Origin of the sequence: Pseudarthrobacter raffinosi, assembly GCF_023913835.1 — a bacterium.
Lineage (GTDB): Bacteria > Actinomycetota > Actinomycetes > Actinomycetales > Micrococcaceae > Arthrobacter > Arthrobacter raffinosi.
Window position 1 is genome coordinate 113,506 of record NZ_JAMXBG010000005.1, and the last position, 56,264, is coordinate 169,769.

At 65.2% G+C, this 56,264-nt stretch carries 51 protein-coding genes, 3 tRNA genes and 3 pseudogenes (2 of these 57 only partly in view); 34 read left to right on the top strand and 23 right to left on the bottom strand.

The features are described 5' to 3' along the window. From NG697_RS06740 to NG697_RS06765, 6 genes are all read left to right on the top strand, one after another. Positions 1–113, top strand: partial view of a helix-turn-helix domain-containing protein gene (locus tag NG697_RS06740; protein ID WP_252608439.1) — the final stretch only. 1,276 nt of this gene lie to the left of the window's left edge; only the last 113 of its 1,389 coding nucleotides appear in the window; the start codon falls outside the window, past its left edge; the stop codon is at positions 111–113. Between the two features lie 197 nt (positions 114–310). Further along, entirely contained in the window at positions 311–1,834 is a 1,524-nt protein-coding gene (gene exaC / locus NG697_RS06745; protein ID WP_252613853.1) for an acetaldehyde dehydrogenase ExaC, read from the top strand. A gap of 128 nt (positions 1,835–1,962) precedes the next feature. After that, positions 1,963–2,985, top strand: a complete 1,023-nt coding sequence (adhP, locus tag NG697_RS06750; RefSeq protein WP_210412322.1) for an alcohol dehydrogenase AdhP — start codon at positions 1,963–1,965, stop codon at positions 2,983–2,985. After that, positions 2,985–3,392: a DUF779 domain-containing protein gene (locus NG697_RS06755; protein WP_252608441.1), complete on the top strand. Its 408-nt coding sequence runs from the start codon at positions 2,985–2,987 to the stop codon at positions 3,390–3,392. The genes adhP and NG697_RS06755 overlap by 1 nt, the downstream gene beginning before the upstream one ends. 218 nt (positions 3,393–3,610) lie before the next feature. After that, on the top strand, positions 3,611–5,191 hold the full coding sequence (locus NG697_RS06760) for an APC family permease (RefSeq protein ID WP_252613854.1): 1,581 nt from the start codon (positions 3,611–3,613) through the stop codon (positions 5,189–5,191). A 167-nt stretch (positions 5,192–5,358) separates the two neighbouring features. Further along, a complete protein-coding gene (locus NG697_RS06765; RefSeq protein ID WP_252613855.1) occupies positions 5,359–5,706 on the top strand; it encodes a hypothetical protein in 348 nt (115 codons plus the stop codon). Between the two features lie 150 nt (positions 5,707–5,856). Here the strand turns inward: NG697_RS06765 and NG697_RS06770 are convergent, their stop codons facing one another. The 4 genes from NG697_RS06770 to NG697_RS06785 form a co-directional block, all read right to left on the bottom strand. Then, on the bottom strand, positions 5,857–6,492 hold the full coding sequence (locus tag NG697_RS06770) for a DUF2461 domain-containing protein (protein ID WP_252608443.1): 636 nt from the start codon (positions 6,490–6,492) through the stop codon (positions 5,857–5,859). A 173-nt stretch (positions 6,493–6,665) separates the two neighbouring features. After that, a complete protein-coding gene (locus tag NG697_RS06775; protein ID WP_252608444.1) occupies positions 6,666–8,153 on the bottom strand; it encodes a catalase in 1,488 nt (495 codons plus the stop codon). 18 nt (positions 8,154–8,171) lie between these two features. Next, positions 8,172–8,642, bottom strand: a complete 471-nt coding sequence (locus NG697_RS06780; protein ID WP_252613857.1) for a Fur family transcriptional regulator — start codon at positions 8,640–8,642, stop codon at positions 8,172–8,174. Positions 8,643–8,672: 30 nt separating this feature from the next. Further along, complete coding sequence (locus NG697_RS06785) at positions 8,673–9,437, bottom strand: hypothetical protein (protein ID WP_252608446.1); 765 nt, start codon at positions 9,435–9,437, stop codon at positions 8,673–8,675. 78 nt (positions 9,438–9,515) lie between these two features. Here NG697_RS06785 and NG697_RS06790 point away from each other — a divergent pair, with 78 nt between their 5' ends. Both NG697_RS06790 and htpX read left to right on the top strand, forming a co-directional pair. Beyond that, complete coding sequence (locus NG697_RS06790) at positions 9,516–10,787, top strand: MFS transporter (RefSeq protein ID WP_252608448.1); 1,272 nt, start codon at positions 9,516–9,518, stop codon at positions 10,785–10,787. A 76-nt stretch (positions 10,788–10,863) separates the two neighbouring features. Next, positions 10,864–11,730, top strand: coding sequence for a zinc metalloprotease HtpX (gene htpX, locus NG697_RS06795; RefSeq protein ID WP_252613859.1), 867 nt, complete (start codon positions 10,864–10,866; stop codon positions 11,728–11,730). 141 nt (positions 11,731–11,871) lie between these two features. Here the strand turns inward: htpX and NG697_RS06800 are convergent, their stop codons facing one another. Then, complete coding sequence (locus tag NG697_RS06800; RefSeq protein WP_104061835.1) at positions 11,872–12,363, bottom strand: YajQ family cyclic di-GMP-binding protein; 492 nt, start codon at positions 12,361–12,363, stop codon at positions 11,872–11,874. Between the two features lie 190 nt (positions 12,364–12,553). Between NG697_RS06800 and NG697_RS06805 the strand changes: the two genes are divergently transcribed. Both NG697_RS06805 and NG697_RS06810 read left to right on the top strand, forming a co-directional pair. Further along, the gene (locus NG697_RS06805; RefSeq protein ID WP_252598493.1) at positions 12,554–12,808 is read left to right on the top strand and encodes a hypothetical protein; all 255 of its coding nucleotides are present in this window, start codon (positions 12,554–12,556) and stop codon (positions 12,806–12,808) included. 182 nt (positions 12,809–12,990) lie between these two features. After that, positions 12,991–13,072: transfer RNA gene (locus NG697_RS06810), tRNA-Tyr, on the top strand. Positions 13,073–13,137: 65 nt separating this feature from the next. Here NG697_RS06810 and NG697_RS06815 read toward each other — a convergent pair. Beyond that, a pseudogene (locus NG697_RS06815) lies at positions 13,138–13,704 on the bottom strand (site-specific integrase). 39 nt (positions 13,705–13,743) lie between these two features. On the opposite strand from NG697_RS06815, the gene NG697_RS06820 reads away from it, so the two are divergent. Continuing rightward, positions 13,744–14,133 carry a hypothetical protein gene (locus tag NG697_RS06820; RefSeq protein WP_252598492.1) on the top strand — a complete coding sequence of 130 codons (390 nt, stop codon included), beginning with the start codon at positions 13,744–13,746 and terminating at the stop codon, positions 14,131–14,133. A 160-nt stretch (positions 14,134–14,293) separates the two neighbouring features. Here the strand turns inward: NG697_RS06820 and NG697_RS06825 are convergent, their stop codons facing one another. Further along, positions 14,294–16,447 carry an acyltransferase family protein gene (locus NG697_RS06825; protein WP_308293079.1) on the bottom strand — a complete coding sequence of 718 codons (2,154 nt, stop codon included), beginning with the start codon at positions 16,445–16,447 and terminating at the stop codon, positions 14,294–14,296. 663 nt (positions 16,448–17,110) lie between these two features. On the opposite strand from NG697_RS06825, the gene NG697_RS06830 reads away from it, so the two are divergent. Then, the gene (locus NG697_RS06830) at positions 17,111–17,782 is read left to right on the top strand and encodes a hypothetical protein (RefSeq protein ID WP_252613860.1); all 672 of its coding nucleotides are present in this window, start codon (positions 17,111–17,113) and stop codon (positions 17,780–17,782) included. Positions 17,783–17,962: 180 nt separating this feature from the next. After that, positions 17,963–18,394 carry a CBS domain-containing protein gene (locus NG697_RS06835; protein WP_252598489.1) on the top strand — a complete coding sequence of 144 codons (432 nt, stop codon included), beginning with the start codon at positions 17,963–17,965 and terminating at the stop codon, positions 18,392–18,394. Positions 18,395–18,500: 106 nt separating this feature from the next. On the opposite strand, the gene NG697_RS06840 is transcribed toward NG697_RS06835, so the two are convergent. Then, positions 18,501–19,484 carry a LysM peptidoglycan-binding domain-containing protein gene (locus tag NG697_RS06840; protein WP_252613862.1) on the bottom strand — a complete coding sequence of 328 codons (984 nt, stop codon included), beginning with the start codon at positions 19,482–19,484 and terminating at the stop codon, positions 18,501–18,503. A 374-nt stretch (positions 19,485–19,858) separates the two neighbouring features. Beyond that, positions 19,859–20,593 carry a potassium channel family protein gene (locus NG697_RS06845; RefSeq protein ID WP_252613864.1) on the bottom strand — a complete coding sequence of 245 codons (735 nt, stop codon included), beginning with the start codon at positions 20,591–20,593 and terminating at the stop codon, positions 19,859–19,861. A 70-nt stretch (positions 20,594–20,663) separates the two neighbouring features. On the opposite strand from NG697_RS06845, the gene NG697_RS06850 reads away from it, so the two are divergent. Further along, positions 20,664–21,233: an acyl-CoA thioesterase gene (locus NG697_RS06850; RefSeq protein WP_252613865.1), complete on the top strand. Its 570-nt coding sequence runs from the start codon at positions 20,664–20,666 to the stop codon at positions 21,231–21,233. 36 nt (positions 21,234–21,269) lie between these two features. Here NG697_RS06850 and NG697_RS06855 read toward each other — a convergent pair whose 3' ends face one another. After that, positions 21,270–22,070, bottom strand: a complete 801-nt coding sequence (locus NG697_RS06855; protein ID WP_252613867.1) for an ABC transporter permease subunit — start codon at positions 22,068–22,070, stop codon at positions 21,270–21,272. Next, positions 22,067–23,020, bottom strand: a complete 954-nt coding sequence (locus NG697_RS06860) for an ABC transporter ATP-binding protein (protein ID WP_252613868.1) — start codon at positions 23,018–23,020, stop codon at positions 22,067–22,069. Before NG697_RS06860 ends, NG697_RS06855 begins: the two co-directional genes overlap by 4 nt. A 161-nt stretch (positions 23,021–23,181) precedes the next feature. Between NG697_RS06860 and NG697_RS06865 the strand changes: the two genes are divergently transcribed. Beyond that, complete coding sequence (locus NG697_RS06865; protein ID WP_252608458.1) at positions 23,182–23,628, top strand: thioredoxin family protein; 447 nt, start codon at positions 23,182–23,184, stop codon at positions 23,626–23,628. Positions 23,629–23,726: 98 nt separating this feature from the next. Here the strand turns inward: NG697_RS06865 and NG697_RS06870 are convergent, their stop codons facing one another. Beyond that, complete coding sequence (locus tag NG697_RS06870) at positions 23,727–24,005, bottom strand: putative quinol monooxygenase (protein ID WP_252598482.1); 279 nt, start codon at positions 24,003–24,005, stop codon at positions 23,727–23,729. Between the two features lie 104 nt (positions 24,006–24,109). Here NG697_RS06870 and NG697_RS06875 point away from each other — a divergent pair, with 104 nt between their 5' ends. Next, positions 24,110–25,786, top strand: coding sequence for an AMP-binding protein (locus tag NG697_RS06875; RefSeq protein ID WP_252613869.1), 1,677 nt, complete (start codon positions 24,110–24,112; stop codon positions 25,784–25,786). Positions 25,787–25,821: 35 nt separating this feature from the next. On the opposite strand, the gene NG697_RS06880 is transcribed toward NG697_RS06875, so the two are convergent. After that, positions 25,822–26,244, bottom strand: a complete 423-nt coding sequence (locus NG697_RS06880) for an ester cyclase (RefSeq protein WP_193341940.1) — start codon at positions 26,242–26,244, stop codon at positions 25,822–25,824. Between the two features lie 194 nt (positions 26,245–26,438). On the opposite strand from NG697_RS06880, the gene NG697_RS06885 reads away from it, so the two are divergent. After that, complete coding sequence (locus NG697_RS06885) at positions 26,439–28,121, top strand: helix-turn-helix transcriptional regulator (RefSeq protein WP_252613871.1); 1,683 nt, start codon at positions 26,439–26,441, stop codon at positions 28,119–28,121. Here the strand turns inward: NG697_RS06885 and NG697_RS06890 are convergent. From NG697_RS06890 to NG697_RS06900, 3 genes are all read right to left on the bottom strand, one after another. Next, on the bottom strand, positions 28,114–28,833 hold the full coding sequence (locus NG697_RS06890; protein WP_252598479.1) for an ABC transporter permease: 720 nt from the start codon (positions 28,831–28,833) through the stop codon (positions 28,114–28,116). The two genes, NG697_RS06885 and NG697_RS06890, sit on opposite strands and share 8 nt — an antisense overlap. 81 nt (positions 28,834–28,914) lie before the next feature. Then, on the bottom strand, positions 28,915–29,949 hold the full coding sequence (locus tag NG697_RS06895; protein WP_252613872.1) for an ABC transporter ATP-binding protein: 1,035 nt from the start codon (positions 29,947–29,949) through the stop codon (positions 28,915–28,917). A gap of 95 nt (positions 29,950–30,044) precedes the next feature. Next, a complete protein-coding gene (locus NG697_RS06900; RefSeq protein ID WP_252598477.1) occupies positions 30,045–31,028 on the bottom strand; it encodes a DNA-3-methyladenine glycosylase family protein in 984 nt (327 codons plus the stop codon). A 131-nt stretch (positions 31,029–31,159) separates the two neighbouring features. Here NG697_RS06900 and NG697_RS06905 point away from each other — a divergent pair, with 131 nt between their 5' ends. From NG697_RS06905 to NG697_RS06925, 5 genes are all read left to right on the top strand, one after another. After that, complete coding sequence (locus NG697_RS06905; RefSeq protein ID WP_141141279.1) at positions 31,160–31,552, top strand: VOC family protein; 393 nt, start codon at positions 31,160–31,162, stop codon at positions 31,550–31,552. Positions 31,553–31,595: 43 nt separating this feature from the next. Continuing rightward, positions 31,596–32,981 carry a cystathionine beta-synthase gene (locus tag NG697_RS06910; protein ID WP_252613874.1) on the top strand — a complete coding sequence of 462 codons (1,386 nt, stop codon included), beginning with the start codon at positions 31,596–31,598 and terminating at the stop codon, positions 32,979–32,981. 69 nt (positions 32,982–33,050) lie between these two features. Beyond that, positions 33,051–34,211, top strand: a complete 1,161-nt coding sequence (locus NG697_RS06915; RefSeq protein ID WP_252613878.1) for a cystathionine gamma-synthase — start codon at positions 33,051–33,053, stop codon at positions 34,209–34,211. A 79-nt stretch (positions 34,212–34,290) separates the two neighbouring features. After that, a complete protein-coding gene (locus NG697_RS06920; protein WP_252608480.1) occupies positions 34,291–34,779 on the top strand; it encodes a winged helix-turn-helix transcriptional regulator in 489 nt (162 codons plus the stop codon). Next, the gene (locus NG697_RS06925; protein ID WP_252608482.1) at positions 34,776–36,098 is read left to right on the top strand and encodes an MFS transporter; all 1,323 of its coding nucleotides are present in this window, start codon (positions 34,776–34,778) and stop codon (positions 36,096–36,098) included. Before NG697_RS06920 ends, NG697_RS06925 begins: the two co-directional genes overlap by 4 nt. Before the next feature lie 77 nt (positions 36,099–36,175). On the opposite strand, the gene NG697_RS06930 is transcribed toward NG697_RS06925, so the two are convergent. Both NG697_RS06930 and NG697_RS06935 read right to left on the bottom strand, forming a co-directional pair. Continuing rightward, a complete protein-coding gene (locus NG697_RS06930; RefSeq protein ID WP_252608485.1) occupies positions 36,176–39,334 on the bottom strand; it encodes a glycoside hydrolase family 2 TIM barrel-domain containing protein in 3,159 nt (1,052 codons plus the stop codon). Further along, positions 39,334–39,429: pseudogene (locus tag NG697_RS06935) on the bottom strand (carbohydrate ABC transporter permease); the annotation flags it as partial. The pseudogene NG697_RS06935 and the gene NG697_RS06930, both read right to left, overlap by 1 nt. A 174-nt stretch (positions 39,430–39,603) precedes the next feature. Here NG697_RS06935 and NG697_RS06940 point away from each other — a divergent pair. After that, complete coding sequence (locus NG697_RS06940; RefSeq protein WP_252608487.1) at positions 39,604–40,215, top strand: TetR/AcrR family transcriptional regulator; 612 nt, start codon at positions 39,604–39,606, stop codon at positions 40,213–40,215. Between the two features lie 92 nt (positions 40,216–40,307). On the opposite strand, the gene NG697_RS06945 is transcribed toward NG697_RS06940, so the two are convergent. Genes NG697_RS06945 through NG697_RS06960 form a run of 4 tightly spaced genes read right to left on the bottom strand, consistent with a single transcriptional unit; the run spans position 40,308 to position 44,888 of the window. Continuing rightward, a complete protein-coding gene (locus tag NG697_RS06945) occupies positions 40,308–41,516 on the bottom strand; it encodes an acyl-CoA dehydrogenase family protein (protein WP_252613880.1) in 1,209 nt (402 codons plus the stop codon). 9 nt (positions 41,517–41,525) lie between these two features. Next, the gene (locus NG697_RS06950; RefSeq protein ID WP_252613881.1) at positions 41,526–43,052 is read right to left on the bottom strand and encodes an APC family permease; all 1,527 of its coding nucleotides are present in this window, start codon (positions 43,050–43,052) and stop codon (positions 41,526–41,528) included. Positions 43,053–43,083: 31 nt separating this feature from the next. Continuing rightward, positions 43,084–44,295: a glutathionylspermidine synthase family protein gene (locus NG697_RS06955; protein WP_252613882.1), complete on the bottom strand. Its 1,212-nt coding sequence runs from the start codon at positions 44,293–44,295 to the stop codon at positions 43,084–43,086. 2 nt (positions 44,296–44,297) lie between these two features. Then, the gene (locus NG697_RS06960) at positions 44,298–44,888 is read right to left on the bottom strand and encodes a Tat pathway signal protein (RefSeq protein WP_252613884.1); all 591 of its coding nucleotides are present in this window, start codon (positions 44,886–44,888) and stop codon (positions 44,298–44,300) included. A gap of 171 nt (positions 44,889–45,059) precedes the next feature. Here NG697_RS06960 and NG697_RS06965 point away from each other — a divergent pair, with 171 nt between their 5' ends. The 7 genes and pseudogenes from NG697_RS06965 to NG697_RS06995 all read left to right on the top strand — a co-directional run bounded on the left by NG697_RS06965 (position 45,060) and on the right by NG697_RS06995 (position 51,121). Beyond that, complete coding sequence (locus NG697_RS06965; protein WP_252613886.1) at positions 45,060–45,713, top strand: MOSC domain-containing protein; 654 nt, start codon at positions 45,060–45,062, stop codon at positions 45,711–45,713. Between the two features lie 409 nt (positions 45,714–46,122). Then, on the top strand, positions 46,123–48,405 hold the full coding sequence (locus tag NG697_RS06970) for a DEAD/DEAH box helicase (protein ID WP_252613887.1): 2,283 nt from the start codon (positions 46,123–46,125) through the stop codon (positions 48,403–48,405). 235 nt (positions 48,406–48,640) lie between these two features. Further along, a tRNA-Thr gene (locus tag NG697_RS06975) sits at positions 48,641–48,712 on the top strand. A gap of 62 nt (positions 48,713–48,774) precedes the next feature. Beyond that, a tRNA-Met gene (locus NG697_RS06980) sits at positions 48,775–48,848 on the top strand. Between the two features lie 138 nt (positions 48,849–48,986). After that, a pseudogene (gene yidC / locus NG697_RS06985) lies at positions 48,987–49,762 on the top strand (membrane protein insertase YidC); the annotation flags it as partial. Between the two features lie 128 nt (positions 49,763–49,890). Then, the gene (locus NG697_RS06990) at positions 49,891–50,448 is read left to right on the top strand and encodes a dihydrofolate reductase family protein (protein ID WP_252598463.1); all 558 of its coding nucleotides are present in this window, start codon (positions 49,891–49,893) and stop codon (positions 50,446–50,448) included. 16 nt (positions 50,449–50,464) lie between these two features. Next, a complete protein-coding gene (locus tag NG697_RS06995; protein WP_252598462.1) occupies positions 50,465–51,121 on the top strand; it encodes an SDR family oxidoreductase in 657 nt (218 codons plus the stop codon). Between the two features lie 116 nt (positions 51,122–51,237). Here the strand turns inward: NG697_RS06995 and NG697_RS07000 are convergent, their stop codons facing one another. Beyond that, positions 51,238–52,440 (bottom strand): ROK family transcriptional regulator, encoded by a 1,203-nt coding sequence (locus NG697_RS07000; protein WP_252598461.1) that lies wholly within the window; start codon positions 52,438–52,440, stop codon positions 51,238–51,240. 225 nt (positions 52,441–52,665) lie between these two features. Here NG697_RS07000 and NG697_RS07005 point away from each other — a divergent pair, with 225 nt between their 5' ends. The 4 genes in view from NG697_RS07005 to NG697_RS07020 are tightly spaced (at most 53 nt apart) and all read left to right on the top strand, a layout consistent with a single transcriptional unit that may run on beyond the window. Next, positions 52,666–53,967: an ABC transporter substrate-binding protein gene (locus NG697_RS07005; protein WP_252613889.1), complete on the top strand. Its 1,302-nt coding sequence runs from the start codon at positions 52,666–52,668 to the stop codon at positions 53,965–53,967. A 26-nt stretch (positions 53,968–53,993) separates the two neighbouring features. Next, complete coding sequence (locus tag NG697_RS07010; RefSeq protein ID WP_305884346.1) at positions 53,994–54,929, top strand: carbohydrate ABC transporter permease; 936 nt, start codon at positions 53,994–53,996, stop codon at positions 54,927–54,929. After that, positions 54,929–55,813 carry a carbohydrate ABC transporter permease gene (locus tag NG697_RS07015; RefSeq protein ID WP_252608514.1) on the top strand — a complete coding sequence of 295 codons (885 nt, stop codon included), beginning with the start codon at positions 54,929–54,931 and terminating at the stop codon, positions 55,811–55,813. Before NG697_RS07010 ends, NG697_RS07015 begins: the two co-directional genes overlap by 1 nt. A gap of 53 nt (positions 55,814–55,866) precedes the next feature. Further along, positions 55,867–56,264, top strand: the 5' end (the start) of a protein-coding gene (locus tag NG697_RS07020) for a glycoside hydrolase family 13 protein (protein ID WP_252613890.1). The gene runs 1,315 nt beyond the window's last position; the window shows 398 of its 1,713 coding nt (coding positions 1–398); its start codon is at positions 55,867–55,869; the stop codon falls past the right edge of the window.

The window sequence follows — 56,264 nt, forward strand, 5'->3', positions numbered from 1 at the left end:
GGGACGACGTCGACGTCCGGACCGTCGCCCTGAAGCTGCTGCCGGCGCGCTCGCCCAAGCGGGCCGCCGTCGTCGCGGACCTTGAGCGGCTGGAAGCCGAACTCAGCGCCTGACCTGGTTTCGCTCCCCACCTGCCCCCTCACCTCGCAAGCTCGGCCAGGGAACCCGGCAGGCGTGGGCCCAAACTGATTGTTCTGTGAGCTGGCTCACTTGCGCGCAACCTGACTGCAACCTTCACGCTCCTACGCTGAGACCAACGGCGGACGCCACCATCAGGCGCCACCTTTCATGCACAGCAAAGGAGCTAGCAATGACTGTTTACGCACAGCCCGGTACCGAGGGTTCGAAGGTCACGTTCAAGGACCGCTACGAGAACTGGATCGGCGGCGAGTGGGTTGCCCCCGTCAAGGGCCAGTACTTCGAGAACATCACACCCGTCACCGGCAAGGTCTTCTGCGAAGTGGCCCGCGGCACCGCGGAAGACATCGAACTGGCCCTGGACGCCGCCCACAAGATCGCACCGTCCTGGGGCAAGACCTCCGTCGCCGAGCGCGCCGCGGTCCTGAACAAGATCGCCGACCGCATCGACGAGAACCTCGAGATGCTCGCCGTCGCCGAATCCTGGGACAACGGCAAGCCCATCCGGGAGACCCTGAACGCGGACATCCCGCTCGCCGCGGACCACTTCCGCTACTTCGCCGCCGCTGTCCGCGCCCAGGAAGGCCGGCTCTCACAGCTCGACGACGACACCACGGCCTACCACTACCACGAGCCCCTCGGCGTCGTGGGCCAGATCATCCCGTGGAACTTCCCCATCCTGATGGCCGTCTGGAAGCTCGCCCCGGCCCTGGCAGCCGGCAACGCCGTTGTCCTCAAGCCCGCCGAGCAGACGCCGACGTCCATTCTGGTCCTGATGGAACTCATCGGTGACCTGCTGCCCGCCGGTGTCCTCAACGTGGTCAACGGCTTCGGCGTCGAGGCCGGCAAACCGCTCGCGTCCAGCCCGCGGATCCGCAAGATCGCCTTCACCGGCGAGACGTCCACCGGGCGCCTCATCAGCCAGTACGCCAGCCAGAACCTGATCCCCGTCACCCTGGAGCTCGGCGGCAAGAGCCCGAACATCTTCTTCAACGATGTTGCCGAGTCCGACGACGCGTTCTATGACAAGGCACAGGAGGGCTTCGCGCTCTTCGCCTTCAACCAGGGCGAGGTCTGCACCTGCCCGTCCCGTGCCCTCGTCCAGGAAGACATCTACGATTCCTTCATGGCTGACGCGGTGGCCCGGGTGGAGAAAATCATCCAGGGCAACCCGCTGGACACCGAAACCCAGCTCGGTGCCCAGGCCTCCAACGACCAGCTGGAAAAGATCCTCTCCTACATCGACATCGGCAAGCAGGAAGGCGCCAAGGTGCTCACCGGCGGCGCCCGGGCCGACATGCCCGGAGACCTGGCCGGCGGATACTACGTCCAGCCGACCATCTTCGAAGGCCACAACAAGATGCGGATCTTCCAGGAGGAAATCTTCGGGCCGGTTGTTTCCGTGACCCGCTTCAGCGACTACAACGACGCGATGGGCATCGCCAACGACACCCTCTACGGGCTTGGCGCCGGCGTCTGGTCGCGGAACGGCAACGTCGCTTACCGTGCGGGCCGCGAGATCCAGGCCGGCCGCGTCTGGGTCAACAACTACCACGCCTACCCGGCCGGCGCTGCGTTCGGCGGGTACAAGTCCTCCGGCATCGGACGTGAAAACCACTCCATGATGCTGGACCACTACCAGCAGACCAAGAACCTCCTGGTCAGCTACAACGAGAACAAGCTCGGCTTCTTCTAAGCCGCCCTTAGCCCGGGCGGGGACGGATCAGCACTGGTCCGTCCCCGCCTGCACCGTCCTGGCCACCCCTCAGGAAGGCAGCACCACCTCCACCTCACCATCGCTTTATCTACGCAAGGATTTCGCCAATGACGACGACAATGCAAGCAGCAGTAGTAACCGAATTCGGCAAGGATCTTCAGATCCAGACCCTCCCCATTCCCACCCCGGGCCGGGGCGAGGCGCTGGTCAAGGTCATCACCACCGGCGTCTGCCACACAGACCTCCACGCGGCAGCGGGCGACTGGCCGGTCAAGCCGACACCGCCGTTCATCCCCGGCCACGAAGGCGTGGGCGAAGTGGTTGCCCTGGGCGAAGGTGTCACCGACCTCGCCGTCGGCGACCTCGTCGGCAACGCCTGGCTCTGGTCCGCCTGCGGCGACTGCCAGTACTGCCGCACCGGCTGGGAGACACTCTGCGAGGTACAGAAGAACGCCGGCTACAGTGTGGACGGCTCCTTCGGGGAGTACATGCTCGTGGACACGCGCTTTGCCGCCCGCATCCCGGCGGGCTCGGACCCCGTTGAAGTCGCACCGGTGCTTTGCGCCGGCGTCACGGTCTACAAGGGCCTGAAGATGACCGAAGCCAGGCCCGGACAGTGGGTCACCATTTCCGGCATCGGCGGACTCGGGCACATTGCTGTCCAGTACGCAGTGGCGATGGGCCTGCGGGTAGCCGCCGTGGACATCGCGGACGACAAACTCGCCCTAGCCAAGAAGCACGGTGCGGAGCTGACCGTCAACGCGCTGCACGAAGATCCCGTCGAAGTTATCCAACGTGAAACCGGAGGTTGTCATGGAGTGCTTGTCACCGCAGTACACCCGTCTGCTTTCGGCCAGGCGATCGGCATGGCCCGCCGGGGCGGGACGATTGTGTTCAACGGCCTGCCGCCGGGCGACTTCCCGGCACCGATCTTCGAGATTGTGCTCAAGGGCCTGACCGTCCGCGGCTCGATCGTGGGAACCCGGCAGGACCTGGAGGAAGCCCTCGAGTTCTACGCGGAGGGCAAAATCCACCCCACGGTCTCCACCCGGGAGCTTTCCGAGGTCAACGCCGTTCTTGACGAGATGAAGCACGCCAAGATCGACGGCCGCGTCGTTATCAAGTACTGATGATGGAGGCGAGGCTTGACGCGGCGGTGACGCTGCCCGGGGAGGATATCTCCCGCGTGGCTCTCACCGCCGAGGCCCTGGGACTGCTCAGGAAGTTGTGGGGGCAGCACGGGCCCCTGATGTTCCACCAGTCCGGCGGCTGCTGCGACGGGTCCTCGCCTATGTGTTATCCGGCCGGGGAGTTCATCACCGCGGAAGCGGACGTCCTCCTGGGGCTGTTCGACATCGCCGGCGGCCTGGAGCCGCAGCCCCTCGAGTTCTGGATGTCCAGGGAGCAGTTCAACTACTGGAGCCACACCCATCTGACCGTGGACGTGGTCGAGGGCCGGGGGAGCGGGTTCTCGGTTGAGTCGCCGGAAGGCAAGCGGTTCCTGATCCGGTCAAAGCTGATGGACTGGCCGGTCTAGCAGTACGGTCCAACACGCAGCCAGCACCAAAGCACCAGCACCAAACACCAGTGCGAACGGACACTTGAGGCCCTCCCGGCGAGGGCCTCAAGTGTCTGTTCGCGCTTAACCGGGGCGGGCAGGGAGTCTCACCATGCGGGACAGATGTGAACGTCCAGTGGGTGGACGAGTATCGTTGATGGGTCTGTTTCCAACACAAATCAGGATTGTGGAACCTTATGAACCTTCTCCGGACCAAATCCATCGAGCAGTCCATCGCCGACGCCGATGAACCCGGACGCAAGCTCAAGCGGTCGCTCAGCAGCTGGGACCTGATGATCATGGGTGTCGCCGTCGCTGTCGGCGCCGGCATTTTCTCGGTCGGCGCCAAGGCTGCGGCCAACTTCTCCGGCCCCGCCGTGACGTTGTCCTTTGCCATTGCCGCCGTGACGTGTGCCCTGGCCATCATGTGCTACGCCGAGTTTGCCACCGCCATTCCGGTTGCCGGGTCGGCCTACGTCTTTACGTACGCCACCATGGGCGAGCTGCTGGCGTGGATCATCGGCTGGAACCTGATCCTGGAACTTTTCACCGCCGCGGCAGTGATCGCCAAGTACTGGGGCATCTACCTCAGCAAGGTGTTCGCGCTGATGGGGGCCGACGTGCCGCCAGCACTGTCTCTCGGCGGCGTGGACCTCTACTGGGGTGCGTTCCTGATCGTTGCCGTCTTCACCGTGCTCCTGGTGCTCGGCACCAAGCTCTCCGCCCGCGTGGGCAACGTCTTCACCCTGATCAAGATCGCCGTTGTGCTGTTTGTGATCGTAGTGGGCTTCACCTACGTGAAGTTCGAGAACTACACGCCGTTCGTGCCCGCCGCGGAACCTACCGCCGGCGGCTCCGCGGATGTTCTGAAGCAATCATTCTTCGGCTTCCTCACCGGTGCCGCGCCCGCCCAGTACGGCACGCTGGGCATCTTCGCCGGCGCGGCGCTGGTGTTCTTCGCCTTCATCGGCTTTGATGTCGTGGCCACGTCCGCGGAGGAAGTCAAGAACCCGCAGAAGACCCTGCCTCGCGGCATCTTCGGCGGCCTGGCCGTGGTGACGCTGCTCTACATCCTGGTGTCCCTCGCGCTCACCGGCATGGTGTCCTACACGGACCTCGCGGCAGCCGAGACTCCCACCCTCACCACCGCGTTCGAGGCCGTCGGCAACACCACCGCGGCCAAGGTCATCGCCTTCGGCTCCCTGATCGGCCTCACCACTGTCATCATGGTGCTGCTGATGGGGCTGTCCCGCGTGGTGCTGGCCATGAGCCGCGACGGACTGCTGCCCCGCGCGCTGTCCAAGACCAGCGAAAAGCGTTCGACGCCGGTCCGCCTCCAGATCATCTGCGGCGCCGCCGTAGCACTTGTGGCCGGCCTGACCAACGTGGACCTGCTGGAAGAAATGATCAACATCGGCACACTGTCGGCGTTTGTGGTTGTGAGCCTGGGCATCCTGGTGCTGCGCAAAAAGCGTCCGGACCTGAAGCCGTCCTTCCGCGTCCCGTTCGGCAAGGTCCTCCCGGTGGTTTCCGCCGTCCTGTGCCTGTACCTGATGACAAACCTCGCCGTGGAGACGTGGATCTTCTTCGCCGGCTGGCTGGTCATCGGCGTCGTGATCTACTTCGCCTACGGCCAGCGTCACTCCCGCCTGAACGAAAAGTTCGCCGAGGCCAAGTCCGCCGTGGACGCCACGGAATCCGGCGCGGACTCCGGCGCGGACGCCCGCCTTTCCGGCAGTGATGCCCCGGCCGACGACGAGGCACTCACCCGCACCTAGGCTGGGCGGCTGCAAAACTGCGCACAAGACGGAGGCACCCGGGCACCCTTTGGTGGCCGGGTGCCTCTTTCGTGCGTCCGCGATTTTGCTCTGTTGTGATTTTGCCGATAAGCCCTATTTAGGGCATCGGGTTCCCCCTGCGGGACGAGTCGGCACCCACCGGCCTCATGATCAAAGAGCGCCGCACCATGGACCAGCTCAAGGTCTGGTCTACCGGTCCGGAAGCGCGGGGCTCCCGGCGGGCCCGGGAGGACACCCCGGCCGATCGGATTGCCAACGCCCGGCTGCTGCACCTCACGGGCATCACTCCCGCGCCGCGCTGTGGTCCGCCGACGAAGCCTGTGACGTTTTCCGGAACGTCATCGCCCAGGCAGACATCGTGTTCGCCGGGGACGACGAAGCCGCCATCGCGGTTGGGAAAGTCTGACGACTCCCTGGAGCTTGCCGGCCGGATCGCTGCCCTGGGGCGGGCCAGGCGGTCATCAAGCGCGGTGCCGCAGGCTGTGCCGCGGTGATGGACGGAGTGGAATACGCGCAGGATCAGTCCGCGTCAACGCCATCAACACAGTGGGGGCCGGCGACGCTTTTGTGGCAGGCTACATCTCGGACTTGCTGGCCGTGCCCCCGTCGTATGGGGAGCTATCCCATCTACAGGAAGTACGGCGTCACGGGGCCGCATGCCGGCCCACCCAGTCCACCAAGGGCCGCAGCTTGTCCCACAGCGCCTCGATTTCCTGCACCGCCGCCGGCGAATCCAGCCACTCCGGCTGGCCCAGTTCGATGCCGGCGGACAGCGACTTGTGCTTCAGCAGCTCCGCCCGGGGATGGTCCTTGTCGAAACCGCGCGGCACGGTCTTGAGTTTTTCGCCCTCCACGGCAAAGCCCGCGGCAGCCACGGTCTCCACGATGTGCCGCAGCGATTCGCCGGTGCCGGACGCATCCACGGAGTTTCGTAAGCGGGCCAGCTGGGCCGGCGTACTGGTGTGGCAGCCGCCGCCCACCAGGAGCCCGTCGGCGCTCACCTGGACGTAATAGCCCACGCCTTCCTGGGACGACGCGAACGCTCCCTGGGCAGTCTTGTAGGGCGATTTGTCCTGGGAGAACCTGATGTCCCGGTTGGGCCGGAAGATCTTGCCCGGCCCAAACCGCGGCTCCAGTTCGGCCAGCAGGGCCGTGACCGGATCCCGCACCAGGGTGTTGTAGCTGTCCTTGTGCTCCAGCCACCACTCCCGGTTGTTGTTGTGCTCAAGTTCGGCATAGAACGCGAATGCCCCTGCAGGGATGCCCTGGAATGTACTCATGCAGTGATCCTAGGGACCACCGGGCAGCCCGGCCATTGCGGCAGGCTCCTATGTGGAAACAAGAGCTGTGTGGAAACAAGAGCTGTGTGGAAACAAGAGCTGTGTGGAAACGAGACCGCCCCGCCACGCAAAACCGTGACGGGGCGGACGTTGCACCACAGGGGGCAGAGAAACTAGCCGATCTTGTTGGCAGCCTCGGCGTCGGAATCAGTGGAGCCCGCACCCAGGTTGGCGCGCAGCTTGGCGCCGAGTTCGGCGTCCACATTGGTCCAGTACTGGATGGCGCGTTCCTTGATCTCGGCGTTCTTCACGCCGCCTACCGCACCGCTGATGGTGTCCAGCAGACGGGCCTTGGCGCCGTCGTCGAACACCTCGCGGTACAGGGTGCCGGCCTGGCCGAAGTCGCCGTCCTCGGCGTGCAGGGAGTGTGCGGAGAGCGTGAGCTCACCGTCGTTCTCCCAGCCGCCGGCCGGGGAAGCCGGCTCAACGGCAGCCGGGCCGTTGAAGGAGTTCGGCGCGTAAACCGGTACGGACGGGGCGTTGAAATGGTAACGCCCGGCGCCGTCCTGGCTGTAGTTGTTGACCTGGTTCTTCGGCTGGTTCACCGGGATCTGCGCGTGGTTGGTGCCCACGCGGTAGCGGTGTGCGTCGGCGTAGGAGAAGATACGGGCCTGCAGCATCTTGTCCGGGGAGGCGGCGATGCCCGGCACGAAGTTCGACGGCGCGAAGGTGGCCTGCTCGATCTGCGCGAAGTAGTTCTCCGGGTTCTTGTTCAGCTCCATGGTGCCCACGTGGATCAGCGGGTAGTCCGAGTGCGGCCACACCTTGGTGAGGTCGAACGGGTTGAAGCGGTAGCCCTTGGCGTCTTCGTACGGCATGACCTGGACGTGCAGTTCCCAGGACGGGAAGTTGCCCTCGGCGATGTTGTCCTGCAGGTCGCGGATGTAGAAGTCCGCGTCCGAGCCAGCCAGCTCTTCGGCCTGGTCGCCGGAGATGGTCTTGACGCCCTGGTTGGACTTGAAGTGGTACTTGACCCAGAAGCGCTCGCCCTCGGCATTGATCCACTGGTAGGTGTGCGAGCCGTAGCCCTGCATTTCACGCCAGGAGGCCGGCAGGCCGCGGTCGCCCATAAGCCAGGTCACCTGGTGTGCGGATTCCGGGGACAGGGTCCAGAAGTCCCACTGCATGTCCGCATCGCGCAGGTGCGTGCCCGGGAGGCGCTTCTGGGAGTGGATGAAGTCCGGGAACTTGATGCCGTCGCGGATGAAGAAGACGGGGGTGTTGTTGCCCACGAGGTCGTAGTTGCCCTCGGAGGTGTAGAACTTGACGGCGAAACCGCGGGGATCGCGCCAGGTGTCCGGGGAGCCGGCCTCGCCGGCAACCGAGGAGAAACGGATCAGCATCTCGGTCTCAACGCCCGGCTGCAGGAACGCGGCCTTGGTGTACTTGGAGATGTCCGAAGTGGCCTTGAACGTACCGAACGCGCCGCCGCCCTTGGCGTGCACTACGCGCTCCGGCACCCGCTCGCGGTTGAACTGGGCGAGCTTTTCGATCAGGTAGTGGTCCGTGAGGATAATGGCGCCGTCGGCACCGACGGACTGTGCGTGCGCGTCGGAAGTGACGGGCGCACCGGACTGGGTTGTAGAGATGTTCGCAGTCATTTTTCTCCTATTTCTCGATTACTTGGGACGTTCAGAAGGAAGTTTTTGGGACTCTTGGCAGTCCTGGCAGATGCCCTGGTACATCACGTCGGCAATCTGGATGGTCATCGGCTTGGAGTTCTCATCCCAGTGCGGGGTGAGGCAGGGTGCGTGCCCGACGGCGCATTCGACGTCCTCCACGCGGCCGCAGCTGATGCAGATGGCGTGGTGGTGGTTGTCACCGACGCGGGTCTCATACAGGGCCGGGGAATGCGGCGGCTCGAAGCGGCGCAGCATGTGCAGGTCGGTCAGGTCGCCGAGGACCACGTATACCGATTGCGCGGTCAGCTCCGGAAGTTCGGTGCGCGCGGCGGCCAGGATGCTCTCCGCGGGGGAGTGCGGATGATGTTCGACGGCGGTCAGCACGGCGAGCCGCTGTTTGGTCACCCGGCGGCCGTGGGCACGCAGGGCGGCAGCCCATGCATCGTGGCCGCCAAAGTGTTCCGACATGTTTCTATTGAAGCACTTATTATGAGTCGATCACAATAAGGCTTGGCTTACCTTCGGCAGGTCCAGGAATTCCTGCATGGGGTTGCGGGATTCTCCTCCCGAGCGGCCCATGGCATGGACTTCCAGGCCGCCGGGTCCGGGTTCCGGCACCACGCAGCTCAGCCCGGTCACGCCGGGGCGGGTTGCCAGGCCCTCGACGACGGCGGCCAGCGCCAGCAGATGGCCGGGTGTCAGGCCGGGACCGCCCGGCGCCGGCGGCAACGCCGGTGCGAGCACCGTGTGGTGCGCGCCGGCCTTGAATTTCGGGGTCCTGGCGGTGAGTTCCGGGAGCGTGCCGTCCGCCGGCGGGACGGGCTCCGCCGGGCGCGCATCAGCCAGCCGGCGCAGGGCGGCGCGGAGGCCGCCGTCGTACTCGCCAAGTTCTTCCGCTGCGGCCGGCACGCGGCGCTGAACGGGCAGGCGCAGCTGTTCGCCGGGCGTGACCGGCTCGGCGTCCCAGCGCCCGAAGACGTGGAACGTGGGCGTGGAGGATTCCGCTTCCGGTTCGCCGATGGCCGCTCCGATGGGGTGCCACTGGTGCGCAAACATAACGGTGCAGCGGCCGGCCCCCAGCACTTCGGCGAGGGCCTGCCGGGCAGTGTTGTGGCAGTGCAGCCAGTCGGTGGCGGAGCGGAGATCGAACGCCATGGCCGGATTCGTGAGCCTGATCAGGAGATGGCCGGCGTTCAGGGCGGTGCGGGGCCGGGCAACCTCCCAGCAAGGCGAGGCAAAAAGCAGCCGCCTGGAAACATGCATATGCCGACTCCTTTCCCCCGCCTGAGGATACCAAGCGTGTGACAGAACAGGACACTGATGCGCTATTAGGGTTGCAGGGTGGGGAAACTGCTGGCCGATATCACACCGCTCCGGGAGAGCCCGGCCTTCCGCCGGCTCTGGCTGGGTTCCGCCGTCTCGGCCGTGGGGAGCCAGCTCACGCTGGTGGCCGTGAGCCTGGAGGTGTACCGGCTCACGCAGGACAGTTTCTATGTGGGACTGCTGGGTGTGTTTGCGCTGGTGCCGCTGGTGTTCGGCGGCCTGCTGGGCGGCTCCATCGCCGACTCCCACAACCGCCGCACGGTGGCGCTCCTGGCAACGTCCGTCCTGTGGCTGACTACCGGCCTGATCGCGCTGCAGTCCTGGCTGCAGCTGGGAAACGTCTGGATTCTCTACCTCCTGGTGGCGCTGCAAAGCGGTGCCCAGGCCATCAACCAGCCGGCCCGCAGTGCCATCATCCCCACGCTCATCCGCAAGGAACTGCTTCCCGCGGCCAACGCGCTCAGCATGATGTCGTTCGGGCTGGCGTTGACGGTGGGACCCCTGCTGGCGGGGGTGCTGGTGGCGTGGGTGGGCTTTGGCTGGACGTACACCATCGACTTCATCAGCTTCGCTTTTGTGCTCTGGGCGGTCTTCAGGCTCCCGTCCATGCCGCCCTCGGGAAGCGCCGGGCGGGCCGGGATCCGGTCTGTCATCGAGGGGTTCCGGTTCCTGGGCACCCGGCCCAACCTGCGGATGACCTTCATCATCGACCTCGTGGCCATGATCCTGGCCCAGCCGCGCGCGCTGATGCCCGCCATCGGTGCGCTGATGATCGGCGGCGGCGAAACCACGGTGGGCATCCTGCTGGCCTCCAGCGCGGTGGGCGCGTTCCTGGCCGGCCTGTTTTCGGGGCCGCTCGGCCAGATCCGGTGGCAGGGGAGTGCCGTGGTGTGGTCAGTGATGGGCTGGGGTGCCTCGATTGCCGGCTTCGGTGTGGTGGTGCTCCTGGCAGGACGGACGGACGACGGCGGGGCCACAGTTTGGCTGGTCCCGGCGGCTTTGTGCTGCGCACTGGCCGGAATCGCAGACTCCATCAGTGCAGTCTTCCGCAACACCATCCTGCAGGCCGCTGCGCCGGACCACCTGCGCGGACGGCTCCAGGGGGTCTTCATTGTGGTGGTGGTCGGTGGGCCGCGCGTGGGTGACCTGCTGGCAGGCGGCGGGACTAAGATTCTCAGTGAGGGCTGGGTCCTGCTTCTGGGCGGGGTTTTGTGCATCGCGGTGGCCTGGCTGGCGGCACAGCTGCAGCCGGGCTTCCGGCAGTACGATGCCCGCGACCCGATGCCATAGGGCCATGCCTTGTTGGGGCAACTTGGCGGGGCAACCTGTTGGGTCAACTTTGTCAGGGCGACGTGGAGGAGTGGACGTGCACAAGCATTACAACGGCCTGAAAACTGCGGCGCTCTTTGGCGTCCTGTGGGCGGTGCTCCTGGGCCTGGGCGGACTGATCGGGATCAATACCCGCAGTTCAGCGCCCATCTGGATCATGGCCCTGATCGGCGTGGCCACCACCGCCTACGGCTACTGGAACAGCGACAAAATTGCCATCCGCTCCATGCAGGCCTACCCCGTCACGGAGGCCCAGGCGCCACAGCTCTACCAGATTGTCCGGGAGCTCTCCGTCCGGGCCAACCAGCCGATGCCCCGCATCTACCTCTCACCCACCATGAACCCGAACGCGTTCGCCACCGGCCGGAATCCCAAAAACGCCGCCGTGTGCTGCACCGAAGGGATCCTGCAGCTGCTGGATGCCCGCGAGCTGCGCGGGGTCCTGGGGCACGAGCTGATGCACGTGTACAACCGGGACATCCTCACGTCCTCGGTGGCAGCCGCGGTGGCCGGCGTCATCACATCCGTGGGCCAGATGCTGCTGTTCTTCGGCGGCGACCGGCGCACCTCCAACCCGCTGGCCATGCTGGCGATGGCCCTTTTGGCACCGTTTGCCGCCTCGCTCATCCAGCTGGCCATCTCCCGGACCCGCGAGTACGACGCCGACGAGGACGGTTCGCAGCTCACTGGCGATCCGCTGGCGCTCGCCTCAGCCCTACGCAAGATTGAGCAGGGGGTGCGGATCGCGCCGCTGCCGCAGGAGCAGAAGCTGGTCAACACCTCGCACCTGATGATCGCCAACCCGTTCCGCGGCGGGGCGATGACCAAGCTATTCGCCACCCACCCGCCGATGAAGGAGCGGATCGCCCGGCTGGAACGGATTGCCGGCCGGCCGCTGAACTGAGGCTGACTGACCGACCCGGGCGCCGCCGTCGTACTTTCACCCGGGACACGCAAAAACGCCGGCGCTGCCCGTATTCCGGTAGCGCCGGCGTCTTTTGTCAGCGGCAGAATTTTTGCGCCTCGAAAACGAGGGCCTGGTCCGCTAGCTGCGGAAGTTGACGAACTGCAGGTCCGCCTCGTCAAAGTCCTTCAGCAGCGCCATGACGGACTGCAGGTCATCGCGGGACTTGGACGAGACGCGGAGTTCGTCGCCCTGGATCTGGGATTTGACGCCCTTGGGGCCCTCATCGCGGATCAGCTTGTTGATCTTCTTGGCCAGGTCCTGCTCGATGCCTTCCTTGATGGAGGCTTCGAGGCGGAATTCCTTGCCGGAGGGGTAAGGCTCGCCGGTGTCCAGGGACTTCAGGGAGATGCCGCGGCGGATCAGCTTGGACTGGAGGACGTCCAGCACGGCCAGGACGCGTTCCTCCGAGTTCGCCTTCATCAGGATCTTCTCGCCGCTGAATTCGACCTCGGCGCCGACGCCCTTGAAGTCGTAGCGCTGGACCAGTTCCTTCTGGGCCTGGTTCAGCGCGTTGGCCACTTCCTGCTTGTCCACTTTGCTTACGACGTCGAACGTTGACTCGCCTGCCATGATTCTCCTTGTGCCGGTGGTTGCCCTGACATTGGCTCTGCAGGGCGTGGATCTCTGCATTCCAGCCTAATACGGATGCCCCGGCCGTGGCTTGTTCCGCATTCACAGTTCCCTCACAGCGGACGCACTGCGGGAACGAAGCCGGACAGCGCAGAGTTGAACGAGTTGGAAGTAGGTCGAAGGGAAAGCCATGCAACACAACGCCGTCCGTTATGTCACGCGATCCACCGCCGCAGCCGCCGGCGCCGTCGCCACCGCCGCGACCTCAGTTGCCGCAGCAGCGATCGCTGCCTCCATCGTGTTCAGCCCGGTGCCGGACGCCTCGTCCCGCATGGACGGTGTGCACGCGGACTTGCTGCGGGCCGTCCAGCTGAACCAGATCACCGAGGAACAGGCCGTGAAGTTCGAGGCCAAGCTGGCCGGACGGATTCTCGGCGACGCCTAAGTCCCCGGGTTTTCCGCGGAATTGCGGGGCTTCTGGCGGCGTTTTCAGGGGTCTACCGCCTCGATTCGATTCTTCGGCAGAAGTTCTGTAAAGTTGTCTTGCCCGCGGTTACTGGAAGCGGAACGGCCCGGAAACGGACGTTCTGAACACTGCAGCCGGGGGTGATCTTCTTTTTGAAGTTCGGCAGATTACCCGAGCGGCCAAAGGGGGCTGACTGTAAATCAGCTGGCAACGCCTACGGGGGTTCGAATCCCTCATCTGCCACCGCCCCGGATTCTAGGGGAATTTAGACCCGTTCGTATCTCTTCGGAGGTGCGGGCGGGTCTTTTTTACTTCCCGGTGATCACACTTGTGAGCACACCTTGGCTTTTCTTTGACATCGGCAGCAGTGAGGACGCACCTTCCGCGGCGTTGTGGGCGGCGTCTCCCACCATGTGCGCGTACAGGTCGCGGGTGATCTGGCTGTTGCTGTGTCCCATGGTCTTGGACACAATGGCCATGTCCTGCCCCGAGGCCAGCATTAGAGACGCGTGGAGGTGGCGGAGGTCATGGAAGCGCATGTGCGGGAGGCCCAGCTTCTCCACCATCAGCTCGAAGAGTTTGGACGGGTAGCCCGGGCGGAGCTGGCTGCCGTCCTCGTACGTGAACACGCGGCCCGAGTCCTGATAGGCGTCTCCTCATGCCTCGCGTTCCTGCCCCTGCTGGAACTGCCACGTCAGAAGAGCGGCGACGGCCCGGTCTGACAGTGCGACCAGGCGGTCCTGTCCGGCATCCGTTTTGATTGTGCCCTCCACTACTTCCTTGCCTACCTGTACAAGCTGCACACAGACAACCAGGCGGCGGGCGGCAAGGTCTACGTCCTGCCAGCGGAGGCCGCACAGTTCACCGCGGCGCATACCGGAGAGGATGGCCACCTCAAACAGTTCGCCCAGCCGGTGCTCAGTGGCGGCGTCCAGGACGACCGCTCCACCTACTACTGGAAGCACGTCTACGAGCGGAACACCGAAGGACTCTACCTACCCAACGGCGCCTTCGCCTTAGCGGCAACCCTCGCCGGACTGCCGATGGACTGGTCCGCCTACAACCCCACCATCCACGCCCGGGAATCCCGCCACAACCCAATCGGGGCCCTCATGACTAATCCCCGCCGATTCAAGGACACCGCGGCCAGCGTGCCCGAGTTCAGCGCCCTTATGAACGCCCAGGTCCGAGCCACGCTGCCATGCAACGGAGGGGCCGAATGGATGGCCGAAGTCCATCGTCTCCAGCAACGGGCAGCCGAGCTGTGCCGCCCGTGCGCCCTCCTGGTATTGTGCTGCACCTAAGGCCATCACCGCTGGGGAAAGAACCGGTATCTGGGGCCAACATCTGGTCTCTGTTCATCTGGCCCTGGCTTCCTGCCGACGGGTCGAGGGCATGCTGACGCCGCCCTGTTAATAACAAAGCCGAGTCACCGGCGGCGCGCACTACGCTGCTGACGCCGCGTCAGGGAAGCAAGGCGGCCGCCTCAGCAAGAGACCGACGCAACCACAGGGCGTAGTTGGTGGAGATGTGCTGAGCATCCTTATGGGTTGCATATCCCGCGACAGCCGCGGGACAGACATCCTCCGCGCACAACCACGGAACAACGTCCACGTATTCCGCGCCACCGGCCTCGGCGACGCGCTTCTCCATCTCATTGTGTTCGGTGTCCACCGCGTAACTCCGCGGAGTGTGGCAGCGACGGACGTCGTCGGCATTCGATGTGACGCAGTCCTGGGGATCCTTTTCCGAGTACGCGATGTCCCCGATCACGACCACACGATCACTTATCGCGCTCAATGACTTTATGGTCGAGGCGAGACCCTCCTCCCAGGCGGCCTCCGTGTTTTCTTTGTCAGGGCGCCCATCCTTCTCAAGCCAAGTACCCTGGCGCTGACCCGAGATGAGGACGACGCTCGGGTGAAGTGCCTCGATCTTCGCCAGCGAGTCAGCACGGAATGCCTTGCACTCGGGATAATCACCCTTGCGCTTCGCGTTGTAGACCGAAAAGTCGGCTGGCGGACACGAGAACATCGAAAAGACTTCGAAGCGCCGCCCAAGTTCAGTGGCTGTCACGCCGAGCGGACTTTCCCACATCTGAGCGTGCGAGTCGCCATAAACCACCACTGTCTCGCCGCCGCTGGCGTCACCATAACTGCATGTGACTTTACCTGTTGGGGCATCAAGGCCCCTTATACAGGCATGTTGGTTGAAGAGGAATCTCCCAACAGGCGGCTCCGGCGGCCACCCTGCGACGTTTACGCTGTCAGCCACGGCCTTTGCCACTTCGTCAGCCGTCGGTAGGTCACTGCCAGGGGCAACTGCAAAATCGCCTACTTTGTCTGTGGGGGAAGGCTTGGGCAGGATCGACACCAGATTGCTCGTGAGGACAAGTGATAGCGCCACCAGTGCGGCGCCGAAAGCCACGCTGACTGACGGCCGGCGGGCCTTGAGCCAGTTGGAGTTCCGTACGGGCAATTCCACATACTTGAAGGTAACGACAGACAAGGCCAGCGCCACACCGACAAAGGCAAACTTGGTGGTCATCGCCAGTTCGGTCCCGAGCGATGCCGCGGGGAGGATCAGCACGGGCCAGTGCCACAGGTACAGGGAATAAGAGAGCTTGCCAAGCCATTGCAGAGGTCGACACTGCAGGAGCACTTCGGCTCCTCGCTTCGGTGTGATTGTCCCGCCGATTATCACAAGAACCGTTCCGCCAACCGGAAGAATAGCAGCGGACCCTGGGTACCTGGTGTACTCGTCCAGCGTGAGCGCTGCTGCCGCAATCGCGATGAGTCCAGACACACTCGTAACGGCAGCAAGAAAAACCGGCAGCCGCATGATCGTCGGTGTGAGCACGGCAAGAATTGCGCCAGCCGCAAGTTCCCAAGTCCTCGTCAAGGGAGAGAAGTAGGCCGCACTCGCGTTCTCCGTCGTCGCGTACACCGACCACGTAAGGGAGACTGCAATCGTGACAGCGAGGAGAACCGTCAGTCGCGTGCGTAGCGGAACTCTCCATCCGATCGCAGCGACCGCCATCATTAAGGCTGGCCATAACAGGTAGAACTGCTCTTCGATGGCCAGTGACCAATAGTGCTGTAAGGGGGATGGAGAAAGGTCGCTGGCCCAGTAGTCCGTCCCTTGTGAGGTTTCGCGAAAATTGCTGGCGAAAAGCGCGGCCCATTGCCCGTCTTCGGCGGTTCGAGCAGCACTCGTACCGCCGATCAAAGCGAAGGATGAGACTACTGTGACGGCGAGGACAAGAGTCGCGGCAGGCAGGATTCGCCGAGCCCGTCGTGCATAGAACCACAAGAGGGAGATCCGCCTACCCCGTTCAGCTTCTTTGAGCAGGAGGCCGGTGATGAGGAAGCCGGAGACCACGAAGAAGACGTCGACACCGACGTAGCCTCCTTGCAGCGCCGGCACGCCTACATGGTCCAGCACGACCAGTAGAACTGCGATCGCGCGAAGACCCTCTATGTCCGGACGGAACGTGCGTGGAACGGATGAAGAGCGATCGGCTCCCTTCGTGGCACGCTTACTCGTTAGCAGACGGCGTCGGGGTTTACGCGCGTCAAGGTGGTTTCCATTGAGCAATCCACTGGCCAGATGCATCATGTCGCCCCTTTGGCCCGACGTCTCTTACCGGCTCGTGCGGCCGACAGTAGCGCTCTTTGCGGCCAGAATCAATGCATTTCCCCGAAGATAGGCGTGCGGTCGTGAAGTGGGCAAAAATTCTTGACCTCGCCCGGCAATTTTCTCAGAAATCGGGCGCCTCCAGCTTGATGCTGACCCGACTTGCTCCCTCGATCGGCGTCGAAAGTCCGCTTCAATCCGCGCTGCTGCGGGCGTAAATACCAGTACGCTCACCCGCCCCGTGGACCGGACCCACTGAGTCCCGGTCCCTTATCGTCTGACCTATGGAAATCGTGAGCAAGTCATAAACAGTGTTCGTCGCTTGGCATCGGGAGCAACTCTTATCTCAGCCCTCGCAGCCGTCGGAGTAACCGGGTCGTCGGCGCCACCCGGAGACGCGGTTGCCAAGGGTCAGGAAGCGCAAACGCAGATCTGCGGCGGCAGCATTCAGGGGAACAGCGTTCTTACCGCGGCTCTCGCGGGCGCTGTGCAAGGGAGCAACCTCAGCCCATTGGCTCCTAATTGCAGCTGCGGCAACAAATGTCCCTTAGGGAATCCGCCAGTAAGCTGCGGACCTGGAGAGAAACGCTGCAAGGAAACCGCGTCCTGCAACTTCAATATCTCGTGCGACGGAATCGTCGTTGCGTGCTCAGCGAAGGTGCGAGTCGAGTACCTGAGCGAACGGCGGAAACCGCTGAGTCTGATACCTCGACCGGCCCGTCGTGGCTCCGCTACGACATTGGCATAGAGCCGACCCTGTCGCCAGAGTCAATTGCCATCATCGATGGGGTTATCTCCTACCTGTGCAGCGTCGTGGAGCAAGGAGCACCCAGAGCGGAATGGCGGGTCGGCTACAACCGGATCAAGTCCTACATCTGGCAGAACCACCCAGTGCTCGTGCACGACAACCAGGAGGTTCCACTGGCTGACCTGGTTCCAGGCCTTGCCCGAGGACAAGCCAGCGGGCGGCTCCCCTCAGATGATGACAGGCTGGCTCGCATGGCCGCCGCCGCCATCAAGCAGCTGAACGGTAATGACGAGGAAACAGTCGTTGAGGACGAACCGCTTATCGAGGTCGAGGACCTACGCGAAGACGCACTCTGCGGGCGGGAGCTTGAGGTGTCTTTGCGGGAGGACATCGCCAACGAGTACTCCCGGGAGGTGGACCGGCTGGTCAGAACCCTCGCGAAGGAGGACGGGATCACCGGCGTCGTCCGCGAAGACCGCGAAGTACTCCTCGTTGCCACACCCAGCTGGGACACTGCGCAGCTTCAAGAATGGCTCACCCGATATATCGAAACCAATATCCGTAACTAGCGGCACTCTTTGGCGCGGGTGCAGGGGAGTTGACCACTCGAGGGGGAGCCTTGGCGGGCAGGCGGGAAACAGGGGAGAAACCGTCGTCGACATCAGCCTTGGCCCCGGCGTAGGCTGGCAACATCGGCGCACGTGCCCCCGATGCCCTGTGTCGATACATCAATCGATGAAGGAGAACCAATGAGCGTTGTACGTGAATTTATGACCACGGATGCACAGTGTATTAAGGAGCATCAGTCCCTCGCAGATGCCGCCCGGATGATGATGGATCTGGACTGCGGATCGCTGCCGATCTGCGGCGATGACGGCAAGTTGAAGGGCATGATCACCGACCGCGACATCGTGCTCAAGTGCGTTGCTGCCGGCCGCGATCCACGCGAGATGCTGGCCCGCGACCTCGCCACAGGCAGCCCTCACTGGGTTGACGCCGATGCCAATGTTGATGCCGCCATCGACATCATGGAAAGGCACCAAATCCGGCGGCTCCCGGTCATCGCCGACCATAAGTTGGTCGGCATCATCAGCCAGGGCGACATCGCGCGCAACTACAGCGAGGAGCGCGTGGGCGAACTGGTGGAGCACATTTCGGAACGCCACCCGATGTCTGCGTAGTCAGACAAATTCCCGCATGGCCTTGTTCGCGGCTCCTTGCCTTAAGGTTCGGAACCGCGAACAAGCTACGGAAATGCTGGACCGCGAACTGGGCTGGGACCGGAGCCTAGTTGAGCGCGATCAGGAGCATCTGGTTGGTCCCGGGGATGCAGGTCTGCAGGATGGCCCGGGGGAACCCGCCGAATACCGCGATGACATCGTTGGTGGTTCCCGGGTTGGGGACCTGGCCCCTGGCTGTCGCCGTGTACGTCCCGTAGCCCGGAATGCTGACGGTCTCGCCCACGCCGATGCCGGAGAAGCGCGCCCACCCGCCGCAGAAGTCGTGCTCCGTGATGAACAGCGAGTAGCCGTCGTTGGGAGTGTAGTGGATCGGCCCGATGCACGTGTCCACCATGGCCTGTCCGCCAGCGCCCGCGACATAGATGGTGCGGACAGCGGGCGCGGCCTGGACCGGAGCCGGGGCGGGGACGTAGGCCGGTGAAGCAGCAACAGCCGCTGCCGGGGCAGGAGCGGAAACCTCGACGGCGGGACCCGTCAGCTTCAGCGTCTGGCCCGGGACGATGATGCTGTAAAGGCCCAGCCCGTTGGCGGCCAGCATCGCGTTCATGTCAACGCCGTACCGGCCGGCGATCCCACCCACGGTATCGCCGGGGACAACCGTGTAGAGGTGGGGGTCCCCGGCGGGTGCCGGAGCAGGTTCGGGCGCTGCTGGTGGGGGAGCCGCAGCAGGCTCCGCAGGCACCGCAGCTTCCGCGACCTCCGGCTGCGCAGTGCCAGCTCCCGCACTGCCAAACTCAACGGACCCAACATAGGGCGCATCCAACGGCACCGCGGCCAAAGGCCGGGCAACGCGCACAACTGGCGCCGCCGCCGTCGTTATGGCCTCCGGTGGCGCGGATATCTCTGCCGTGGGGACGGGGCCGGCCAGGGCGCCGACTCCGAAGGCGGAAATCACGGCGGCTGTGGCCATGCCTGCCCACAGCTTGTTGCTGATCGGCCGGCGCCCCGGTGTCAGGAGATCGGCCCGCGGGACGTCGGTTTCGAAATTTCGGCGGGGTGGTTCGGGAATAGGTGCGGTCAACTGGAACATGGGTGGCCCATCGCAGGTCGGCCCGGCAACAGGGCGGCAGTGGTGCCGCGAGTTCCACATGCAGGACGGATCGGGGAGTGATGCGCTGCGCGGTGCCGGTCTATGACGGAACCGCGCACGGAAAGCGCGCATGATGGGAGCGCCCGCATACCCAGAAGATACGGATGCCCCGCTATGAAGCGGCATCATCCACCCCAGCTCGGAGGATGCGCCGGCAACTTTGTTTGGCCCTAGGAATTTCGAGTCTAGGAAGCTGCGCCAGGCACTGCACGAGTAGGCGTTACCTGAATTTTTCCGCCGAATACTTGGCCCCGCGGCGGCGACTACTCGGTGTCCAGCCGCCCGCCCCGCTGGACATTTCTACCGGGACATTCCTACAACGTGGGGCGGTCCTTGAGCTCGGCCACTTCGCGCCGCAGCGCAGCGATCTCCGTGGCCAGGCCGGCGAGCTCCGCCCGCAAGGGTTCCTCCACGGACTCCGCGGCAGCTTCCGTGGACTCCTCTACACGCTGGACAAGCCAGGAGGCGATGGACGCGGTGACCACACCCAGCACGGCAATGCCGCTCATCATCAGCGCCGAGGCCACCAGCCGGCCGATCGGCGTCACGGGGTACATGTCGCCGTAACCCACCGTGGTGATGGTGGTGATGGCCCACCAGAGGGCGTCGCCGAACGTCAGGATCTTGGCGTCCGGGGCCGACTGTTCAACGTCCAGCACCGCCAGCGCGCCCACAAATACCAGGAGCGCCGCCGATCCCGCCACGTACGTGACCACCCGGCCCCTGAGGGTCTCGCCGATGGTCCTGTGCAGCACTGAAAGCAGCGCGACCAGCCGGAGCAGGCGCAGCGGCCGGAAGAACGGAAGGGCCGCGATCAGGAGTTCGTGCAGGTTCCAGAGGAACCAGCGGCGGCGGTCCGTGGCCAGCCACAGGTTGGCGGCGTAATCGACGGCGAAAATACCCCACGTCAGCCACATCACCGTCTCAAGCCATTCCGCGCCGCTGCCGTCGACGCGGCCAATCACCTGCCATGCATACGCTGCCAGGAAAACCAGTGCCGTCCCCATCAGCGGCCACTCGGCGAGGTCCCGGTAGCGTTGTTGCGTCATGCGCCACATCCTACGTGGCGGGCCGGACCTAGGGACTTGCCAGCAAGTTACTGATGGGTAACATTGGAGGATGCACCTGCTTCTGCGAACCCTCCTGATGCTGTTCACGTCCGCCCGCCGCTCCGCACTGACAATCTGGGAGCCGTCGTCCCTGCCGCTGCGCGTCCTGCCCACCGACATCGACATCGCCATGCACGTCAACAACGGCATGTACTTTTCCCTCATGGACCTGGGCCGCTTCGACCTGATGGTCCGCAGCGGCGTATGGAAGACAATGCGCCGGCGCGGCTGGAGCCCTGTGGCGGCGGGGGAGACCATCGCCTTCCGGAAGTCGCTGCAGCTGTGGCAGCAGTACACCATCGAAACAAAGATCATCGGCCTGGATGCCAAGGCCATCTACTTTGAGCAGCGCATGGTGTCCGACGGCGAGATTTACGCGCGTGCCTACATCGCCACCCGCCTGGTCAACAAGGGCAGGCCAGTGAGCCAGGAGGAGATCCTGCGCGAGTTCGGCCAGCCCCCGGCGGACCTGGTGCTGCCCGAGTGGATCCATGAATGGCGGGAGACCAACGCCCTGCCCGGCAGCCGGACGCAAGCTCCCCACGTTTGGGACCGCCTCACCCCGGAAACCAGGGCCTGAGCGCCGGTCGGCCTGAGCGCCGGCGCGGCCGGACAGCTACGTGCCGACGTCGCGCCTGTTCACAGCGAACGCGGCCAAGGCCACCAGGGCTGCCGAAATTCCCCAGAGCCACCCGGCCGCGGCCCAGTCCGCACCGTTGGCCACTGGGGAATTCCCATAAGCCCAGTGGTAGGGACTCAGATTGAGCAGCCACTCCACGTCCTCGCTCTGCCGGCCGACTGCGTTGAAGACGTAGCCAAGAACGCCGACGGCGGCGCCCGCGCCCAGTCCGTACGTCCGCCTGCCGGACATGGCCCCGGCGCAGAGCGCGGCAGTTCCGCTCAGCTGTGCCAGCGTGGCAAACAGCACTGACGCGCCGAAGAGGTTCTCGGGCCGGATGGCCAGCTGGGCCGAATCATTGAGCAGCCGGACCAGAACAAAGACCAGGGCCGCGAGCAGCACCACGCGCAGGAACAGGGAAAGCGCGCGCTCCAGCACCACCTGGACGCGGGTCACCCCGTGGGCGAGGGTCAGCTCCAGCTGGCCGGATTCCTCATCCCCGCCCACCGCGGCCGCACCCCACCCTACGGAGGCGATGGTCATCAGCAGGAACCCGAGGAGTCCGTACAGCGTGGCCTGGGTGTAGCCAGGGCCGGTGGCGATCTGGTCGTAGTTCAGCGCCTTGGTCATCTCGGCCGGGAGGGCATCGATCATGTCCTGCATCTGCGCGCTCCCGCCGATGGACGGGTACAGCGGTAGGTAGAGGAACGTGGCGGCGGCCAGCCCGGCGGCCCACCCGAGGGTGGAGCGCCAGGAGTCAAAGAAAGCTCTCCGGAACAGCGGCAGCGTGGTGCTCATCGCGCGGCCTCCGCAGCTCCGGATACGGCAGGGACCGTGTCTTCGGGACTTGAATACATCTTCAGCACAGCCTCCTCAAGATCCGGTTCCTCCAGCACCAGATCCGTCAGTTCCAGGGTGCCCAGGGCCCTGACCAGCGGCTGGATGGCACCCTCCACGGTGGCCGAAAGGGTGATGCTGCCGCCGGACTCCAGCACCTCAACGTGCCCGACGCCGGGCACCGCACCCAGCAGCGCGCCGGCGTCGTGCGCTGTAATTCCGTTCGCGGTGAACCGGACCCGGCGCACCGCACCTTCCCGAAGCCCGCTCACGGACTCGACGGCGATGATCCGTCCGTCCCGGAGGATCGCCACGGTGTCAGCGGTCTGCTGGACCTCGCTGAGGACGTGGGAGCTGAGGAAGATGGTCTGGCCGCGGTGCTGCGCCTCGCGGACCATCGCATGGAATTCCTGCTGGACCAGGGGATCCAGCCCGCTGGTTGGCTCGTCAAGGACCAGGAGCTCGGGATCGTGCATAAACGCCTGGACCAGGCCGAGCTTCTGCTTGTTGCCCTTGGACAGTTTGCGCGTGTGGCGGTCCAGGTCCAGCCCCAACCGTTCGGCAAGGCCATCGATCCTGCCCGGAGCCACCGGACCGCTGATGGCCTGGTAGTGGGCCAGAAGTGTCCGGCCCGTGACCCGGCCCTCGAGGAACAGCTCGCCGGGAAGGTAACCGATCCGCCGGCGGAGCTCCGGGCCGCCCGCACGGGGGTCCTTGCCCAGGACGCGGACCTCCCCGGACGTGGGGCGGATGATGTCCAGCAGGCAGCGCATGGTGGTGGTCTTGCCCGCGCCGTTCGGGCCGATCACGCCGAACACGGAGCCCGCTTCGACGCTGAAATCCACCCCGTGGAGCACCTCGCGCCGGACGAACTTTTTGGTGAGGGACCGGGCGGAGATAGCCTGGGCCATGAACCCTCCTGTGTGCGGCAGTCAGCGGCTGATGACCCCAAGGGTAGGCCTCGCAATGCCCGGTGTACACGGCCCCGCGCCGGGTATTCCCGATGACGCGGGGAGCGAACAGGGCGCACCCGGCCGGGACATCGGCCTGCGCCTCGCGTACCGTTGAAGGCATGGCTACCGTAGATATCACAGGTGAACAGTTCGCATCGACCATCGAAGGCAACGACATTGTCCTGGTGGACTTCTGGGCTGAATGGTGCGGTCCCTGCAAGCAGTTCGGGCCAACGTACAGCGCCATGTCGGAGAAGCATTCCGACGTCCTGTTCACGAAGGTGGACACCGAAGCCCAGCAGCAGCTCGCCGCGGAGGCCGGCATCACGTCCATCCCCACCCTGATGGCGTTCCGCGAAAAAGTACTCGTCTTCTCCCAGCCGGGTGCCCTGAACGCCCAGCAGCTGGAGCAGGTTGTTGACGCGGTCAAGGCCCTGGACATGGAGGAAGTCCACGCCCATGTGGCGCGCTCGCAGGCAGAAGCCTCAGCCGCCGCGGGCAGCAGCCCGGCCACCGCCGGAAAGACGTCGGGCCCGCAGGACGGCTCGCAGATCCCCGAGGCGTAAGCGCCCCTGGTTCCTCTTAACACCATCGACTGCTCCGTAAGGGCCCTTTTGAACGTTCAAAGCGGCACTTACGGAGCAGTCGATGGTTAAAGCGAGGGTTACAGGCGTTCCAGCTGCACGGGCTCGGCCAGCAGCGCGCTCAGGGATTCGTTCAGGTCCTGGACGGCGGTGCCCTTGGAGTGCTTCGCCAGCAGTTCCTCGGATTCCCACTGTTCCGTGAGGACCAGCTTCTCTTCGGTGGCTTCGGTCAGCTCGTAGCGGATGCAGCCGGGTTCGTTCACCACCTCGTCGATGGCGATTTCCAGGGCGAGCTTCACACGGAAGAACTCGCCGTCGTTGGGGATGAACGTTGCCTGCAGGTCGATGGGTGCACTCATGGATTTCACAATACCGGGACTCGGGATACACTCCCGCCCTGTTTACGCGCGGACACCCTCCTGTTGCGCTTCTCTTGCCCGGCTCCTGTTGGTAGCGTGCCACCATGCGCGCTTACACAGCCGGGGACACTGACGTCCCGCTCCTCGTGGAAACCATCGGCCAGAACTTTGAACGGGTGGTGGCCCGGTTCCCCTTCCACGACGCGCTGATCGAGGCCGCGCCGGTCCCGGGCGCTGATGCCCGCCGCTGGAGCTACACGAAAATGAACGACGACGTCGATCGCCTCACGCGTGCACTGCTCGCCTCGGGGGTGGCCAAGGGGGACCGGGTGGGCATCTGGAGCCCGAACTGCGCCGAGTGGACGCTGCTGCAGTACGCCACGGCCAAAGCCGGAGCCATCCTGGTCAACGTGAACCCGGCCTACCGGAGCCACGAGCTGGAGTTTGTGGTGAAGCAGAACGGCATGCGGATGCTGGTGGTGGCGCCGTCGGACCGGAACAGCGACTATGTGGGAATGGCGCGCCAGGCGCTCGCCGGCTGCCCGGACCTGCAGGAACTGGTGTTCCTGCCGGATTACGACATGGACGGGCTCGACGCCGGGGATCCCCAAAGTGACGGGGAGCTGACGTACGCCGAGCTGCTCAAGCGGGCTGACGCCGTCGGCCATTCCTCCCTGTTGGCCCGGATGGCGGAGCTGGACCCGCACGATCCCATCAACCTGCAGTACACGTCCGGGACCACGGGCTTCCCCAAGGGCGCCACGCTGACGCACCACAACATCCTGAACAACGGCTACTCCATCGGTGAGCTGCTGGGCTACACCGAGCATGACCGGGTGGTGATTCCGGTGCCGTTCTACCACTGCTTCGGGATGGTGATCGGCAACCTGGCAGCCCTCAGCCACGGTGCGGCCACCATCATCCCCGGGCGCGGCTTCACGCCGGCGGCCGCGCTGGAGGCGGTCCAGGACTTCGGCGGGACATCGCTGTACGGCGTGCCCACCATGTTCATCGCGGAGCTGGCGCTGCCGGACTTTTCCTCCTACGACCTGGCAACGCTCCGCACCGGCGTCATGGCGGGATCGGTGTGCCCCATCGATGTGATGAACCGGGTGATCTCGGAGATGCACATGGTGGATGTGGCCATCTGCTACGGCATGACGGAGACCTCCCCGGTGTCCACCATGACCCGGAACGGTGACACGCTTCAGCAGCGCACCGAGACCGTGGGCCGCACCATGCCGCGGCTGGAAAACCAGATCGTGGACCCTGGCACCGGCGAGGTGCTGGAGCGCGGCGAGATAGGCGAGCTGTGCACCCGGGGCTACGCCGTCATGGCCGGGTACTGGGACCAGCTGGAAAAGACCGCGGAGGCCATCGACGCCGACCGCTGGATGCACACCGGCGACCTCGCCCGCATGGACGACGACGGCTACGTGGTGATCGAAGGCCGGATCAAGGACCTGGTGATCCGCGGCGGCGAAAACATCTACCCGCGTGAGATCGAGGAATTCCTGTACAGCCATCCGGCCATCCAGGATGTGCAGGTGATCGGGGTGCCTGATGCCAAGTACGGCGAGGAGCTCATGGCGTGCGTCATCCTCAAGCCCGGCGCGGAACCGCTGGACGCTGCTTCGATTGCGGACTTCTGCCGCGGGAAGCTGGCCCACTACAAGATCCCGCGCTACGTGGACGTCCGCGAAAGCTTCCCGATGACCGTCTCCGGGAAGATCCGCAAGGTGGAGATGCGCGAGGAAGCCGTGGCCCGCCTGGGGCTCTGACGGGCCAGCAGTCTCTTCGAGGCGAGGTTATGGGCTCAGGTTGTCGGGGTCACCCCAAGCTGCGCCATGATGCCGGCTACATCGTAGTAGCGGCGTTCCTCCGTGACTTCCCCTTCAGCATTGAACTTCGAGAAGACAGCCGCGTTATTGATGAAGGATTTTCCGGTGGCGGCAATCTCGCCGCCGGGCGATGCCAACGGTCCCTGATGCGTCCCGCGCAGGGTGTACTCGGCTGCGAACGTCTCGCCGTCCTGGAACAGGGGCCCCACGGTGAGACTGACGTCCGGGAAGGCCCGCAGGAGTTCCACCATGTCCTGCTCAACGGCGTCCCGCCCCTTCAACGGCTGCGGGTAGAGCGGGTCGTGGACAACCGCGTCCGCGGCATAGGTTGCGGCGAAGGCCTTCGCATCATGAGAGTTCATGGCGTCTACTGACTTGGCAATTGCGTCTGCACTCATCGTTTGCTCCTTTATTGGTCCTGTTGTCCGTTATTCGGGACAACTTCAGACTGCCCGGCTCCAAGGCCGGGCGGATGGGTCAACTGACCCATTTTGTGGCCAATGCCGGCGGAGCCCACCAGGCGGATCCGGGGCGGCCCGCGCCCGTAGTTCCGTCCCTAGAGAACGGCAGTGTCAAGTGCTCTAATTGAATCGTGGCGCTGGAGGAAGTGACAGCGAGAGGCTACGCGGCACTGGAAGCGGGGCGGTGGGTGGATGCGCGCGCCGCGTTTGAGGAGGTCCTCTCGGGCACCGGATCGCCGGGCGCGCTCGCAGGCTTGGGCGACGCCCTCTTTTTTCTCGGCGACCTTGGTGAAAGCGTCCGCTGCCGGGAGCGCGCCTACGCTGCCAGCCGCCGTGCCGGCAATGTTCCGGAAGCCATCGATTCCGCTGTATGGCTGTGCCTTGTCTACGGGACGTCCCTCGGCAACGAGGCTGCGGCGCGGGGCTGGCTTGCCCGGGCGGAGAGCATGGCCGGGCCCGACGACGGACTGTCCCGGGCCTGGGCTGATTACTGTGCGGCGCTGCTGGCTACGGATGCCCATCACTGTCGCGACCTGATCGAGCGCGCGCTGGCCATGTCGCATGAATTGGGCGACCCCGACCTGGCAGTCTGTGCGCTTGCGGAGCGCGGGGTCGTCCTGGTCAAGGGTGGGGAGGTCCAGGCCGGGCTTCGCTGCGTGGACGAGGCCATGGCCAGCGCCCTGGGTGGCGATGGAACGACGTTCTACACAGTGGTCATGGCGAGTTGCTCGATGCTGACGGTCTGCGACCTGCTCAGCGACCTCGGGCGAGCTACCCAGTGGTCGCTGGCGGCAGATGACTACATGAGGGCCTACGGCTGTCCATACCTTTACGCTCAGTGCCGCATGGTCCACGGGCGAGTGCTCCTGCTGACGGGTCATTGGGCCGAAGCCGAGGACGAGCTGCGGCATGCGGCAGCGAGTACAAAGGACGTCTTCCCCGGCATGTACCACAGGGCTGTCGCGAGCCTCGCCGAGCTCCGTGTGCGCCAAGGACACTTCGACGAGGCCAAGGCCTTGATTGAGAGGATCGGCGCTCCGGTCGAGACCAGCCTGGTGGCGGCAGGACTGGCCCTCGGAAGCAACGAACCGGCTGCGGCCGTGGCCCTGGCAGAGCGCTGGCTTCGTTCGGAAATTGAGGATACCGGCGACGTCGTTCCTCCACTGCACGCCGGCGGGCACCGGACCTCCCTGGAGACAGCGAGCGCACGCAGCCTGCTGGTGGAGGCACAGTTGGCAGCAGGCAATCCTGCCGCTGCTGCAGTGGCCGCCGAGCACCTTGGCGACCTTGACGCCAGCGCCGGAGGAATACGCTTGGTGTCCGCGCATGCCGCCCTGGCCAGAGGCCGGGTTGCAGCCGCCGAGGGCCGGCTGGAGCCTGCCACGGGTTACTTTGAAGACGCCCTCAAATGGTTTGGGCACTTGGAACTCCCGCTGGAAACCGCGCGCACCCGGCTGGAACTTGCGCGTGTTTTAGCCCAAGGCCAGCCTACCCTCGCTATTTCCGAAGCCCGCGCTGCGCTGTCCGCGATGGACAAGCTGGGGGCGTCCCATGATGCCGATACGGCAGCGGCACTGCTGCGATCGTGGGGCGCCGGGGGCCGGTCCGTTCCCCGCGAGGCAGGTATTCTCACCCGGCGTGAGCATGAAATTCTGGGGCTGCTGGTTGAGGGCTATTCAAATCCTGAAATTGCGGGCCAGCTGTTCATCAGCCACAAGACAGTGGCCCACCACGTAAGCAGTGTGCTGGACAAGCTGGGCCTTCGCAACCGTTCTGAAGCTGCAGTTTACGCCGCCCGCCTGGGCTCTAATTGATGTTGCGGTTGATGGCCCGGACGCCCGCAACGAGCCCGACGGCGGCCGTCACCGATGCGGCGAGGAGGCCCAGGAGCGTGTCGGTCCCGACGCTGCCGGCGAACAGCTCCCGCTCGGCGTTGACCAGGTAGGACAGGGGGTTGAAGAGGCTGGCGGTCTTCATCCAGTCCGGCCCGGCCTCGATGGGCAGCATGATGCCGGACAGGATCATCAGCGGGAAGAGCAGCGTCTGCTGCACACCCCAGAAGATCCACTCCTTGTTCTGCGATACCAGGGCCAGTGCGTAGGAGAGGGCGCCGAGTCCGATGCCGAAGATCCCCAGGATGACCAGGCCGAACAGCACGTGCAGCGGATAGAAGACAAAGCCGAACGGGATGCAGACCAGGGCGATCAGCAGGCCCTGCACCACCAGCGGTGCCCATTCCTTCAGCGCCCGCCCGATCATCAGCGACGAGCGGGACAGCGGTGTGGCCAGGATCCGCTCGTACGAACCGGTCATCAGCTCGTACTGCAGGTTGGAGCCGATCATGGAGGTGCCGAACAGGGCAATCATGACCACGACGCCGGGCAGGAACCATTGGAGCGTCGACTGGCCGCCGAATGCCGGTGCGCCCACGGCCGCACCGAGTAGCGGCCCGAAGAGGCCCAGGAACACGAGCGGCTGGAGCAGCGAGAAGACCAGCGAGAACGGGTCACGCAGCGGCAGCAGCATCTCGCCAGAAGACGAATCTGGTGTCATGCAGGATCTGGACCAGGCCCGGCTTTTCCAGGACCTCGGTGCTTTGCACCGCCATCAGCGGTCTGCTCCTTCCCGCAGGTTGCGGCCGGTCAGCTCCAGGAACACGTCGTCCAGGGTTGGCGGTTGCAGCTCCAGGGACTGGGCGGGAGCGCCGGCGTCGTTCATTTGTTGCAGCAGCACCGGTGCCCGACGGGCGCCTTCGGTGAGCCGGAGGCGGAAGCGAACCACACCGTCGTTCGAGTTTTCGTTGACCTCACCGCCCGCGGCGGCACGCCCCAGCAGCCCGCGCACGCCCGCGGCGGCACGCCCCAGCAGCCCGCGCACGCCCGCGGCGGCACGCCCCAGCAGCCCGCGCACGCCCGCGGCGGACTCCGCCGCGACCTCGACGGCGAGCAGGTCACCGGCCAGGTTGGCCTTCAGCCGGGCGGCTGTATCATCGGCGATGATCTGCCCGTGGTCAATCACAATCACGCGCTCGGACATCAAATCGGCCTCGTCCATGTAATGCGTGGTCAGGACGATGGTGGTGCCGTGCTCGGCGCGCAACCGCATGATGTGGTCCCACAGGTTGGCCCGGTTCTGCGGGTCCATGCCGGTGGACGGTTCATCCAGGAACAGCAGCCGCGGGGAGTGCATCAGCCCCAGCGCCACGTCCATCCGCCGCCGCTGCCCGACCGACAGTTTGATGACGGTGCGTTTGGCGAGGTCGGCCAGGTCCATGGACGTCAGGAGCTCGTGTGCCCGGGCAGCGGCATCCGTGGAGTTCATGCCGTAGAAGCGGCCCTGCATGATCAGTTCGTCGATGACCCGGAAGCTGTGGCCGCCGCCGTTGCCCTGGCCAATGTAGCCGATCCGGGCGCGTACGCCGGCCGGATCCGCTACGACGTCCACGCCCGCGACAGTCGCCGTGCCGGAAGTGGGCCGGAGCAGGGTGGTGAGCATTCGCAGGGTGGTGGATTTGCCCGCACCGTTCGGGCCAAGGAACGCCACAAGCTCGCCCGGGGCAACATCGATGTCGACTCCCCTGACGGCTTCTACCGTCTCCTTTTTGACGACGAAGGTTTTGGTCAGTTTGTCAGTGTGGATCATGGGTGACTCCAGAGAATGCGGAATTCCGGGGCTCTGGTGCGGGCTCCATGGCGCCACGCTATACCCATCCGCGGCCCGAGTCCACGGCGGAACCGTCAGTGCCGGCGGTGGTCCTGGATGGTCATCCGCGGCCCGAACGTCGGTTTGCGGAAGCCGCTCAGGCCGATCATCCGGACCACCCGCTGCCGGTGCCCGGTCCACGGCTCAAGCAAGGCCAGCATGCCGGCATCGTCCGTCCGGCGGCCGGTGAGGGCGGCGCCCACATAGGCGGCGAGGTGGTAGTCGCCCACCGCGATGGAGTCCGGGCAGCCGTGGGTCCGCTGCACCACTTCGGCCGCGGTCCACACCCCGATACCGGGAATCACCTGCAGTTTTGCTGCCGCCTCCGCCGCTGGCAAGGCGGCCAGCCGTTCAAGCGCGACGGCGGATCGCAGCGCCCGCATAACGGACGCCGAACGCTGGGGTCCTACGCCGGCCTGGTGCCATTCCCACGAGGGGATGCGCAGCCACTGCTCAGGCGTGGGCTGGAGGCGGAGCCCCTCCGGCGCCGCGCTTCCGGCCGCCGGAGCCGGCGAGCCGAACCGGTACATCAGGTACCGGTAGCCGCGGCGGGCCTCAATGACGGTGACCTTCTGCTCGAGGATGGTGGGCACGAGGCAATCAACCACCCGCCCGGTGGAGGGCAGCCGGACAGCCAGGTTCCGTCGTCGGGCGTCACGGACCATCCGGGGGAGCGTGGCATGGAAGTCCGGTTCGTCAAACGCCGACCAGTCGTCCTCAGCGCCCAGGAGCCGGGGCACGCCGGCGAGTCCGGCGGCGGAACCGGGACCCCAGGCCTGCGCGTCAACAGCGGCGTCAACAGCCCTATCCGCGGCAGCGGTGAGGCGCAGCGTGACCGGGCCGTCCGGCGTCGTAAACGCCGTCCATAACCCGTCCGGCCCGAACGAAAACGACGGATCTCCGGTACCCCGCAGGAGAATGCCCAGCGTCTGGTGCAGGCTGTACGGGCCGTCCGGATGCCAGCGCAGGGACGCATCCGCGGCGGCGGCAAGCCGGGCGGGGGCGTCAAGGATGGTCATGTATTCATGGTCCCACGGTGGGCTGACAAGGTAGCTTCCGGAGCCCCTTACAGACCGAAGATGCCAGGACTAGACTCCAGCGTGTGGCGCGGGGAGTCCGCGCCTTCCCCTCGCATTCAAAGGAGCATGCTGTGGCTGGAGTTGTGCATTTCGAGATCCCCTCCGACGACAAGGAACGCGCCAACACTTTTTACCAAAGTGCGTTTGGCTGGACCCTGACTCCCATGCAGGAGATGGACTACACCATCGCCATCACCACGCCGTCGGACGAGCAGACAGGCATGCCAAGCGCGCCAGGGGCCATCAACGGGGCCCTGTTCCCCCGCACGGACAACCTCAAGACCCCCATCATCACCATCGACGTGGAGGACGTGGACGCCGCGCTGGCGCAGGTCGAATCCGCTGGAGGTACTGTCGCCCAGGCAAAGGACGCCGTTCCCGGCATGGGCTATTACGCCTACTTCAAGGACACCGAGGGCAACACCCTGGGCCTCTGGCACACAGATTCCTCGGCAGGGAGCTGAGCCCCGGGCAGGACCTGCGGCGGCAGGCGGTAACTTTGTACCTATGAAGTACGCGCAGTCCGTCCTGGACCTCATCGGAAACACGCCGCTCATCAAGCTCAACCACGTGACGGAAGGCCTCAAAGCCACAGTCCTGGTCAAGCTGGAATACATCAATCCCGGCGGTTCCATCAAGGACCGCATCGCGGTGAAAATGATCGACGAGGCCGAACGGACCGGCAAGCTCCTGCCCGGCGGGACCATCGTTGAGCCGACGTCGGGCAACACCGGCGTGGGTCTGGCGCTCGTGGCCCAGCAAAAGGGCTACAAGTGCATCTTCGTGGTGCCGGACAAGGTGGGCGAGGACAAGCGCGCCGTGCTTCAGGCTTATGGCGCCGAGGTGGTGGTCACGCCCACCTCCGTTGCCCCGGACAGCCCGCAGAGCTACTACAGCGTCTCGGACCGCCTGGTCACGGAAATTCCGGGCGCCTACAAGCCTGACCAGTTCTCCAACCCGGCCGCCCCCGGCAGCCACTACGAGACCACCGGACCGGAGATCTGGCAGGACACGGACGGCACGGTGACGCACTGCGTGATCGGCGCTGGCACCGGCGGCACCATCACCGGCACCGGCCGCTTCCTCAAGGAGATCTCGGCGGACCGTGCGGAGGCCGACGGCGGCCGGGTCAGGATCATCGGGGCGGACCCCGAAGGTTCGGTCTACTCCGGCGGTACCGGGCGCCCGTATTTCGTCGAGGGCGTGGGCGAGGACATGTGGCCGGCCAACTACGACAAATCCGTCCCGGACGATGTCATTGCCGTCTCCGACGCCGATTCCTTCGCCATGACCCGGCGGCTGGCCCGCGAGGAAGGGCTGCTGGTGGGCGGCTCGTCCGGCATGGCGGTGGTGGCTGCGCTGCAGACCGCCCGCGACCTCCCGGAAAGCGCAGTAGTGGTGGTCATCCTCCCGGACTCCGGCCGCGGCTACCTCGCCAAGATCTTCAACGACCAGTGGATGCGTTCCTACGGCTTCCTCTCCGGCGGCGAAGAAGCCTCAGTGGGCGAGGTCATCAAGTCCAAGACCGGCGAGCTGCCGGACCTGGTCCACATCCACCCCAACGAGACCGTCCGCGACGTCATCAACATCATGAACGAGTTCGGCGTCAGCCACATCCCGGTCCTCTCGCAGGAACCGCCGGTGGTGATGGGCGAGGTCCTCGGCGCCGTGGACGAACGCACCCTGACCTCCAAGCTGTTCCGCGGCGAGGCCAAGCTGACGGACAAGATCTCCGAGCACATGGGGCCCCGCCTGCCGGTCATCGGCTCGCTGGAAACCATCTCCGCAGCCCGCGAGCTGCTCTCCGACGTGGACACCGTGATGGTGACGTTCGTCGGCGCCCCCGTGGGAATCCTCACCCGCCACGACCTCCTCGCCTACCTCAGCAACTAATCCTCCGGTGGTTGAGCCTGTCGAAACCAGGATCTCGGCAGGCTTGATCACCGCATGAAAGGACTTTCAATGTCTGCAGAAAACCAGGGTTTCAACACGCGCGCCGTCCATGCCGGCCAGGCCTTCGAGCCCCGGACCGGCGCCGTGGTTCCGCCGGTGCACTTCAGCTCCACATACGCCCAGGACGGCATCGGCGGGCTCCGCGACGGTTACGAATACGGCCGTGGCACCAACCCCACGCGCGACGCCCTGCAGGAGCAGCTCGCGGCGCTCGAAGGCGGAAGCCACGCGTACTCCTTCAGCTCCGGCCTTGCGGCGGAGGACTCCCTGATCCGGGCGCTGACCCGGCCGGGCGACCATATTGTGCTCGGCAACGACGCCTACGGCGGCACCTACCGGCTCATCAACAGCGTGCTTGGCGACTGGGGGATCGGCAACACCCCCGTGGACATGGCTGACCTGGACGCGGTGCGCAAAGCCGTGGCCGCGAACAAGACCCGCTTCGTCTGGGTGGAGACCCCCTCCAACCCGCTGATGAAGATCACGGATATCGAGGCACTCGCCGCGGTAGCGCACGACGCCGGGGCCCTCCTCGTGGTGGACAACACCTTCGCGTCGCCCTACCTGCAGACCCCGCTCGCCCTGGGTGCTGACGTCGTGGTTCACTCCACGACGAAGTACATCGGCGGGCACTCCGACGTGGTGGGCGGCGCCATCGTGGTCAACGACGCGGAGCTCGCGGAGAAGATCGGCTTTGTGCAGTTCGCGGTGGGTGCAGTGTCCGGCCCGATGGACGCGTTCCTCACCACCCGCGGCCTGAAGACTCTCGGCGTGCGCATGGACCGGCACAGCGACAACGGCCAGGCTGTGGCCGAATGGTTGCTCGAGCGCCCCGAGGTGGAGGCCGTCCTGTACCCGGGCCTGCCCTCCCACCCCGGCCACGAGCTGGCGAAGAAGCAGATGAAGAAGTTCGGCGGCATGGTGTCCGTCCAGTTCAAGGGCGGCGAGGCGGCGGCCCGCACGGTCGCGGAAAACACGTCGGTGTTCACGCTGGCGGAATCCCTGGGCGGCATCGAATCGCTGATGAACTACCCGTCCGAGATGACCCACGCATCGGTCAAGGGCACGGAACTGGCAGTTCCCGTCAACCTGATCCGGCTGTCCTGCGGCATCGAGGACGTGGAAGACCTCATCGCCGACCTCGAGCGCGCCTTCACCTTCCTCAAGTAGCAGCGCGCCTCAAGTAGCACCGCGCTCGCCAGCCAAAGGCACCCTGGCTTTCTTCAAGAAAGTTAGCTAGGGTGCCTTTATGGTTCTCCGCTCCGACTGGTCCCAGCGCGACTGCAGCATGGCACGAGGTCTCGACATTTTGGGTGACCCCTGGAGCATGCTGGTGCTCCGCGAGGTCTTTTTCGGCAACGGGCGCTTCGACGCCATGAAGACCCGGCTCGCCGTCGCGGATTCGGTGCTCACCAGGCGCCTGGCGGGTCTCGTGGAGTCGGGGCTGCTTGAGAAGAAGGCGTACGACGACGGCGGCCGCCCCCGCCAGGAGTACGTCCTGACTCCTAAGGGTGAGGACGCCCTCCCGGTCCTGAACGCCGTGGTCATGTGGGCGGAAAAGCACCTCCCGGCGCCGTCTGACCAGGCCCATATGTACGTCATCCATTCCGGCTGCGGCCAGCGGACCAGCTCCGCGGACACCTGCACCGGCTGCGGGGAACGGCTCACGGCCGCCAACACCAGCTGGCACAGCCTCACCCGGACGGACGCGCCCGTGCAGCTGGCCACGGCCGCATGAGTGCCACCGAAACCACGCGCCGCCGACTGCACCCCGCATGGATCGTCGCGGCCGTCGCCTTCCTGGCCCTCGTGGGAGCGGCCGGATTCCGGGCCGCCCCGGGTGTCCTCATGGTGCCGCTGCAGCAGGAGTTCGGCTGGTCCATCACCGTGCTGTCCGCAGCCGTCAGCATCAACCTGGTGCTGTTTGGGCTGACCGCCCCCTTCGCCGCGGCCCTGATGGAACGGTTCGGGATCCGGGCCGTCACCGCCACCGCCCTGGTGATGATCGGCGCCGGCAGCGCGCTCACGGTCCTGGTCACCCAGTCCTGGCAGATCCTCCTGACCTGGGGACTGCTGATCGGGCTCGGCACCGGCTCCATGGCGCTCGTCTTCGCCGCCACCATCGCCAACACCTGGTTCTCCAAGAGCCGGGGCCTGGTGATCGGCATCCTGACCGCCGGCAGCGCCGCGGGCCAGCTGGTCTTCCTGCCGTTCATCGCCATGCTGGCCCAGGATCCGGGTTGGCGGCAGGCCTCGCTGCTGATCGCCGCCGGCGCGCTGGCGGTGGTGCCGCTGGTGCTGAAGTTCCTCAAAAACTCACCGGCCGACGTCGGCGCCTTGCCTTACGGTGAAACGGCACCTGAGGAGGGAACGGCTGAGTCCCCGGCTGCGGCAGCGGACCCCGTGGAAAGCGGGCGCAGCAGCAACGCCGCGGTGCGCGCCCTCCAGGTTCTCAAGCGCGCCAGCAAAGTGCGGACATTCTGGGCGCTGGTGGCCGGGTTTGCGATCTGCGGGGCCACCACCAACGGGCTGATCGGCACCCACTTCATCCCCTCCGCCCACGACCACGGCATGCCCGAAACCACAGCGGCCGGGCTTCTCGCCGTCGTCGGGATCTTCGACATCCTGGGCACCATCGCCTCCGGCTGGCTGACCGACCGCTACAACCCCAAAATCCTGCTGGCCGTCTATTACCAGTTCCGGGGGATCGGCCTGCTAGTGCTGCCGCTGGTCCTGAGCGCCACCGTCCAGCCGAGCATGATCGTTTTTGTGGTGATCTACGGCCTGGACTGGGTGGCGACGGTACCGCCCACGGCGGCAATCTGCCGGAAAACGTTCGGCACGGACGGCAGCGTGGTGTTCGGCTGGGTGTTCGCGGCCCACCAGCTGGGCGCGGCCGCTGCTGCCCTCGGCGCCGGTGCCATCCGGGACGCCACCGGCCAGTACACCTACGCCTGGTTCGGCGCGGCCGCCATGTGCACCATCGCCGCCGTGATCAGCGCGACCATCCGCAAGGACGCAGGCGCCAAGGAACCCGTCCCGGTCGGAGCTGCGTAACCGGGGCCGGACGCGTCGAGATGGCACTTCACGGCAGTCGCGGCGCCTGACATTGCCGCGAAATGCCATCTCGGCGGCTACCCGGCCGTCCCGATGCGCAGCATCACCGTGCGGGCCTCCGGACGAAGGGCGAAGTCCGGCCAGACGTCCGGGCCGCAGGCCCGTGAACCCAACCCATGCTGGGCGGCGTCCAGATAGAGGTAGCTGTGCTCGCTCGGAGGCAACTCGTGGGGATGGGCCGCTGCGCTGACCTCCTGTGCGGTGTGACGGGCCAGGGTGAAACCGGGCCGGCGCCCGCGGCCATCGGCCACCGTCTCGATCCTCAGCCAGGGCGCCCCCTCATTGTTCAGGTCGAGTGAACGCACGGCACTGCGGTGCCCGCTCTCCTGGGGCTTGGCGTACGTCACCGTGAGGTCGTCGATTGCTGCCGAATACCGCCCGATCAGGGCCGCGTGCATGCTGTCCGGATACGATTCGCGGGGCCCGGCACCGAACCAGGACGCGCCATCCACGGAGCCGGGCAAATCGAACCTGACCCCGATGCGTGGCCAGATCATGTTCCAGCCAGCGCTGGGGACGATGTCCAGGCGAAGCCACAGCTCCCCATCCGCGAGCTGCCACTGCTCTTCGACCGTCACGGAGTCGGCGCTGTCGGCCGCCGCATACCGTGTCCGGACCGCCACGCCTGAATCGTTCGCCGAGATCTTTTCCACCCGGGCCGTCAAGCGGTCCAGGCCCGCTTTGCGCCAGACCGCGGCCGACGTCGGGGCCGGCACGCCGTTTCCGTTGTTCAGCCAGGGGTCGGCGAGATCGTAACTGCCGCGGCCCGCTCCGCCGTCGTTATCCGTCGGTGCGCGCCAGAGCTCCAGGCGGGGACCGGCCACCGGCAGTCCGCCCAGCGACACAAGCCGGCCCTCCTCGAAGACCGCGGGTCCGAGGGTTACTGTTCCGGTTCCCGAGGATTCGGCATCCGAACTCGCCGCCAAGGAGCCGGTCCGGCCGACTGAAGCCAGCGGGCGCGGAGCCTGAACTCGTGCCGCAGGCTCCGAGAGATCCAGCTGGGCGGCTGAAATCACATGCCCGGCCGGAGCCCAGTCAGTGTCCTTGCGGAGCACGGCTTCAACGGTGAGCCAGTTCTCACCTCTACCTGAGACAGCAAACGCCGGCAGCTCCAGCTGCGCCGAGTCGCCAGCCGCAAGAGCCTTGCCCGACGCGCCGGCGATTGCCAGTTCGCCCGAGTCACTGCGGATGCCGTCCACTTCGGTCCGCCACTGGAGCACGACGTCGGAGGCGTCCGCCGAGTGCCGCAGATTGGCGACTGTGATGAACCGCCGCGCACCGCCGTCGGACGGTGTTCCATGGGGCACCTCGGTGCCGAAGCCCAAACGGATCGGCGCCACGATCTGCTTGTATTCGAACAGTCCCGGGCTCGGCGTCGAATCGGAGAGGACCATTCCGTCCATCACGAAGTTGCCGTCGTGGATGACCTCGTTGAAATCGCCGCCATAGGCGAAGAATTCGGTTCCGTCTTCCGTGCGTGTGCGGATGCCGTGGTCCCGCCACTCCCAGACGAAACCACCGTGCAGCCGCGGGTAGCGGTCAACGAGGTCCTCATACTGGTCGATGGCGCCGGGGCCGTTGCCCATCGCATGAACGTACTCGCACAGGATGAAGGGCTTGGTCCGTTGCCGTGCCGACTCGGCGGCGGAACAGCCGAGCAGCAGGGAGCCGGAGTCGTCGCGTCCGATCGCCTCGGTCTCGGGGACGGAGGAGTACATCCGCGAATAGACGTCCGTGTAGGCGCCGCTGTAATCGCCCTCATAGTGGACGGGACGTCCGGTGTCGCGGGCATGGGCCCACGCGGCCATTGCGGCGAGGTTGGCGCCCGTGCCGGCCTCGTTACCGAGCGACCACATAACGATGGAGGGGTGGTTCTTGTCGCGCTCGATGGTGCGCTCGATGCGGTCCACGAAGGCTTCGCGCCAGGCGGGATCGTCGCTGGGATTGCCGGCCCATCGCTGGGCATGGAATCCGTGCGTTTCGAGGTCGCACTCAAGCACCACCCAGAACCCCATTTCATCGGCCAGATCCAGCAGCCGCGGATGCGGGGGATAGTGGCTGGTCCGGATCGCATTGACGTTGAACTGCTTCATAAGGGCCAGATCGGCGCGGGCAGATTCTTCGTCGAAGACGCGGCCCCGGTCGGGATGGGTCTCGTGACGGTTCATGCCGTGGAACACCACCCGCCGGCCGTTCACCAGAAAGCGGTCCCCCACGATTTCCACCGTGCGGAAGCCCAGGCTGAGGGAGAGCGTTTCGGCAGCGCTGCTCACCGTTGCGTCATACAGCCGCGGAATCTCGGCAGACCACGGTTCGACGGCGTCGATCAGGACCGGGGCAACGTCCGCCGCAGAGTTCCACGTGACGTCCACGCCCAGCTCCGGCACGGAGAGCGTCACCGGAAAAGCGTCACCGGTTGCCGTGATTTCAGGGTCAATGGTGCCGGCGCCGGAATTACCGGAGCCGCTGAACGAGGTGCGCAGCCAGGCGTCGTCGATGCCGCCCGCCGGCCGCGCCTGGAGCGTTACGTCGCGGAAGATGCCCGGCAGCCACCACTGGTCCTGGTCTTCGACGTAGCTCGACGCCGACCACTGGTGCACGCGCACGGCCAGCACGTTCGATCCAGGACGCACAGCATCCGTGACGTCGAACTCCTGGGCCAGCCGGCTCCCGACGCCGACGCCGATCGGCACCCCGTTGACCCACACCTTGTACCGCGACTCGACGCCGTCGAACCGCAGCAGGATCCGTACGGCTTCGGTCCATGCCTCCGGCAGTTCGAAGGTGCGCCGGTAGTCGCCGGTGGGATTCTCATCGGGGACGTTGGGTGCATCGGTGGGGAAGGGAAAACGCACATTCGTGTAGATTGGCCGCCCATAGCGCCCGTCGCCTTCCAGTACCCAGTGGGCCGGGACGGCGATCTCCTCCCATGACGAGTCATCGAAGGTCTCCTCGGCCACGCCCTCGAGGGCCTCGCCTGCGGGCAGGACGCCGCGGCCCCCGGGGGTTCCCGGTGCGCCGGGCAGGAGCCGGAAGCGCCAGTTGCCGTTGAGTGACTGGGCGGGAGCTGTGGTGTGCAGCCAGGATCGGGCGGCTGTCCGCCTGCCCGAACCCGGTCCGCGGTCGATGATGTAGGAAACATCGGCGGTGCGCCCGGATGCTGTGGACTGGGACATTACTTGACTGCTCCTTCTGTAAGCCCGCCGCGCCAGAAGCGCTGCAGGATAACCATGGCAATGCTGAGCGGGATGATCGACAGCAATACGCCGCCGCGTCTCCGGGTGAATCGGGCCATGTTGCCTGCACCTCATTGTGTCGGTTCATGTGCCAGCGAGTGTGAGCTGCGGCACGTATGGAAGCGGGTAGGAGACAGGCTAACACAAAATTCGAGTAGTTACTCGAGTTTTGATTCTGCCTGCTACATCCGCCTGTACACTGGCTTGCCATGACCACAAACGAGGCGAGCCGGCCGTCCCGGCGGGGACCATATGCGAAGTCGACGGAACGCCGGCACGCGATCCTTGTTGCCGCGCACGCTGTGTTTGCGGCCCACGGGTACCGGGCAGGCTCCCTGCAGGACGTTGCCGACCACGTCGGAATGAGCCAGACGAGCCTCCTGCACTACTTCCCGTCGAAAAGCGACTTGCTGCTTGCCGTGCTCAACTGGCGCGACTCGAATACCGGAGACGGCGCCACACCTCCGGATCCGGAGGAAACGCTTGTTGACGCCGTGATCCGCCAGGCGCGCTTCAACGAAGAGATCCCGGGTGTCATCGAGTTGTACACCGTGCTGTGTGCGGAATCCGTCACGGACGGCCATCCGGGTCGCGAATTCTTCACGGAACGTTTCGAACGGCTGCGGCGGAGCTACGCCCGTCGGTTTACGCAACTCGCCGAGGAAGGGCGGCTGCGCCCCGGTGTAGAACCCGAAGCCGCGGCGGCATCATTGATTGCGCTGTGGGACGGGATCCAAACGCAGTGGCTGTTGGCGCCCGCGAATGTCGACATGGCGGGGTGCCTGCGAGGCTACCTGGAGCTGGTCATCCTGCCTGAATAACCACACGTAGTCCCAACTAGGTAGCAGTAACTGTCGTTATGAGCCCTCAAAACGACAGTTACTGCTACCTAGTTGGGGAGGGGCGGGTGGGTTTACCGGAACGCGCCGAGGCCCGTGATGTGCTGACCAAGGACGAGCATGTGGACCTCGTCGGTGCCCTCGTAGGTGCGGACTGACTCCAGGTTGGCAGCGTGCCGGAGCGGCGAATAGTCCAGCGTGATGCCGTTGCCGCCGAGGATGGAACGGGCGTCCCGGGCGATCCTGATGGCCTCGCGCACGTTGTTCAGCTTGCCCAGCGAGATCTGCTCGGGCCGCAGCTTCCTTTCGTCCTTGAGGCGCCCCAGATAGAAGGCCAGCATGGTGCCCTTCTGGATCTCCAGCAGCATGTTCACCAGCTTCTCCTGCGTCAGCTGGTACCCGGCCAGCGGCTTGCCGAACTGCAACCGGTCCTGGGAATAGGCCAGGGCGGCTTCGTAGGAATCACGCGCGGCGCCCATGGCACCCCAGATGATCCCGTAGCGGGCCTCGTTCAGGCACGCAAACGGCCCGCGCAGGCCCATCGCAGCCGGCAGCATGGCCTCCGGTCCCAGCCGGACGCCGTCGAACACCACATCGCACTGGATGGAAGCGCGCATGGAGAGCTTCTGGGTGATGGGCGTTGCGGTCACGCCCGCCATACCGGCCGGCACCAGGAAGCCGCGGACGCCGTCGTCGGTTTGGGCCCACACCACCATCACCCCGGCCACGGAGGCCAGTCCGATCCAGCGTTTGGCACCGTCCAGGACCCAGCCGGCGTTGTCCCCGGTGCCGTCCCGGCGGGCGAAAGTGGTCATGGAGGACGGGTCGGAGCCTGCCGTGGGCTCAGTCAGGGCGAAGCAGCCGATCACTTCGCCGGCAGCCATCCGGGGGAGCCACTCCTGCTTCTGGTCCTCCGAACCCCATTTGTGGATGGCCGTCATGGCCAGGGACCCCTGCACAGAGACAAAGGTCCGGATCCCGGAATCGCCGGCCTCGAGTTCCATCGCGGCCAGGCCGTATTCGACGGCGGAGCGGCCGGGGCAGCCATAGCCTTCCAGGTGCATCCCCAGGACGCCCAGCTCGCCGAGTTCGGGAGCCAGTTCCAGCGGAAAAACGGCGTCGTCATACCAGCGGGCAATGTTTGGCTTGATCCGCTGGTCCGTGAAGTCGCGGATCCGCTGCTGGAGTGCCCGCTCGTCAGCGCTCAGCAGCGCATTAAGGGCCAGGACGTCGGACGGGTCCGGTGTAAGGGGCAGTTCGGCGGTGACTCCAGCGTCGCTCATCTGTGTATCTTAGGCCGACGTCGGTGTGGCAGCCGCCGCCGTCGGCTTCCCGATGAAGTATTCCCGCGTTGACGGCAGGAACCGGCAGACAACGGCCAGGACGACGCCCAGGGCCAGGAGCACCACGCCGCTGACGAACGCCCCGCCGACGCCGAAGATCTGGGTGTCACCGTAGGCCGGATCCCACATCTGGACGGCGGAAATGAAGAACGCCGCCGTGAGGATCAGTGCCCCGAGCAGCGGAAGGATGCCGCGGAACCAGAGGTTGCGGGCCGATTCCCGGAAGGTCCCCCGGAAATACCAGAAGCACGCGAAGCCCGTCAGCGCATAGTAGAACGCGATAAACAGGCTGATGGCGCTGATGGAATCGGAGAGCAGGTTTTCGCTGAGGAAGCTCATGGCCACGTAGTACACCACGGCCGCTGCGCCCATGACCTGGGTGGAGAATCCGGGGGTCTGGTTGCGGGTATGGACTTCGCCGAACTTCTGCGGCAGCGCACCGTGCACGCCCATCGACAGTGTTCCGCGGGCCGTGGGCAGGATGGTGGTCTGCGTGGACGACAGGACCGAGGCCAGCACGGCCACCACAATCAGCCAGCCCCACGGACCCAGGACCACGTCCTTCATCGCCAGGAAGACGTCGGACTGGTTCGCTTCGTTGCCCAGGCCAATGCCCTCGGTGCCAACCGTGGCGTACATCATCACCAGCAAGGCCACCGAGACATAGACGGCCACCAGGACAAAGGCCGAAATGACGGCGCCGCGCCCAGGCGTGGTGGACGGGTTTTCCGTTTCCTCGTTCACCGCCAGGCAGGTATCCCAGCCCCAATAGATGAACAGGGCAAGCAGCGAACCGTGCACCACGGCGAAGGGGTCGGCGAAGGCACCGGCCGGGTTGAACCACTCGAAATCGAACGCCTGGCCCTCCGGGGCCCCGCCCGCGATCCGCACAATGATGGCCAGCGCGAAGATGCCCAGCGACACATACTGAACGTACGTCAGGACCCGCTGGACATGCTCGCCCACCCGGATGCCCCGGTAGTTCACCAGGGTCATAAACACGATGAACAGCACACCGGTGGCCGTGACCACCACCTTGTTTTCGGCCAGTGAACCGTCGCCGATCAGCAGCCACAGGTACTGGCCTGCCACCTGCGCGAGATTGGCCAGGACCACGATGCCGGCCAGGGCAACACCCCAGCCGCCCAGCCAACCCGCCCAGGGACCGAACGCCCGGCGGGACCAGGTGAACGTGGTGCCGCAGTCCGGCATGGCGCTGTTCAGCTCCCGGAAGGCGTACGCGATGAACAGGACGGGGATGAACCCGAGGATCAGGATCAGGGGAGTGTAGTTTCCGTTGACGGCCACGATCAGGCCCAGCGTGGCGGCCAGCGAATACACGGGCGCCGTGGATGCGAGGCCCAGCATGACCGAGTCGCCGAGGTCCAGGATCCCCGCCCGGAGCCCCTTGTCGGGGACGGCACCGCCGGACGGTCCGCCGGGAGCGCCGCCCGCCGTCGTCGTCTCCGCACTCATACGGTCACCGGGCTCTGGAATATCAGGGTGCTCATAGTGCGATACCTGCTTTGCTGGAGTGGGCCTGCGCTGAAAGCGGCGCCGGGGCGTCGATGGTGTTGGGCACAAAACGGCAGAAGTAGTCGGTGATGGGGCCGTCCGATTCGCGGATCCCGCAGCCCACGGACTCGCCGTCCACCACCCAGAGGCCAAGGACGGGGTGGTTGCCGTCGAAGTCGGGCAGCGCATGGAACTGCTGGTAGCACCAGCCCTCACGGCCGTACCCGCCCGGCTGCTCCAGGCTGATGCCCGGCGCATGGATCTTGATGTTGTCGCCTTCGCGCCCATGCAGCGGCTTGGCCACCCATTCCTTCAGGGGCCCGGGCTCGTTGAGGTAGGCCGGCAGCAGGTTGGGGTGGTCCGGGTACAGGTGCCACAGAGCAGCCAGCAAGGCCTTGTTAGAGAGCAGCATTTTCCACGCAGGCTCCACCCAGCGGGGATTATGTGCGCGCTGCAGCAGCCGGTGCCCGAACGGCTCCTTCATCATCAGCTCCCAGGGATACAGCTTGAACATGGTGCTGATCATGAAGTTGTCCAGGTCCACAAAGCGGTTCAGGTTGGGATCCCAGCCGATATCGGACATGTTGATGCCGATAGTGGTCCAGCCCGCCTGGCTGGCCACGTCCCGCATGTACGCGGCCGTCATCCAGTCCTCGCCGGACTCCTCAGCCTCGGAATGGGCGATGTGGAGCGTGCTCATGCCGGTGCGGTACTGCATTTTCTTCCACTGCCGGATCAGGGCCTCGTGGATGCCGTTCCACTGGTCCTTTTCCGGGAACACGTCCTGCAGCCAGAACCATTGCGCGACGGCGGCCTCGATCAGGCCGGTGGGGGTGTCGGCGTTGTACTCCAGCATCTTGGCCGGTCCGCCCTGGCCGTCATAGATAAAGTCGAAGCGCCCGTAGACATCCATGTCCGCGGCCTGCAACGACTCAGCCGCGAGCTCCAGTGCCTGCGGGCCGATGCCGATGTTCCCCATGGCGCCCGTGGCGAGGAACTTGGCGGCCTCCAGGCACATCTTGTGCATGTCCTCGGCCGTGACCTCCAGCGTCTCCACCTCGTCCATGGTGAATTCGTAGTAGGCGGCTTCGTTCCAGTATTCAATCTTCCGGCCGTCGGGCATGGTGGTGGTGGAGAAGACCAGGCCCTGCTCTTCGATCTTCTGCTTCCAGCCGGGCCTGGGCTCCAACAACAACCGCTTCACGCCTAGCCCCCCGTGCTTCCGCCCTTGGAGCTGCTGCCAAAGCCGCCCCTGCTGACCGTTCCGCCCTTGGTGCTGTACCCGGTGGATGCCTTGGCGCCGCTGGGGATGGTGCTGGTGTAGCTCGGATACGAGGACCGGTTCTGGCCCACCCCGGGAACGCTGGCGCCGCGGGAGTAGAAGTACCACGCGAAGAGCGCACCGCTGCGTCCGGCGGAGCTGTTGCACTGCGTGTCCTCCACGCGCTCGCCGGTTTTGTCGTTGAAACAGACCTGGGCGTAGTCGGCCTCATCCTGGTTGCTGGCCACGACGGCGGTGATGGTGCCGGCGAGGAGGGCCGTGACTCCCAACCCCACCACAACGGTCCGCCGCTGGGAACGTTTCTTGCGCGCGGCCGCATCATGGGTCTGGCGCTCGCGGTCCCGGGCGAAGGGATCAACCGTGGGAAGGGGTTGGTTCAGGAGTTCGGGGCGCAGTTCCGGCTTGGGCACCTGCCACGGCGGCTTCGGCGCCCCCTGGTCCTTGCCTTGACCGGTGCCCTGGTCTTTGGCCGGGTCTTTGTCCGGACCGTTGCCTTGGTCCTTTTCCGGGTCCATGACGTCCCCCTTGGTAGTCCATGCTGAATGTGGGCGCAACTGTGCGCCGGAAGCTCAATCCTGAAATCAGCGTAGTCTCTGCCCGGTCCGGCTGCGAGCACGAAACGGGAGAGAACTGCCCATCTCCGGTTCCAACGGTGGCTGGAACGCCGGGAACCCTACACTGGAGCCATGGAAACTGCATCAGTGCTAGCCGTCTGCCGTGTCCACCAGCTCCTTCCCGATGAAGGCAGCGTGGGAGTTACCGCCATCGACAAGCGGCCGGTGGAAGGTCCCGTTAAGGTCCACAAACTCGGCCTCCACGGTGACGTCCAGGCGAGCCGGGTCCACCATGGTGGGGAGGACCAGGCCATCTACGCCTACTCCCAGGATGATGCCGACTACTGGGCGAAGGAGCTTCAGCGCGACGTCCCGCCCGGGATCTTCGGCGAGAACCTCCGCGTGTCCGGCATCGAGACCACCGGGGCAGTGATCGGCGAACGCTGGAAGATCGGGCTCGACGTCGAAGTTGAAGTCACTTCGCCGCGCGTCCCGTGCGCCGCCTTCCAGCGTCGGATGGGGGAGCCGCAATGGGTCAAGCGCTTCACGGAAGCGGGCCGGATTGGTACCTACCTGCGCGTGATCCGCACCGGCACCGTCCAGGCAGGCGACCACATCCACCGGCTTTTCGTGCCGACCCACGGCATCACCATCGGAAAGTGGTTCAGCGAACCTGACCTTGAGTCCATGGAAGCCTTGCGGGATGCCGACGCCGACGGTGAGATCCGCCTCCAGTCCGAGTACCACGACGCCTTTGAGGCGCTGCTGCGGCGGCTGGGACGGTAGCGTCACGGCCTTAGCCGCATGGAACTCGACGGCCATGTGCGCAAGCTCACCGCCGTCGTCGTACGTTCAATTAGCCGCAAAGCGCATCTGTACCTTACACTTGAAACATCCCCCACTCCGGAAATCCCTTATTCCTGCCCAATTTTTGAGGCAGGACTGGCAAGTGTTGGGGCCCGCTATTGTGATGCGGGCATTTTCATAGGGAGAGCCGGCTAAAGAAAACGCTGTACAGACTGCTGGGATAGCAGCCAAGAGATGCAGCGGGAAGTCCTGCCACGGGATTGCGAAAGCGCCGGACTTCTAAGTGACCGGCCGGTCAATGTATGCCCGGCCGCCACGGCACATGTACTGCGGCTCCGCTCACCTCGGGTTGTGCCGCCTGGCCCCCTATGGATGAGGAAATTTCCCTATGCCTGAAAATCAGACCAACGACGAGACAGCTATCACCGCCGAAGCAGTAACTGCCGAAACCGTCGCTGTCGAGTTCACCGAGGCCGTTGCCCCCGCAGCAGAGCCCGCCGCCACCGAAGCTGAAGCGCCCGTTGCTCGCGCTGAAGAAGCCCCTGCCAAGGTCGAAGAAGCGCCTGCCGCTCAGACCGAGGCGCCTGCTGCCAAGTTTGAAGAAGCTCCCGTAGCTAAGGCTGAGGAAGCTAAGACCGAAGAAGCACCCGCCAAGGCTGAGGAAACCGAAGACGAGGGCGTCAAGTTCGCCGATCTCGGCATCGACGGCCGCGTCCTCGCCGCCCTGATGGACGTCGGCTACGAAAAGCCTTCCCCCATCCAGGCAGCAACCATCCCGCTGCTGCTTGAAGGCCGCGACGTCGTGGGCCTCGCCCAGACCGGCACCGGTAAGACTGCAGCATTCGCAGTACCGGCATTGTCCCGCCTGGCCGAGCTCCACGACCTCAACGGCCCGTCCCGCAAGACCCAGGCCCTGGTTCTGGCCCCGACCCGCGAGCTGGCGCTCCAGGTTGCCGAGGCCTTCACCTCGTACGCCAAGCACATCGATGACTTCACCGTCCTCCCCGTCTACGGCGGCTCCGCCTACGGCCCCCAGCTCGCTGGCCTGCGCCGCGGTGCCCAGGTTGTTGTTGGTACTCCCGGCCGTGTGATCGACCACATCTCCAAGGGTTCCCTGGACCTGTCCGAGCTCCAGTACCTGGTGCTGGACGAGGCCGACGAAATGCTGCGCATGGGCTTCGCCGAAGACGTGGAGCAGATCTTCCAGCAGACCCCGTCGGACCGCCAGGTGGCACTGTTCTCGGCCACCATGCCGAGCCAGATCCGCCGCATGTCCAAGCAATACCTGAACAACCCGGCCGAGATTTCGGTCAAGTCCAAGACCACCACCGGCGCCAACACCCGCCAGCGGTACCTGCAGGTTATGGGCCCGCACAAGCTTGACGCCCTGACCCGCATCCTCGAGGTTGAAGAGTTCGACGGCGTCATCGCCTTCGTGCGCACCAAGATGGCCACAGAGGACCTGGCTGACAAGCTGAAGGCCCGCGGCTTCCAGGCTGCAGCCATCAACGGCGACATCCCGCAGCAGCAGCGCGAACGCACTGTCGAGGCGCTGAAGGAAGGCCGCATCGATATCCTGGTGGCCACAGACGTTGCGGCCCGTGGCCTTGACGTTGAGCGCATCAGCCACGTGGTCAACTACGACATCCCGCACGACACCGAGTCCTACGTCCACCGCATCGGCCGCACCGGCCGTGCAGGCCGTTCCGGCGACGCCATCCTGTTCATGACGCCGCGCGAGAAGTACCTGCTGCGTTCCATCGAGAAGGCAACCCGTCAGCCGGTGGAGCAGATGCACCTGCCCACGGCCGAGACCGTCAACACGCTGCGCCTGGGCAAGTTCGCCGAGCGCATCACGGAGACCCTCGAGTCCGAGGACGTTGCCGCGTTCCGCGACCTCATCTCCTCCTACGAGGAAGAGCACAACGTGCCGGCCTCGGAGATCGCTGCTGCGCTGGCCGTGATGGCCCAGGGCGGTCAGCCTCTGCTCGTCAAGGAACTGGCCGCAGCTCCCGATTTCCAGAAGCGCGAGCGCTCCAAGGACGGCTTCGGCTCACGTGGCCCCACCCGTACCCTCACTGAGGGCAATGCCACCTACCGGATCGCCGTCGGACGCCGCCAGCGCGTCATGCCGGGTTCCATCGTTGGCGCCATTGCCAACGAAGGCGGCATCTCCTCGGCCAACATCGGCGGCATCGACATCCGTGCGGACCACTCCCTCGTGGAGCTCCCGGCGGACCTTAGCGCCGACCAGCTGAAGGCACTGTCCCGCACCCGGATCGGCGGCGAGCTGATCCACCTCGAGCTGGACAACGGCCGCAAGCCCTCCGGTGACGGCGAGCGTGGCGGCTACCAGGGTAGCCGTGGCGGCGAGCGTGGCGGCTACCAGGGCAACCGTGGCGGCGGCGACCGCGGCGGTTACTCCGGCGGTGGCGCCGGTGGCGGGGACCGTGGCGGTTACTCCGGCGGTGGCGCCGGTGGCGGGGACCGTGGCGGCAACTTCAAGGGCAACGGCGGGTTCAAGAAGGAATTCCGCAAGACCGACGGCGAGCGTAGCTCCGCTGACCGCGGCGGCCGCTCCTTCAGCGACCGCAACGAGCGCAGCGTGGGCACCGACGCGGCACGCAAGCCGCGCACCGAAGGCGGCTTCAAGCCCCGCAACAAGTGGTAACCACTGCTTCCTAAAGTGAACTGGGAACGGGCCGGCTTCTTGCCGGCCCGTTCTGCTTTAAGGTTGCTGCTTAAGTTGGCTTGGTCACATCCCCGCCGGGATCCCTCCCCGGGCCGATTTATGGGCCGTCCGGAGGGCGCCGAAAGCCCGGATTTCCGGCACTTTTGGCGCCGCGGGCGTCGTTCTGGAGCCGATTTGTTGGTGGCCAAATCTTCCGGTAGAGTATTTACTCGTTGCCCCCCTAGCTCAGTGGTAGAGCGCGTTCTTGGTAAGAACGAGGTCACCGGATCGATTCCGGTGGGGGGCTCTGGATGAGGGCCTGTGTCAAGGCGGTTTTTGACCGGCTTGGTGCAGGTTTTTCTCATTCGTGGCGGTGTAGCTCAGTTGGTTAGAGCGCACGACTCATAATCGTGAGGTCGGGAGATCGAGCCTCCCCACCGCTACAGGCTAAGCCCCCGGAATCCCCGAGATTCCGGGGGTTTTTCTGTTTCCCCGCACGACGGTGTGTTTGCGGCGGTGCGAAGCCGTGACAAGAGCTCCTTTTCGCCGTAGCTTTGCTGCACGTGGCGATGGGGATATCAGTGGACTTCTTCGGAGCAATCATGGGTCCGTTCAACTGGATTGTGTCCGCCATCATGGTCGGAATCCATGACGTCCTGAGCACCATGCGCATGCCTGCGGCAAGCGGCTGGACGTGGACTGTGTCCATAATCGGCCTCGTGCTGATCATCCGTGCCGCCCTGATTCCGGTGTTCCTGCGGCAGGTCAGCGCCCAGCGCCGGATGCGGCTCCTGCAGCCGGACCTGAAGAGGCTGCAGGAAAAGTACAAGGGCAAGAGCGATCAGCTGTCTCGGCAGGCCATGGCGCAGGAACAGATGGCCCTCTACAAGGAACACGGGACCAACCCTCTGTCCGCCTGCCTGCCGATGCTCATCCAGGTGCCGTTCTTCTTCGCGCTCTTCCAGGTACTCTCCGGCATTCCAGCCGCAGCCAGGGAAGCCCACGGCATCGGAGCGATGACCCACGAACAGGCTGTGCAGTTCGACGAATCAAGTATTTTCGGCGCCCCGCTGTCAGCGTCCGTGCTGCAGGCAGTGGTGGCGACCCCGCGGCGGTCGCAGTACTGACCAGCCTGATGATCCTGGCCATGACGGCCGCGCAGTTCATCACGCAACGACGCATCGTGGCCCGGACCGTGCCTGACGAAGCCGCAGATAATCCCCTCGCGCGCCAGCAGAAGGTGATCATGTACATTCTGCCGGTCGTCTTCGGTGTGGGCGGCGTCCTCTTCCCGATCGGCGTCCTGATCTACTGGACCACCACCAACCTCTGGACCATGGCGCAACAGTTCACCATCAAATGAGGGGTGAGGTTTCGACGCTAACGGCCGCCCGAAGCGCTGAAACCTCACCCCTCACCGCAGGGCAGGCACCCCGCGGCCGCTACAGCCTACCCATCCGCTGCCGACGGCGGCACAATGGGCGGATGGGCCGGCTCATCTACTCAGGCATCGTGTCCCTGGACGGCTACGTCGCGGACCGCAACGGCAACTTCAGCTGGAGCGAGCCGGACGAGGAAGTCCATACGTTCGTCAATGATCTCGAACGCGATGTGGGCACCTACCTTTTCGGCCGCCGCATGTACCAGGTCATGTCTGCGTGGGAAACCTTCGATACCCCCGATCAGCCGGACTACATCCGGGACTTCGCGCGGATCTGGCAAGGGGCAGACAAGGTTGTCTACTCCGCCACTCTCACCGCCGCATCCACGGCTAAGACCAGGATCGAGCGGACCTTTGTTCCCGACGCCGTCCGGGGCCTCAAGAACGCCACGGACGCGCACATCAGCATCAGCGGCCCCACCTTGGCCGCTGCGGCGCTCAACGCCGGGCTGGTGGACGAATGCCGCGTGTTCCTCAATCCGGTAGCCGTGGGAGGAGGCCTGCGCTTCCTGCCGGACGGGCTGGGCCTGCGGCTGGAACTCCTCGAAGAGCACACCTTTGGAAACGGCGTGGTCTACCTCCGCTACCGCACACGGGCATAAGGGGCAGAATGGGGGCATGACCAGCATCGTTATCATCGGCGGCCACGGCAAAGTGGCCCTCCACCTGTCCACGCTTCTTACAACCGAAGGTCACAGCGTCACATCCATCATCCGCAACCCGGACCATGCGGCGGATGTCGCGGCTACCGGCGCTACGCCGTCGGTCCTGGACGTTGAGAATTCGACGACGGCGGCAATCGCCGACGCCCTCAGGGGCCATGACGCCGTGGTCTGGTCTGCCGGGGCCGGGGGAGGAAGCCCGGAACGCACGTATGCGGTGGACCGGGACGCGGCCATCCGGTCGATGGACGCGGCGGCGGAGGCCGGCGTCGGGCGTTATGTGATGGTGTCCTACCTGGGCGCGGGGCCGGACCACGGCGTCCCGGCGGAGAACAGCTTCTTTGCCTACGCGGACGCCAAGGCGGCGGCGGATGAGTACCTGCGCGGCACCGCACTGGCCTGGACCATCCTGGGTCCGGGGACGCTGACGGACCAGCCGGGGACAGGGCTCATCGAAGTGGACCCCGGAACGGACGACAGCCGGGCAACCTCCCGCAGCAACACGGCCAGTGTGGCCGCCGCGGTGCTTGACCTGCCCGAAACGGCGGGGAGGACCATCGAATTCCGTGACGGCACACTCCCGATTGCCGCCGCCCTGGAGCCGCAGCCGTAGCCGAGAGGGACCGGCCGCGACGCTGGAATAACACAGCGCGAAGGGACAGTTGAGGCCCTGGAACCGATGCGGGTCCGGGGCCTCAAGTGTCCCTTCGCGCCGTTGGAGCACGCAGCTTAGTCCGGAACCGCGAGCTCCAGGTCCAGGGTGTTCTTTTCCACGTAGTCGAGGGCGCATCGTACGGCGCCGACGGTCACGATTGAATCTCCCAAGGGCGAGACCGCCACCCGCGGGGGAGTGACGGTGTACTTGGTCAGGTGCCTGGCGATCGGCCCAAGCAGCACGCCGGCAGACTTGGCCACGGCGCCGCCGATGACCACCAGTTCCGGGTTGATGATGGTGGACACAGCCCCGATGATCCTGGCCATCCTGTCGGCGAGCCGTTCGAGGATCGCCCGCGCCACGGCATCTCCGTCGGCGGCAGCCGCGAAGACCTGCTCCGCCTCGACTCCTTCGGCGGCAAACTCCCGGAGGGATGTTTTGACCTTGCCGGCAAGGGCGTCAGCCGCCCACGTCCTTGCCAATGCGGCGATGCCGTAGGTATCTCCCACACCCTCCACCATGTCGAGGAAGGCGAGCTCGCCGGCGCCTCCGCCCCGGCCGTGCAGCAGCCGTCCGCCGTCGATCACTCCCGAGCCGAAGCGCTCACTCGCGAGGATGACCACGACGTCGTCCACGCCGGCAGCGGCGCCGCGCCAGCGGTCGCCCAGGGCGGCCAGGTTCGCATCGTTTTCCAGCAGTACGGTCCAGCCCCGCCGGTCCCGCAGCGCAGCCTTCAGGCCGACGTCGAACAGTCCCCAGAAGTGCTGCGTCACCAGCACCTCGCCGTTACGGTCCACTGGCGCCGCAATGCCGGCGCAGACGGCCAGGACGGAATCCGGCGAAGCGCCCACGCTGTGCAGTGCCATCATGGCGGTGCGGTCAATGACGGCGATGCGTTCCTCGGCCGGGATGTCTGCTTCCGCGAAGGGTTGGCTGGACCTGCCGAGGGCCTTTCCGCGAAGGTCGGACACCACCACGGTGGCCTTGGAGACACCCACGTCCATGCCCAGGACGTAGCCGGCGCGTTCGTTGAGCTCGAACCGCCGCGCCGGCCTGCCCTTCTGGTAGCCACCGAATGCCCGCTGGTTCTCCAGCTCGCGTATCCAGCCCCGCTGCATGAGGTCCTCGCATACCGCAATGGCCGTGGCCCGCGTGAGTCCGGTGGCCTCCAAGACCTCGGTGACAGTCACCGCTTCTGAGGCGCGCATGAAGTCAAGGACGGCTCCGGCACTCACTCGACGTAGTAATTGGGGCGTTGCCACGGATATTTCAGTCATGGGCGTTGACCTCTCTGTGCTCTGCACCACATAATACTTGAGGAACTAAATTTAGATTCCAAATAAATACTCTCCAGGCTATGTGGGCCGGACGGCCGCCGACCACTGGCATCCCAGCCCTTCACCCAGCCTTTGCAAAGGAGCAACCATGAACCGCATCCCGAAGCATTGCCCACCCCCGCCCAAGCCGCGGCCCCGTCACTCCCGTACGTCAGGCTCCGCCCTGTGAAAGCCGCTGTTCCGGCAACGCTGCCCAGCAGGCGCTCCCTCTTCCGGGTAGCCGGTCTGGCCGGGGCGGCAGCCCTCATTCCGCTCTCCGGCTGTGCCGGCCACGCAGGCCAGCAGAACGGTGTCACCACACTCCGCTTCATGCAGAACAAGCCGGAGGTGGTGAACTACTTCGACCAGGTCATCAAGGACTTCGAGGCGCTCAATCCTGATATCCGGGTGATCCAGGACTTCAACGAGGGCAACTTCGTCCCCGGCCTGGTCCGGAACGATCCGCCGGACGTAGTGACCCGAGGCTTCGCGAAGGCAACTGCCGACTTCGTGAAGAAGGGCATCTTCGCCGACCTCAGCGACCTCCCCGCAGCGTCGACCATTGATCCTGAGATGCAGGAGCTCATCAGCTCTTGGGGCCAGTACAACGGCAACGAGGTCAGCGCCCTGCCGTTCTCCTTGGCTGCGGCCGGCGTCATCTACAACCGGGACATCTTCGACGCCAATGGCGTAGCCGTCCCCACCACCTGGGACGAATTCGTGGCAGCCTGTGAAACCTTCAAGGCGGCCGGTATCACGCCGATTTACGGAACGTTCAAAGACTCCTGGACCCTGGCACAGGGCATGTTCGACTACGTCTCCGGCGGTTCGCTGGACACGGCGGAATTTTTCACCAGGATCAATGGCAAGGGTGCCGATATTAGCGCGGGAGCCGCCGAATCCTTCACCACCAACTTCGGGCCCGCGCTGCGCCAGATGCTCCAGCTCGTTTCCTATTCCCAGAATGGCGCCAGCGGCAAGAATTACGCGGACGGAAATGCTGCCTTCGCCAAAGGACAGGCCGCCATGTACCTCCAAGGACCCTGGGCCCTGTCGCAGCTGGTTTCCGCCAACAAGGACATCAGGGTGGGTACATTCCCCCTGCCCGTAACGAACAACCCGGAGGAAACCAAGGCACGGGTGAACGTGGACATGGCACTGTCCATCACCAGGAACACCCCCAACATGGCTGCGGCCCGGCGTTTCGTCGCTTACTTGCTGGAACCGTCAGTGGTGAACACGTACAACGAAAAGAACGCCGCCTTCTCGCCGCTCAAGGACGCCCCGCCGGTGACCAACCCGCAGATCAGCGGACTGGACGAATCGGTCAGAAAAGCCCGCTACTACCAGGGCGCCGGCACCTACTTCCCGCCGTCGGTGCCGCTGCACAACTACATCCAGTCTTTTGTCTACAGCAAAAACGGCGACCAGTTCCTCGCCGCGCTCGACGACGAATGGCGCCGAGTCGCCGAACGGACGGCGGTCTGATGCCCACCACGATTCCAGGAGTCCCCATGACAACGACGTCCACCGTGGCGAAGGCCGGCCCCAGCCCGGAGGGCCCGGCCGAGACCAACGTGCGACGGTCCCCACGACGGATCGACCCCACGTACTACTGGATGGTGGTGCCGGTCCTCGCACTCTTCGCCTTCTTCATCACCCTGCCAGCGCTGGTTGGTGTGTTCTTCAGCCTTACCAACTACGCAGGCTACGGTGACTGGAAGTTCATCGGCCTGTCCAACTACGTCAACATCTTCAGGGACCCGGCAATCCTGCAGTCCTACATCTTCACGTTCGTCTTTGCCCTGACCACCACCGTGGTGGTCAATATCGTGGCCCTGGCGATCGCCCTTGGACTGAATGCGAAAATCAAGTGGCGAACCGGCATCCGGACCGTGTTCTTCATCCCCATGGTGCTCTCAGCCCTGGTGGTGTCGTTTGTCTTCAACTACCTGTTCTCCAACACCCTGCCGGTGCTCGCTGAACGGTTCGGCTTAACGCCGCTTGCCACCAGCATCCTGGCCAACGAAAACCTCGCCTGGCTGGCCATTGTGCTGGTCACCGTGTGGCAGGCCGCGCCCGGAGCCACCATCATCTACCTCGCCGGGCTCCAGAGCGTGCCAGCGGAGGTCTACGAAGCCGCGGACGTGGACGGTGCCGGCAGTTTCCGGCAGTTCCTTAGCCTTACGCTGCCACTCATCCTCGGTTATCTCGTCATCAACGTGATCCTCGGGTTCAAGGGATTCCTGGGGACCTACGAGATCATCGTGGGCCTCACCGGCGGCGGACCTGGCATGGCGACGCAGTCAGTGGCCATGCGCATCTTCTCCGGCTTCACGGGTGGCGACTATTCCTACCAGATGGCCAATGCGGTCATCTACTTCCTGATCACTTTGCTGATCTCCGTCATCCAGCTGCGCCTCATCCAGCGCCGGGGGGTATCTCTCTAATGACCGCATCACAACTTCCACAGCGCAGCGCCCGCGTCCTCACAAAACGAGTCTCCGGCCGCGAAGGCTTCAAGATCAACTGGTGGCTCACCGCCCTGATGCTGGTGGCCTCGCTGACTGTCCTGCTGCCGCTGTACTTCACCGTGGCCATGGCGCTGAAAACACCGGACCAGATCGGCACCGGGACCGGGCTTGCCTGGCCGAACCCGCTGAACTGGGAGAACTTCGCAGCCGCCTACGTGGCCACGAACTTCCCCCGGGCCTTTATGTCCACGGCATTCGTCACCGTCTTCAGCGTCCTGGGCTCACTGGCCTGCAGCTCGCTGGTTGCCTACGCCATCGCGCGGAACTGGAACCACCGATTCTTCCGCGGCGCCTTTGTGTACCTTCTGTCCGCGATGTTCATTCCGTTCCCGGTGATCATCCTTCCGCTGATCAAGCAGACGGCATTGCTCGGCCTGGACAACCCGGCCGGCGTCGTCTTCCTGCACGTGCTGGGCGGAATCTCGTTCAACGCGCTGCTGTACATCGCGTTCGTCCGCTCCATCCCGGTGGAGCTGGAGGAATCGGCCCGGATGGACGGCGCCACCACCTGGCAGGTGTTCCGCAAGATCATCTTCCCGCTGCTGGCTCCCATGAACGCCACAGTAGGCATCTTCGCCTTCCTGGGTTCGTGGAACGACTTCCTGCTGCCGCAGATGATGATCGCCGACCCGGCCCTGCAGACCCTCCCCGTGGTCCAAATGCTGTTCCAGGGCGAGTTCAACACCAACTACAGCCTCGCGTTCGCGTCCTACCTGATGGCCATGGCACCCACACTGGTGGTTTACATCCTGGCCCAACGTTGGGTACTGTCCGGAGTCATGCGCGGGGCCGTTAAATAGCCAGACTTATCCACCCAGCAAGAACAACCCAAACAAGAGAAAAGGATCATCCTTTGTCCACCACTGCCACGCTGGCAACCCTGTCCGATTCCGACCGTCTGGCCGATCCCAACTGGTGGCGCCAGGCCGCGGTCTACCAGATCTATCCGCGCAGCTTCGCCGATTCAAACGGTGACGGCATGGGTGACATCAAGGGCATCACGGCCAAGGTCCCGTACCTGAAGGTACTGGGGATCGACGCCGTTTGGCTCAGCCCGTTCTACCCGTCGGCCCTGGCCGACGGCGGCTACGATGTGGACGACTACCGCGACGTGGACCCCAAGTTGGGCACGCTGGCGGACTTCGACGAGATGGCCAAAGCGCTGCACGCCGCCGGCATCAAGCTGATCGCCGACATCGTCCCCAACCACTCCTCGAACCGGCACGAATGGTTCCAGGAGGCGCTCGCCGC

What these genes read in the sequence shown, in the direction of transcription:
- exaC (WP_252613853.1), top strand. Translation starts at nt 311, where the DNA reads ATGACTGTTTACGCACAGCCCGGTACCGAGGGTTCGAAGGTCACGTTC.
- adhP (WP_210412322.1), top strand. Translation starts at nt 1,963, where the DNA reads ATGACGACGACAATGCAAGCAGCAGTAGTAACCGAATTCGGCAAGGAT.
- NG697_RS06755 (WP_252608441.1), top strand. Translation starts at nt 2,985, where the DNA reads ATGATGGAGGCGAGGCTTGACGCGGCGGTGACGCTGCCCGGGGAGGAT.
- NG697_RS06760 (WP_252613854.1), top strand. Translation starts at nt 3,611, where the DNA reads ATGAACCTTCTCCGGACCAAATCCATCGAGCAGTCCATCGCCGACGCC.
- NG697_RS06765 (WP_252613855.1), top strand. Translation starts at nt 5,359, where the DNA reads ATGATCAAAGAGCGCCGCACCATGGACCAGCTCAAGGTCTGGTCTACC.
- NG697_RS06770 (WP_252608443.1), bottom strand. Translation starts at nt 6,492, where the DNA reads ATGAGTACATTCCAGGGCATCCCTGCAGGGGCATTCGCGTTCTATGCC.
- NG697_RS06775 (WP_252608444.1), bottom strand. Translation starts at nt 8,153, where the DNA reads ATGACTGCGAACATCTCTACAACCCAGTCCGGTGCGCCCGTCACTTCC.
- NG697_RS06780 (WP_252613857.1), bottom strand. Translation starts at nt 8,642, where the DNA reads ATGTCGGAACACTTTGGCGGCCACGATGCATGGGCTGCCGCCCTGCGT.
- NG697_RS06785 (WP_252608446.1), bottom strand. Translation starts at nt 9,437, where the DNA reads ATGCATGTTTCCAGGCGGCTGCTTTTTGCCTCGCCTTGCTGGGAGGTT.
- NG697_RS06800 (WP_104061835.1), bottom strand. Translation starts at nt 12,363, where the DNA reads ATGGCAGGCGAGTCAACGTTCGACGTCGTAAGCAAAGTGGACAAGCAG.
- NG697_RS06805 (WP_252598493.1), top strand. Translation starts at nt 12,554, where the DNA reads ATGCAACACAACGCCGTCCGTTATGTCACGCGATCCACCGCCGCAGCC.
- NG697_RS06825 (WP_308293079.1), bottom strand. Translation starts at nt 16,447, where the DNA reads ATGATGCATCTGGCCAGTGGATTGCTCAATGGAAACCACCTTGACGCG.
- NG697_RS06835 (WP_252598489.1), top strand. Translation starts at nt 17,963, where the DNA reads ATGAGCGTTGTACGTGAATTTATGACCACGGATGCACAGTGTATTAAG.
- NG697_RS06840 (WP_252613862.1), bottom strand. Translation starts at nt 19,484, where the DNA reads ATGTTCCAGTTGACCGCACCTATTCCCGAACCACCCCGCCGAAATTTC.
- NG697_RS06845 (WP_252613864.1), bottom strand. Translation starts at nt 20,593, where the DNA reads ATGACGCAACAACGCTACCGGGACCTCGCCGAGTGGCCGCTGATGGGG.
- NG697_RS06850 (WP_252613865.1), top strand. Translation starts at nt 20,664, where the DNA reads ATGCACCTGCTTCTGCGAACCCTCCTGATGCTGTTCACGTCCGCCCGC.
- NG697_RS06855 (WP_252613867.1), bottom strand. Translation starts at nt 22,070, where the DNA reads ATGAGCACCACGCTGCCGCTGTTCCGGAGAGCTTTCTTTGACTCCTGG.
- NG697_RS06860 (WP_252613868.1), bottom strand. Translation starts at nt 23,020, where the DNA reads ATGGCCCAGGCTATCTCCGCCCGGTCCCTCACCAAAAAGTTCGTCCGG.
- NG697_RS06865 (WP_252608458.1), top strand. Translation starts at nt 23,182, where the DNA reads ATGGCTACCGTAGATATCACAGGTGAACAGTTCGCATCGACCATCGAA.
- NG697_RS06870 (WP_252598482.1), bottom strand. Translation starts at nt 24,005, where the DNA reads ATGAGTGCACCCATCGACCTGCAGGCAACGTTCATCCCCAACGACGGC.
- NG697_RS06875 (WP_252613869.1), top strand. Translation starts at nt 24,110, where the DNA reads ATGCGCGCTTACACAGCCGGGGACACTGACGTCCCGCTCCTCGTGGAA.
- NG697_RS06880 (WP_193341940.1), bottom strand. Translation starts at nt 26,244, where the DNA reads ATGAGTGCAGACGCAATTGCCAAGTCAGTAGACGCCATGAACTCTCAT.
- NG697_RS06890 (WP_252598479.1), bottom strand. Translation starts at nt 28,833, where the DNA reads ATGCTGCTGCCGCTGCGTGACCCGTTCTCGCTGGTCTTCTCGCTGCTC.
- NG697_RS06895 (WP_252613872.1), bottom strand. Translation starts at nt 29,949, where the DNA reads ATGATCCACACTGACAAACTGACCAAAACCTTCGTCGTCAAAAAGGAG.
- NG697_RS06900 (WP_252598477.1), bottom strand. Translation starts at nt 31,028, where the DNA reads ATGACCATCCTTGACGCCCCCGCCCGGCTTGCCGCCGCCGCGGATGCG.
- NG697_RS06910 (WP_252613874.1), top strand. Translation starts at nt 31,596, where the DNA reads ATGAAGTACGCGCAGTCCGTCCTGGACCTCATCGGAAACACGCCGCTC.
- NG697_RS06915 (WP_252613878.1), top strand. Translation starts at nt 33,051, where the DNA reads ATGTCTGCAGAAAACCAGGGTTTCAACACGCGCGCCGTCCATGCCGGC.
- NG697_RS06920 (WP_252608480.1), top strand. Translation starts at nt 34,291, where the DNA reads ATGGTTCTCCGCTCCGACTGGTCCCAGCGCGACTGCAGCATGGCACGA.
- NG697_RS06925 (WP_252608482.1), top strand. Translation starts at nt 34,776, where the DNA reads ATGAGTGCCACCGAAACCACGCGCCGCCGACTGCACCCCGCATGGATC.
- NG697_RS06930 (WP_252608485.1), bottom strand. Translation starts at nt 39,334, where the DNA reads ATGTCCCAGTCCACAGCATCCGGGCGCACCGCCGATGTTTCCTACATC.
- NG697_RS06940 (WP_252608487.1), top strand. Translation starts at nt 39,604, where the DNA reads ATGACCACAAACGAGGCGAGCCGGCCGTCCCGGCGGGGACCATATGCG.
- NG697_RS06945 (WP_252613880.1), bottom strand. Translation starts at nt 41,516, where the DNA reads ATGAGCGACGCTGGAGTCACCGCCGAACTGCCCCTTACACCGGACCCG.
- NG697_RS06950 (WP_252613881.1), bottom strand. Translation starts at nt 43,052, where the DNA reads ATGAGTGCGGAGACGACGACGGCGGGCGGCGCTCCCGGCGGACCGTCC.
- NG697_RS06960 (WP_252613884.1), bottom strand. Translation starts at nt 44,888, where the DNA reads ATGGACCCGGAAAAGGACCAAGGCAACGGTCCGGACAAAGACCCGGCC.
- NG697_RS06965 (WP_252613886.1), top strand. Translation starts at nt 45,060, where the DNA reads ATGGAAACTGCATCAGTGCTAGCCGTCTGCCGTGTCCACCAGCTCCTT.
- NG697_RS06970 (WP_252613887.1), top strand. Translation starts at nt 46,123, where the DNA reads ATGCCTGAAAATCAGACCAACGACGAGACAGCTATCACCGCCGAAGCA.
- NG697_RS06990 (WP_252598463.1), top strand. Translation starts at nt 49,891, where the DNA reads ATGGGCCGGCTCATCTACTCAGGCATCGTGTCCCTGGACGGCTACGTC.
- NG697_RS06995 (WP_252598462.1), top strand. Translation starts at nt 50,465, where the DNA reads ATGACCAGCATCGTTATCATCGGCGGCCACGGCAAAGTGGCCCTCCAC.
- NG697_RS07000 (WP_252598461.1), bottom strand. Translation starts at nt 52,440, where the DNA reads ATGACTGAAATATCCGTGGCAACGCCCCAATTACTACGTCGAGTGAGT.
- NG697_RS07010 (WP_305884346.1), top strand. Translation starts at nt 53,994, where the DNA reads ATGACAACGACGTCCACCGTGGCGAAGGCCGGCCCCAGCCCGGAGGGC.
- NG697_RS07015 (WP_252608514.1), top strand. Translation starts at nt 54,929, where the DNA reads ATGACCGCATCACAACTTCCACAGCGCAGCGCCCGCGTCCTCACAAAA.